Consider the following 56,227-nt stretch of genomic DNA (forward strand, 5'->3'; position numbering starts at 1 on the left):
TTGTTATATTTTATAATATTAGAAGAACAACAACCAAGATATTCTAAGAGCTTTCGTTTCCACTTAGTATGATAAAATCTGTCCACCACATAAAAAAGTTAGAGAATTGACTATCTCTTTGAGCATCTGTGATCGCCATGAACCTTAAACATCTATAAAAATCATTACTGTAAATAAGAAGAATAATCAACATTATTTTATTTAGAGTGTTTCTATTTTTACAATAAATTTAGATACTTTTGATTACTATTAATTATTCTGAAGAAAAAGCAGTATGAAATTCCTCATGAGGATGCATAATGCGCGGAGGGAGGAGTTGACAGCGAAACTCAAATGGGAGGCTCGTGGTGTTAGCCTCGACCGAGCCACATGCGGTGTGGTTAAAGCTAATGATGACACACCTAGGACTAACCCAGATCATGGAGTTGAGAATATCGAGAAGTATCTGGAAATAAAATGGTCTGGGGAACGCATTGATGAATAACATGTAAGTTAGATGTGTTATGTTAAGTATTGTGAAATATATCCTAAGTACGTTGCTATAAAAACTCTCATTTAATTTCATAACTTAATTCTGAAGCATCCTTATAAAATTCGTTAAACGATAAATATTAGGCTTCTTACCTTTAACAACAAATATTAAAAGCCTTGCTTCTTTTCCTATTTTAGCATTATCGATATTGAGCGATGGATTTTTAAGGGAGTGAAAAAATATATTTTTTGCTGGTTAGGTAAAACGGAAATAGAAATCTAGAAAATGCCGCGGTAGTATAGCGGTCAAGCCCTTGCGCCGAAAGTATGCGGGCCTTTCGAGCCCGTGACCCGGGTTCAAATCCCGGCCGCGGCACTTCTTTATAATTTTACAATTGAAGAATTGGGCTGGTTTCTTATACTTCTGGAGCAAAAACTTAATTATTTCTAGTAGTAGTTACGCTAACTACTGTAGAGGTTAATAGGAAAAAGGAGACTAGAGACTCATTAGCTTAAAAAATGGGATTTTAGAGTTCCTAATCACTAATTGGATGTCAAAACGTGCTTGCACTCAAGAACGCAAGTTAGTAGACTGTTTTTATAAAACAGAAACACTTAACAAGAGATTATAGTTCCTTAATGTTAAATAGTAAAAACGTATACAATGTTAAAAATACACTTAATTAGGTTGCATATTGACAGAAAAGATGCTGAGATTAAATAAACTGCATGCTTTATGCTTTTCTTTGTGTTATTAATTTCCGCGTGAAAATCTATAAATAGAACAGAAATTAGCTGAGTTCAAATAAATCTTTATCCATTCCTGCAAAGGAGTAGCTTTTGTTAGACAGTCTTTTTAACTACCATCACTGGTCAATTATTATTAGGGATGATAGCAATGCTCTACAAGCTCTCACAGCAATTCCTCCTTCTTTTTAAACTTCATCAATATTTCTCACTTTTCCCTACAAGGGAATAAATAGACTTACCCTGGTCTGATTTATACGATATCTAATTTAGTATATATATCAATTAGTGGACGTTTATAAAGGAAAATATAATGATAATCTAATTTTAAGGAACTTAAATTTTGCACACACTTAGAGGACTTCTAGCGTTTTAATATTACGTTTATATACTATGTTTTCATAGTATATCTTATGAAAGTTCAGGTTGTAAAAGATTACTATTACGTCACAATGTACGACCCCCAAGTCAAAAGACCTAGACGGTTCTATCTTGGTAAAGGGGAGAGAGGGAAAAGGGTGGCTGAGTTGATTGAGTTTGCAAGTAAGTTAAAAGTGTCAGAAGAGGAAAAGAGAGACTATCTTGAGTACTATCTTGATAAAGAAACGAATACGACAAAAAGTGAATACTTAATAATGTCGTTTGTTGTTGGCGAGTTCTTATGGGAGTGGAGTGGAAGTTCAAGGAAGCATTCAGAAAAGGGATAAAGTTTGTAAAGCATTACTACCCAGAGTATATGCTAATAGGAAGACTCGCAAGAAATGTGTATGCAACACCAGAAACAACTCTTGATATTGATTTTTTAGTGAATCTAGATGACCACAAGACACTAGCTGAACTTATAGAGAGAGCATCCCTTGAGTATCAGATCTCACCTACAGATGTTGGACATTTTCAATACAAAATTTTCATTCATGGTATTAGAATAGACTTAGTTAAACCACCACTTTTCAAACTTGATCAAGAAGTAGTCTCACATAGACGTACTATAAAAATTAAGGGGATTGGTGAAGTTCAGATAGTCTCACCAGAGGATTTAGCAGTACTCTATATATTGTCGTCTTTAGATAGAGGTGAAAGAGACTTAATAAAAGCTAAAGATGTAATAGAATATTCAAAGGGAAAAAATGACTTTAACGAGGTATATTTTTTAAGGGAATGTGAAAAGAACAATGTAAAACCGATTTGTATAACGCTAATTTCAAGAGGAAATAGACAGAAGGTTATTTGAGTACACTGTTTTTAGCTCATGAAAACAATATTTACAAGAATAATTCTATTGATTTTAAGATCAATATCGGTGCTTACCAAAACTAAGTCTATGAAAATTGTTTTTTACGCAGATATAACTATCTTTTAATCTCTAGAAGATAAAACTTTTTAATCTTCGGTCATCCTAGAATTATATTTTAGCCTTATCCCTTCTATCTTCTATAGTCCAAAAGGATCGTTCCTTATACAAGCCTAATATAGTCAGGTTCCATTGGTTTTTATTCAATTCCTTGTAATCCTAGAAAACTTATGAGAATAGCATTACAAAAGTCAAAAGCTTGTGGTCTCCCTTTGATGTCGAAAGAGACCGGATTTATGCCTTTAGTTAGGATACTTTAGATAAAAACAAATTATGCAATTTCATAGAAATTAAACTATCCATATCTATTAGATGCTAGATTATGTATACATTATATTCTTTTAATTTCTACGTTAATACGCTCATTTTTAAAACTGTGCACCTCCATTGCATTGGACGAAGACTCTTTATTGAAGATTTTGAGAGTTCTGACTCTTTGTGATTAATCTTTGTCTTAGCTTCAACAACCTCTTTAACGCGTTTGATTTTATTTTTCTCCAATCATCATCAATGTTAACTCTTAGCCTCACAAGGATAACTATGTGCTCTTTATCAATTTGCTCATTAATATATGGGCCTTCTACTATGTCAAAGTCTCTGATTTCTTCTTTTACCATCTCTTCCAGCTTATCAAGGTCAACTGAGACTAAGGGGTATTCTACTCTTATATTTATTATCTGTTCCTTAGAGTATTTAGATGTATAATCAATAACTGAAGAGTCTATTAATACGATGTTTGGTATTCTTAATTCTCTCATATTTTCAAGAAGAAGTCTTGAATAAAATAAGTCTATTTCAACAACTGTCCCCTTGTATCCTTGTTCTATAAAATCTGGTGAGAAATATTTATAAGCAGGGAATTGGGCTGGGAAATAAGGTACCCTTGTTGATACTATTCTTACTTTATCTCCTATAGTTACATATCCCGTTAACATTATCAATAAACCAGCAAAGAAATTGCTTAATATTGGTTGAAGAGCAATGCCAACAACTAAACCAGCAAAAGCACTGCCTGCAATTAGCCCAGAAGAGCTTACTCCTAGTGGTATTAAAACTACAAGAAAAACTATAATATAGCCAAGATATTTTATACCATTTGCTAATACGTTTGCTTTTATTCCAAGTTTTTGCTGGGTTGTAATCCTAATAGCTTCTGATATCGAGACAACAATCCAAAGCCCTATAAGAATATATAATCCTGTCTGAACATAATGAACTATTAATAATATATCACTTGCGTTAGAAGGTTTTACTATTTGTAAAAAATATGATACTATTGTTTCTAATAATACACTTAAAGTAATAAGAAAAACTGCTACGACAAGACGAAAAGTAAACCTCATTATATGTTAATGCTGACAAAGTATTATAAAAATTTGGTAAGGAGAAAAATTTACGCGGGCCCGCCGGGATTTGAACCCGGGACCTACGGGTATCTCCCTACCTTTTGTTACGTTAAGAGCCCGCCGCTCTACCTGGCTGAGCTACGGGCCCATAAAAATGAATAAAAAGCCTAATATTTAAATTAATCGCTATTTAGCTTCTTCTACCAGTTGTCAGCATGACATAACCTACATAACCTAGATATCCAAAGACTCCAAAGATAATAAGGAAGTTGAGAACTTTTATAAAATAATCCGAAAGCTTAAAGTTTCCAACACTTATCTGAAATCCAAGAAAGATTATACCAAATGAAAGGATTATTATTAGTGCAGAAATTACTATTAACCCTAAACCCATTAATCTAATTTTTACGTAATTCATTCAGCAAGTCCCTCACAGCCAATCTGACAGCCTCCTTTGATGAATATTTTGGTTTCCAGCCCAACCTCTTTATTTTACTAATATCTAGCAACATAAATCTTACATCTCCAACCCAGCCTCTTCCATCTCCCGGGTCAATATATATATGTTCTGGGAAGACGTTCATTTCCTCTTCAACAATCTTAGCAATCTCGTCAACAGTTGTCCAATCGTCATTTCCCAGATTATAGACTGAGTATAAGCCCTCGCTTTTTTCAGCTAATAGTAACATTCCATCAATTGTATCACTTATGTAAATGTAGCTTTTCCTTTGCTTCCCATTTCCCAAGATTTCTAGTCTTTTGTTATTCTTCAAAATTTTGTGTACAAAATCATATATAACTCCATGCGAAACACGACCACCAGTTACATTAGCTAAGCGTACGGAAACTCCTTTTATCCCATATACTCTAGAATAGTACTCGACCATTTGCTCTCCCATTAGTTTATATAGACCGTAATTAGAGATAGGTTTTAGCTCAGCATCTTCTGGTGTAGGTATTTTCTGGGCCTCTCCATACACTGTAGAAGAAGATGCAAAGATTATAGTTTTAGCGTCATTTTTTCTTGCTATCTCTAATGTGTTAAATGTAACTTTTACATCTCTTTCAAAGTGCTCTACCGGGTCTATCATAGATGTTCTCACATCGGGGTTTGCAGCTAAATGGAAAATTACAGACTCTTTTGGTATTTTTATTTCCGAGTCTTTTCTTAGGTCGGCTCTTATGTATGTTGCTTTCTGATTAACGTACTTGCCATAAGAGAAATCATCTATTACAATCACTTCGTCTTTAGTAAGTAAGTAATCTGTTAAATGGCCGCCGATATAGCCAGCTCCACCAGTAATTATGTAAACCATATATTAAAGATAGGCTGTTAATTTATATAATTAAGCGAAAAGAGAAGACAGATAATAAATATAGTCATTTTAAGTTAAGTACCCACGTATTACTTCATACATTCTATTTTTGAAAACTTCTTTGCTAAAATTCTTAGCTTTTTCATGCATTTCTTTACTCAAAGCTAAAGAATTTTCCTTCATTAGTTGTTTAGCTATTAAAGCAGCTTCTTCTAAGTTAGAATATGAAAATTCTGGTACTATTTCACTTCCTCCGCTTTCTTTCGGGACTATCGGTATTAATCCTGCTGCCATAGCCTCAACTATAGGTATGCCGAAGTGTTCTCCTATCGTCGGATGAAAATATAGTTTAGCTTTTGAAAGGACTTTTAGCACTTCTTCCCTTGGTAAATTTGGGAGGAAGTCAATATTTGCATTCAGTTTTTCTTTTAGTTTAACAAGCTCGCTAAAGTACTTTTTATCGTTCATGTTACCTATAAGAATGCCTCTAATTCCACTCAAGGAAGAGAAAATAATAGAATTCTCTAACATTTTACCCCTTTCAAATCTACCTATTGTAACAAAATAGTTTTCCTTTTGTTCGCTAAACGCTCTTGAATAAAATTCGACGTCTACTGGAGGGTATACCACTTCAGGCAAAGGGATAGAGTAAGACTCTGCTATTGCCTTAGCTGAGTAAAAAGAGTTTGCAATTATTCTTGCTCTTCTAGCCTCATCTTTCATTTTACTTATGATGAGCTTAAATGGTAATAAGTAAAGTTTCCAAAAAAAAGACTTTGAGTACTTGCTGGGGACTGAAGAGATTGCGGGGGCTCCAGCATAAACTATGTGAGGTGCTGTAGAGGAAAGCGGAAGAAGAGTACCGGAGACATTAAGAAAGACCTTTGGCTTCAATCTTTTAGCGGGAAAATATACCAAAAGCCTTTGATATTTGTCAAATCTTCGTAGATGAAATGGGAAAAGATACTCCGCTTTTAAAGAAGAATCATAGGGTTTTCCCGTACTAACTGCTACAAAGTCAATTTTATGTTCTGCTAACATCTCAAAGGCGTTCTTGTATACATATCCCTCTCCACTATATCCTTTACTAGCTCCTAGTCCGTGTGCTATAACGGCTACCTTTATTTCCCTCATTACGGTAAGAATTAGTAATGGAAATTATTATACCAATCGGCCCTTCAGATAAGATTGAATGGATAAAAAAATCTGTAGGGTCTGCTTTAGAACAAGAAAATGCTAAAGTAATTATTTATGATAATAGTGAAAGGAAAGATATTCAAGAATTTTTTGAAAGTATGAAGAGTAAAATTGTATATATAAAAGATAAAAGGATGAAAAAGGTAAATATGGCTAAGCTTAGAAATAAAATGCTGGAGTTAGCTAGTGAAGATTACGCAATATTTCTAGATAGTGACGTTATACTAAATAACGCGGTGAAAATGATAGAAAAACTTAGAAATGGTGTTTCTTTTACTTGGATGCATTACGCGTATCATGATGAGGATATAGAAAAACCTCTAAAAGTTGGAGAAAATAATCCTAACTTAGGATGCGCAGGATTAAACGTAACTGATATTAAAAAAATTGGAGGATTTGATGAAAGATATGAAAGAGGTGAAGATATATGGCTTTATTCTAAATTAAAAAAGCTAGGATACAGAGCGGAACCTACAGAGGGAAGATGTTTGCATCTTAATAAAATTCATGCCAGAGAAGATTTCAAATCATCTATAAAAGAAGCGCGAAGAAACCTATGGAGAAGTAAATACGATATCATGTTATTATTCGATGGACTTACAAATATTTTGTTCTTGACTGGTTACTTATATTATGGGAGTTATTATATAGTAGGAATACTTTCAGCTTTCTTTCCTTACTTTTTATCATTATACATCCCATTAATTGGATATGGAATATATTATTATGGTGGCTTTAAAAAATATTTCTATAATTTATTACCGGGTTTATCCCAGGCTATATCTCTTCCCTATGGCCTTGCTTATAATTTATTCAAACGAAAATGACGAGGTAACCAAACTAAAACAACTTTAAATACTCTTATGACATTCATTTTTATGGGCCCGTAGCTCAGCCAGGTAGAGCGGCGGGCTTTTAACTGCGCATAGGTAAATGGGTTGCAGGAAGCAACCCGTAGGTCCCGGGTTCGAATCCCGGCGGGCCCGCGTAAAATTATCTTCTTATTTATTTTTCAATTTCATATTAAAAACAAGAACTATCGGTTTTTCTGAGACTCTAATTCAGCCATGATTCTTTTTATTGTATTATATTTACCATATTTTTTATCAACCATCACTAACCCAGAGATGCCAGTAGCTGGATGTATTTTATCTTGAAATGGAATAGGATTTAAACCAAGTTTTTGACAAACAGAAACAAGTGTGTTTAAATCTATTTTCTTACTTAGTTTTCTAATTTTTCTTCTATGATTTCTATTATCAGCTAAAAAATAAGCTAACCAAATAGCTATTTTTTCTCCTTTAAAATCTCTTAGGCTCATTCTTTAACCAAAATAGCGTTTATTGTACCGTCTTGACCAGGTCTTGATGTGACTTTTGCTTTACCTAATTCTGTCTGTATAATTGCACCTTTCACTATAATGCCTCTTCTAGCATATTCTCTATTAGCAGGGGTCTGGATAACTGATATAATCTTCACTTTTTTGCTTGTTTTAGCTTGAGGATCATAAACATTAGCAAAAGTTGCATATTTAACTCTAATCTTGTAATTACCTCCCATTGCTCTATCTTTTTTAATAAGTTCTTCAGTACTTACTCTTGTTTCTGTTGGTGGTGATCCTAATTCATACTTTCTCTTATCTCTATGCTTTCCTTTGAGCCCACCAGTTATCTTCCTAAAGTCATTTCCCTGAAAATATGCCATACGAAACTCTATTAAATGAGGAGACTTATAAATTTAAGCGCCTTGAACATTCAATACTAACACATAGAAATAAATCGCATCAGTTAATATTAATAACTTGGTCTTTTAATGTTTCGAAGCTTCAGTTTATCTCTCGATTAAATTAGTATAAGCTAGGCGCCAAAATTTCTTTTTCTCTTTTGATAAGATCTTATTGCCCTCCAAAGATCAATCCTTCTAAGATCCGGCCAATAAGTGTCTACGAAAAATAGTTCAGAATATGCGATATGCCATAAGAGAAAATTACTAATTCTGACTTCACCTGACGATCTAATTACTAGATCAATGTCTCCTAATTCTTTATCATATAAATATTGCCTGAAAAGGTCTTCATTTATGTCATCCATATTTATTTTTCCTTTTTGATAGTCTATTATTAACTTCTTTGTTGCATCTATTATTTCTTGCCTTCCGCCATAACATATTGCAAGTGTTAGTTTTCTTTTGTTATAATTCTCAGTTTTATTTGATAACTGATTTATTATTTCTAAAAGATCTTGTGGTAGACCATTTAATCTTCCAATAGCTCTAACTTTTACTTCATATTTATATATAATATCACCGTAAAGTAATTCTTCTAACCCTGTCTTTATGTAGTTAAATATAACATTTAGTTCTAAATTACTTCTCTTATCACAATTCTCAGTTGATAGAGCAAAGACTGTTATATTTTTTATTCCCATCTCTAATAACCAAAGAAGAACTTGTTTTAATTTTCTATAACCATTATAGTAAGCATCATTTATACTAAGGTTGTTAGCTCTCGCCCATCTCCTATTTCCGTCTGGTATAATTCCTACATGCTGAGGAAAGGGGCCATCCTTTATTTGGTTCCATAATACCTTGTCATATACTTTGTAAACGGGGTAAAGGATAATTCTGCTTATTTTCTCTTTGAGCATAATTCTTCAATCGCGTTAATATAGGTGTTTATAGCTATAAATATTTCATCAGTAGAAATTTTTTCATTATTCGTATGCTCTAATGTAGAATCGCCTGGGCCATAAGTTGCAATTTGCGGAGTTATTGCCTTGAGGATATTCATATCACTAGTTCCTGCTTTTCTTGCTAATCTTGGCTTGAAACCTTGTTTTATTAATCCTCTCATTAAAGACTTTACAATTTCACTATTTACACTCACTTTTACTGGTTCTATGTCCTCTATTATGGACATATCACATGAACCGAATTTATCTTTGACTAGATTTAGTATATCTTCTCTTGAATTTTTGATTGAGTATCTAATATCTAGATGAAGATATGCATCAGAGGGTGTAACATTTATATATTCGCCAGATTTGAATATGGTAGGAACTATAGAGAAATCTTCATATGTACTTGGAGGCTTATATATTTCTATAATCTTCTTTGCCATATCTATGATTAAATTATTCTTTGATGAAGAAGAATGCTCAGAAATTCCTTTACATTTCACGTCTAAATGTAATACACCTCTATACTCTGTTACAATGTCATAAGTATTCGTTGGTTCTCCTATAATTATATAATCATATTTAGCTCCAGAACTTACTAGTTCCCTTGCTCCTTTGCTTTTTGCTTCTTCGTCTGAAAGTGCAGCGAATTGAGCTTTGTAGCCTTCCTCATTTAGAAAATATACAGCAAAAAGCATTGCTATTAAAGGACCTTTTGCATCTACAGCGCCTCTACCATATATTATATCATTTTCAACTCTTGGTTGTATGAACCCCGGGACAGTATCTATATGAGATGCCAAAAGTATATTTCCTTCTCCCAAAAAGAATGAGTTTGTGCTTGTTACTTTTAGTTTTAAGTTAAATTCTTTTGAGACTTTTTCAAAAAATGTTAGAGCATTACCCTCTTCTCCAGAGGGTGTATAAATCGATAAAATTTCAGTGAGCAATTCTTTTATTTTCTGTCTCAATGATTCCTTTTCTAGCTGCATCTGCTGCGTCCTCCATATCTTTTTGTGTGATCATATATGGTGCTAGGAATCTTATTACAGTTGTCCCAGCTTTTAATGCTAAAACTCCCTCATCTTGCATTACTTTAAGTGCTATTGCAGGAGGGAATCTTATATCAATACCTATCATTAATCCTTTACCTCTTATTTCCCTTAATGACTTTAGATCACTTAATTTTTCTTGCAATATCTTTCTGAATAAATCACCTTTTACACTAGCTTGCTCTGGTACGTTGTTTTCTCTTAAAACTCTGCATGCAGCGGTAACAGCGGCCATAGCCATTGGATTTCCTCCAAATGTGCTCCCATGATCTCCTTCTTCTAATTTTTCTGCGATCCAATCTGGAAGGAAAAATGCACTTACTGGAAATCCGCCTCCAATGGCTTTTCCTGCAGTTAACATATCTGGAATAATATCATAATGTTGATAAGACCATATTTTCCCTGTCCTTCCAAATCCTGCTTGTACTTCATCAACTATAAGTAAAGCTCCAACTTTTTGTGTCTGTTCTCTTAGAGCTTTCATGAACTCTGGATTGGCGGGTATTACTCCAGATTCTCCTTGCACTGGTTCCACTATTACGGCTGCTGTTTGCTCATCAATGTTCTTCAACTCATCCAAATTATTGAAAGTTAGGAACTCAACGGGTGACATTAAAGGTTCAAACGGTTCTCTGTATTTTTTATTCCAAGTAACTGAAAGTGATCCTGCTGTTCTCCCATGAAAAGCATTTTTGAAAGCTATAATCTTCTTTCTGCCTGTAATCTTCCTTGCAGTTTTTAGAGCAGCCTCATTAGCTTCTGTGCCACTATTTAGAAGGATTACGTTGTCCATTTTATCTGGTTTTACATTGTCTAGTTCTTTAAGCATCTCCTCTTTTATTGGTGTTGAGAAAGACGTTGATAACGTCATTATATTTTCCATCTGTCTGGTGAGATATTCTATTATTGTTTTGTTTTTATGACCGAGGAATGCTACTCCTATTCCAAGGTGAAGATCAAGATATTTTTTACCATTAGAATCCCAGACATATTGCCCTTCTCCTTTCACTATATTAAGTCCTCTATCACCATAAAGCTGAATAAACTTCATTTCTTTATCCACTCCTCTAACTTTTTAACTAAATATTCTGAAACATTAAAATTATTTACTCTAACTGTGTTCTTATACTCTGGCACTCCATTTACTTCATTGACGACATAGCCTCTCTCTGGATCCTCAAAAACATCTATACCAAGAAAGAATCCTCCTATTATATCTTTTACTTTTAGCACTAAATCCCTTAACTCGTCATCTATTTTTAATGGTTCGGCTTTTGCTCCTAATGCTGTATTTGTTTTCCAGTTTTTGGAATTTATTCTGTAAATCCCCACGGGTGCCTCATCACCGATTGTAAATATTCTTATATCTCTATCGGGCTTCTTTACAAACTCTTGGACTAGGTAAACATATCTAAATTGTAACGTTGTATATTCTTGATATTCTAAAAAGTTTCTCAGAGTGTCTTCATCAACTGCTTTAGCAACCATTCTACCCCAGCTTCCTTCTACTGGTTTTATAACTACAGGGTAGCCCATTTTATTAGCTATTTCTATTGCTTTTTCCTTTGTAAAAGCCACTAATGTTCTGGGTACCTTTATTCCATGACCAGATAATAATGATAGTGAATAAAGCTTATTTTCACATTTTATTAGTGAAAATGAATCATTTACTATCTTGTAGTTTAAGTTTTCGAAGATAGCCGAAGTTGTTACAGCTCTTGCATGAGAAGTATTTCTCTGAATAACTATATCATAATCTCCTAATGGTTCTTGTTGTTGATCATAAAAATAATAAAAATCCTTTGTATATATTGGGGTTACATTATGTCCTAATTTTCTAGCTTCTTGAATTAGATTTTTTTCTTCCCATCTTAGTAAATCATATGCTACTCCTAATCTCACTCTCCCCAGTCCTCTCCTACTTGCTCTGCTAGTCTTAGTGCTAGTCTTCCATGATCAATATATACTTCTAGCTGAGCTCCACATTCATGTTCTATAATTTCACCTGGCAATGCGTCGTCTGGTACATTTACGTCTCCACCACATACGGGACATTTCAATATCATTTTGGGATCAAATATAGCATAAGGAGTAAGTAGTTGATAAGCTTTTATGAAAATAAATGGTTCGATTTTAGAACCATACCCTAAGAACTATTGTGCTGTTTGTACCAACCACACCTTGTAAACTTCTAATATCATCTATTGTTTTATTGATTGAGGATATGTTAGTTCCTCTAACTAAAGTAAGAATATCAAAATCACCTGTAGTCTCATAAACAAATTCAACGCCTTGGATTTTTATAATTTTCTTAGAAATCTCTGGTGTTGGAATTTGAGGATTTGTTTTTACCATAACTATTGCTCTTATTTCATTTTCCAGCTCATAATCAATTGTAAAACGCTTTATTACTCCCATTTTTATTAATTTTTCAATTCTTTTCCTAACTGCAGCTTCGCTTATTTTTAGTTCCTTAGCTATTGTAGTATAAGGTGTTCTAGCGTTTTTTCTCAATATCTCAAGGATCTTTAGGTCACTATCATCTACATTAGCCATCACATAATCACCGTCCCATTTAACTTAAGTGCATTTGAAATTGGGTCTTCCACTAACCCAGACGAAATTATTACTTTTTTTACTCCATTTTCAATAGCTTCTGCACCCATTAATAGTTTTCTATTCATACCAGGCCCTATCTTTTTTGATAATTCTTTAGCATCTTCTTTGTTTAAATTGCTTACCACTTTTCCGTCCACAAGTACACCATCTACATCACTTAGAAGTATAAGTGCATCAGCTTTTATTGCAGTAGCTATTGCAAATGCCATCTGATCTCCGTCAACATTTAGTAAAGTCTTTTCACTGGGATCGTATGCCAGAGGCGCAAAAACTAACAGATTTAAATTCTTTAATAAGTCTAAAATTAATGACGCATTTACTTCTTTTATCTTCCCTGTAAAACCACCGTCAATTATTCTCTTTCTGCCTCTTTCATCTATGATAATTATTTTTTTCTTTCTTTCAGCTATCACTGTATTTCCATCAGCTCCGGTCAAGGCTATGGCCTTTTTTCTATCTGAAAGTTTTGAAACGATCTGTCTTGAGATAAGGCTCATTACCATTATGAATACTTCTAGTTCTTCTTTTGTTGTGTATCTACTTCTAATCCCTTCAGGTGAGGTAACAAAAACTGGTTCTATTCCGAGTCTTCTGGAGGTCTCTGAAACTTGGTCTCCTCCACCATGCACAAAAATAACGCTTTCATTAAGATTGGCAAGGCTTTCTATAAGTTTATCCAAGTTATTTTTTATTACTCTACCGCCAGCTTTTACTACTATCATATTACGCAGGCCTCAATGGTGGTAATCTAAGTCCTTCATCCTCTTCAAAACCTCTTGAAATGTTAAATGCTTGGACAGCTTGCCCTGCTGCTCCTTTCATAAGATTGTCTATTGCCGCGAACATAGTAACTCTTTCAACTCTTTTTTCAATTGCGAAACCAACATCAGCAAAATTACTTCCTATTAAGAACTTTGGGTCTGGGTATGGATGGATATTACTTCTTATTATGCGCACAAATTTTCTACCCCTATAGAATTCTATTGATTTCTTCCATAAATCCATTTCAGAAATGTCTTCGTTTAACCACGCGTGGACAGACGCCAAAGCACCTCTTACACTGCTAACAGCATGTGGGACTAAACTAACTTTCACTTCTCTTTTTGCCAAAAGGCTTAGTTCTTGTTCTGCTTCAGCAGCATGCCTATGGCCGGTAGCTTCATATGGCCTAATTGCATTTTGCCTCTCTGGATGATGACTACCTTCATTAGGTTTAGCTCCGCCTTCGCTACTCCCGACTTTTACATCACTCACTAACTTATAGACATCCAAGAGTCCAGAAGCCACAAGTGGTGCTGATGCAAGTATGGTTGCTGTAGCGTTACAACCAGGTGATGCAATAAGTTTTGCGTTCTTAAGTTCTTCATAATGTAGTTCTGGTAAGCCATATACTGCTTTCTTTAATAGATCTGGGTAAGGGTGTTCGTACTCATACCAGACCTTGTATAATTCAGGGTTTTTCAATCTAAAATCTGCACTTAGGTCAACAACTTGAAGGCCCATTTCTAAAAGTTTTGGTACATACTCTACCGAGACCTTATGAGGAAGACCTAGGAATACTACGTCGGCTTTTTCACCTAGCTTATCTAAAGAAAACTGAGAAAAGTTCATACTATAAAATCCTCTTAAATTTGGATGGACTAATGTAATTGGTTTCCCTGCATATTCTCTTGATGTAACATATGTTACCTCAACTTTTGGATGAACAGCTAATAGTCTTAGTAGTTCTCCTCCTGTATAACCAGAACCGCCTATTACTGCAACTCTTATCATCTTTTAACCACAGAGCAATAGGATTATAAGTATTTTAAGCATATACAGTAGTATATTATGAGTATAACAACAGACGAATTAAAGAAGTTCTTAGAGGAAAAAATTGCTAATTTAAAGAAGGAATTGGAATTTTATGAGTATTTACTTAGCCTTATTGAGACTGAAGGGTATAAGGGAGTGATAAAAGGAAATAAAGGAAGTATGGATGTAGTAAAAAATTCACGAGGAGAGATATTAGCGGAAATTTATTATACACCGCCACTCATGAGAGTCATAGTTAAAGGAAAAACCAATTTAAATAAAATTTATATAAATGTACTTACTAAAATACTAGAAAATGAAAAAAATAGAAGTAAAATTGACTATGATATTATGTTAGACAAGGAAGAACTTAAAGAAATCATTATAAAAAACGTTAAGGATGATATAACTTATAATAAGATAAAAGTTGCAATTCAATCAATCCTGGAGAGGGTTTCTTACTAGAGAATCTAAAGTCAATATTACTGGCCGTGGATCTGTAATAAAATGAACTAAAGCTTCCCCCCTTCCCAGGAAGGTCAATTGATTTTCTATTTCTGTATCCGGTATGTTTACAAATCGTAATACTTCATGCCAGAACTTTTTATCTCCATTATTCATGAAGGCGACAAGACCAATATTTTGTAAATAGATGTCGGAGAATTGACCTAAATCCATTATATTCTGAGTTGCCATAAGCAACATAATACCAAACCCTCTTCCTCTCTTTATTAGATCCATTATTATTGAGTATTCGGAAGAATCCTTTATTATAGTCCATGCTTCATCAATAACTATAGCAATTTTCAATTTATCATCTGCAACATTATATTTATTATAAATTTTTATGAGAACCGATAACATAATAAGTCTTCTAATTTCTTCTGATTTTATTAGTGAAAGATCTATAACATAAATATCGTTTCCAAGAATCGCATCATTTATATTATTCTTTCTGTCTATATCATAATCCTTCACTTGCGAGATTATCCTATATAAATATGCTTTGATCTGGGTTGGTAAATCCAGCGATTCTAACTCCTCTAGTGCATTATCCCATGTAGGATTATCATATTTGTAGAAAATAATCCTAATAATCCTATATAAAATGGAGGAAGTATATTTATCCAGCTTGAAACTATTTTCTAATATATTCTCTAATTGAGAGATATAAGAATCTAAGTTTACCCCATTAGCATCAAGTAGTCCAAGACTATAAATCAAAGGATTTAGTATCTTCGTTTTTATGTTATATTTTTTTAATCTTAGCTTAATATCACTTTTAGCGTCAAAGTACACTACTGGAATTTCTGAAAATAGATTAATTTTATAGCCTAGACTTACTAGGAACTCAGTCTTTCCAGCCCCAGTAGGTCCTATCAGAAGCACATGAGGGTTCAACATTTTACTATAATTCCAGAAAACAGCTCTATTATTCCCTATTTCCCTTCCAATATATATACCATCATCAAAAAACTCAAATCTTGGGGATTTAGGCAAGGAGAAAGCCGTTAAAAAGGGGATCTGTGTAGGGAAACCTTGTGCTTTTACGCTAATTTTGTCTTGTAGCAAATTAGTTATTTCGTTTTTTGAAGCCAACCTAGATTTTATTCCTACACTTTCTAATCCTTTTTTCAGTAATTGTAAGGAAGCTAAAGCATTTTCTTCTGAGTTACTGTTTATCAAGAAGAATACTGCATATCTAAATGGTGCTTCTCCTTCATTTATCTTCTTTATCATTGACTGAATCATATCTAGTTCATGTTTAGCTTTCTCATTAGATGGGTCAGCTTCAATAATGACTCTTAGATTTTGAGCTTTAAGAAATAATTTCTCAAGAAAATTATTCTTATCTATTGTTTGTTTTTTAAATATTATATCTACATCTCCTAAAACATCTAAGACTTTATGAAATGCAACTATTTTAGATCTTAGGCTTTCTTCACTTAAATCTCTGTAATCAAATGGTATATCATCAACAACTAAAACTCCTTTAACCCCTCTGTTATTCTTTAATATTCCTTCCTTGATTATAGTTTGGTCAGAGAAATCTTCTGTTTTCTGGTTAAATTTAAAAATAAGAAATAGTTTGGAAAGAACATATCCATTTTGTTTTCTATACATAAAGAAAAAGAAAGCCAAAATAAAAACATCTAAAACTATAAAGATTATACTTTTACTCAATACAGCCAATATAGAGATTATTAGTGTAAAAACAATGAAAAACTTGAAACTTTGAGTTTTACTATTATCCATGTATTCAAATAAATATTAAAGTAGAGTGGGAGAGAGGTGATTATAATTCGATATTAGCATGAACTACGCGCAAATCCTCTTCGGTCTTCTTAAGTCTCACCATCAAATCTGCTACAATACCATCTAAGAATACTTGGGTAGTATCCTCAAATAACGTACCTAAAGGAGCTAACGGTTCTGTAATACCTAAAATCTGCCTTGCAAAATAATCTTCATTGTTAGAATACTTAGTTCTTCCAGGGATTTCAACTACTACATCAGAAATCTTACCTATAGGACTATCTGCATAACTTGTTATTGTAATTAATGTGGCTTTTGCCTCTTTGGCTGCTTCTGCAGCAGTTAAGATAAGTTTTGTTCTTCCAGAACCAGATATTGCTATAGCTATATCTTTTTCGCCTATAGCAGGAACTATTGTTTCACCCAATACATAGGCATTATAACCTAGATGAAGAAGACGCATTGCGAAAGATCTTCCTACTAGACCACTTCTACCTGCTCCCATTACTAAAACTTTACCGTTCTTATTATTATAATAAAAATTAGTTAATACTTCCACCATTTTATTTGCTTGTTCAGGTTTAATCATCTGAGCGGCTCTTATAATAAATTCAGCAATGTCATACATAGTTTTTATACTAAGGGGGGCTTGAAGAAGTGAGGATGAAGACAAATTATTTCTCCAAATAAAATATATTCAACTAGCTTTAAAACATTATTGCTATAAAGTAGCAATTAAAGTTTAATATCTTACATGATAAATAACACTATTATGTCCTCGACTACTAGATGGATACCGAATTGGAAATTGTTAACGATAGAGATAGACAATAAAAAAACAGAAATTTGTTTTGATGAAATATCTAAGTTATATGCTTGCCCTTATTGTGTTCCACAATGTAAAAAAGGAGGAACTCCAGAGCACGGGAGTTATTTCTTTAGCCTTGAAGATCTGAAAGAGCACATAAAAGCACATAAACTTAGCCTTTGGCTCACGAAAGAAGAAAGGGAGGAAGAGGAAGAAGAGGAAAGAATAAAAATAGAGGAAGAGGAAGAAGAGGGGGAAGAGTAATTATAAAGATCCTTATTAGCGGTAATTTTACGATAGATATAATAAACGGGAAAAAACAAATTGGTGGTCCCCCGCTATACTCAGGTTTTGCTATAGCTAAGTTAGGTGGAGAACCTTATGTATATTCTATATTGGGTAAGGATTTCAATTTCAAAATACCTTACTTCTTAAAGATTTATAATATAATAGAAAATGAAAATACAGTTAAATTTAAGCACTTATTTGAAGGAACTCAACGAAGACTTATACTTATTTCGAAGCCAGAGAAAAAGATAAAATTGAATATAAAAGAAGATATGTTTTCTGGGATTATAATCAACCCAGTATGTAATGAAATAGATCTTTCTCTTATCCCTAATATACCGATAGCTCTAGATATTCAAGGGTTTATAAGAAACTGTGTTATTGGAGAGGAAATTAAATATACTAAAACAAGGTTACCGCAATCTAATAATTATCTTGCTTTCCATAGTAATATTGAAGAATTTCAAAAATCAGAATTAAGTACAAATTTACTTTTTCAAATAGGTTTTAAAGAGCTTTTGATCTCTTATAACGAACAAGGATTTGAGTTGTATACTAGTAATAATAAGAAATTCTTTAAGGCTGATAATATAGGAAACTATAAGACTGGAACAGGGGATGTTCTGATCGCATCTTATTTCTTTTATAGGCTGAAAGGGTTAGATTATGAACAATCTGCACTTAAGGCAAAAAAAGTCGTGGAAGATTTCAGCATTTCAGACTATCAAGAACTACTTCAGCTAATGTAAAATTCTTCCATTTACCAAGCCTGCCACACATTTTTATATTCCCTATGTATTCGTCATTTTCTTCTCCAATAAGAATTCCATCTCTAATTATTCTTGATCTAAATCCTATAATCTCGTCTTTTGTAATTACTTGTTCTCTTTTAAGATCACTGTATATTTTATCCCAAACGGGTGGAGACGCCACAAAAGGAATCAAAACATAAAACACATCGTATTGTTCGCTAATCCAATAGGCGTTAATTATATGAGAAAAAGATAAACCGTCATCACCATTAATATAAATATCCCACTGCCTTTCTCTTTTTGGGACTATCGCTATGAGCTCGACAAAAGAAACACTCTTTAATTCACTTCTCTTTCCAAAGAGTTCGTTTGTATATTTTCTAGATATAGTAGAATAAATTTCATCTGCGTTTATAACTCCATTATTTGTAATTATCTTATCTTTAATAATCTTTTTAATATTAGAATGTATAACTCTGATATTTTTGCTCAAATACTCAATTTTTTCAATTAAATTAGTAATATAATACATTCTCTCATTGAAAGATAGCCACTTTGGTATCTCCTGAGCTTTTAGTTTATTTAGAATAAATTTTTCTTTTTTTGAAAATATACGAAAATTTACTTCCTTTAATTCGAAATAATCAAAATAAGAGTTAAGAAGCGGTGGGTGAAATGGAATTTTGAGACCTAATAGCTCATCATATACAAATATACCTCCTAACTTGGGCTGTTGTTCAATAACTATAGACTCTTTCTTACTGTTTGCTATAATTAATCCCGCAATTCCTGCGCCTAAAATCACTTTCACGTAATTAAGATATCATAGAATAGGATAAAACGTTGCTTGAAATACCAATGCTTCCGTTTTCAAAATCATCTCCTCCTCTTTTACCATCAAAATAGTCTAGTATTTTTATTAGTTCGTCTTCTGACTCTAAAACAACAGTTTTGTTGTCTAATTCAAATTCTATATAAGAATCATTTAATAAATCTAACTCTAGAGTAAACTCAATACCTCTGTTTTTTAAAGCCTCGATAACTTTCTCGGAAATTTGAATACCACTATTAGCACCAATAATAATCTTTAGCATACTATGTGATAACTGTAAAAGAAATTGCTTAAAAGGAAGACCATACAATATTATCAAGTGAAATCATTTTTAGGGTCAACAATACTTCAGGGAGCAGGGATATATGCTTATACGAAAAACTATGATGAAGCGATGAAAATTTATAAAAAAGCAAGGGAAATTTTTACTGAGTTTTCTGTCAGATTATTAAACTTAAGCGATATAAAACAGAGACTCGATGCAATAAACTTAGACCCGGATATTGGAGATTTTAAGGAAGGATTTGTAGTAGCAATAGGTATTTAAGCAAATTATGAAAAATTAATAAGGGACCCGTCGTCTAGCCTGGTTAGGACGCTGCCCTCACACGGCAGAGGTCCGGGGTTCAAATCCCCGCGGGTCCATAGTTCTTCCAGATAAACCTAAATGGCTTATATGTGTATTTAAGAATATTTGAAAATTAATTTAACAAATTATTATTAAAAAATAACAGACTTATAATCAGGTTCAATTTTTATATTTAATACGTTTATTCTGTCTTCTTTCAAATTCTCAAATTCCGACTTAAGTTGGCTGACACTGTATATAGTTCTAGCGCCAAGAATTTTTTCTAATATTGAATCATCAATTGATAACTGTAAAGGAGTCTTGCTTATAGTAGGCACGTCAGACGAAACTGCATCTAGAGTTGTACTCCCACCATCATTAAGAATAAGCAAGGTTCCTTTAGCCTTGTTGAGCCTAGATTGTAAGACTGCTAAGTTTTGCATAACTCCTTGTAAATCAGTTATACCTAAAACTTTATTGTTATTTGCCCTAACTACTCCACCAATTGCGATTGTCCTTTCAAGTAATGACTCACTACTTATCCAAGCAAATGGTTTATCTATTGGTAATCTAACAAAATCTAACGTTGGGGCAGTAATATCTATAAATATTTTATCAAACTTTGTTTGTTGAACTACTCTCACTATATCATAAGGCCATAATCCTCCATGTGAATCTAAAATATGGATTTTCCTATAGGCTGAAATCTTAGAAGCAGAGCCTCTCTTTATGGGCTCTTTGATTTTCATTTTTAGCTGATTGAGCAGTTCTTTCAAGAATAATCCAGTGTCGGCAACAATTGGAATTTGTGGCATCACAATTTTACCTATATCCTCGCCGTCGATATTATTGTGAGCTATGTACCCTTTAAATTTCATTGACCATCCGGCAGTTGACAATTGTGAAAACCTAGTACCTAAAGCCAAAACTGTATCCGCTTCGTCTAAAACTTTGCTACCTTCATCTGTTGCAAATAATCCCAATCCCTCACCAGCATAAAGAGGGTGAGAAGCAGGCAAAACTCCCTTACTTCTAAATGTTGCAATAACTGGTGCATCTAAAAGCTCAGCTAGCTCTTTTAACTCATTGAATGAGTTAGATGCTAAAACTCCATAACCTGCAATGATTACTGGAGTTTTTGAATTTGAAAGAACTTCTGCTACTTTAGCTACTGTTGTTTTATCTGGTGTTTTCTTCTCTGGCTTTTGCTCTGCTGGAGATAATGGATAAGCCTTAAGCCTAAATAAATCTTCAGCTATTTCTATATAAGCAGGTCTGTTTCTATTACTTAGCGCTTCTTTATATCCTTTCTCTATGGTTATGATTATTTCCTCTATGCTAACTACTCTTTCACGAATCTTAGTAATCGGCGCTAATATATTCATTAAATCATCTGGGGTTTTCAATTCACCTATTCTACTTCTGCCAACATCTCTATAGGATCTAAGAGTTCCAATAAGTAAAAGAGGTATAGAATCAATAAATGCTTGAGCTATAATGTCTACAGCTTCTGTTAAATACACGCCTGGCGATTGAAGAACAACTCCTAATCCATTATTCTCCCTAGCATAAGAATCGGCCATCATAACGGCTTCTCTAGTGCTAGAAGCATAATTTATGTTAACTTCATATTGTTTTAGTCTTTCTGCTAAAAATGTTGGAATAGAATAAGTAGTAAATATATCTTTAATTTCTAATTCCTTGAATGTATATGCTATTGCTTCATCTCCTTTGGTCTCTCTGCCTATCGTTTCCTCCTTTCTTTTAGGTTGACTCACAAGATTATACAGTTGAAGTAAAGTATAAATTTTTTAAATATAAGCCGGGGACGGGATTCGAACCCGTGAAATAACGGGTGTTCACGTTAAACTCTGCGGCCCGCCGCCTTAGTCCGCTCGGCCACCCCGGCAACAATTTATATGTAATAACGAGCTAAAATATTTTAATGTTTGTTAAATCATTTTACACGTGAGATTTTGATTCCTTTTGCCAAAGTTGGAGACGTTTTATCAGAAATAAAACAACTGACGGATTTTGTGATAATTGGAGACACAATCCTCGATATAAGTCTTGGTAGAAAAGGTACAGAGAGCGATGTTGATCTCTTCGTTTTAGGTCTTAGTGTATTTGTTGATGAAGATAAAATAAGGGATTTTGCATTTGATAGAGGATGGGATTTTGGTAGAACTCCGATCGATACACCGAGAATTATAGCTACAGTGGATGATGACCAGTTACAGGTAGATATGTATGAGAATATTCAAGATTTCTTCGTACCACAAGGTATTATAGAAAATGCGACAGAAGTAAAAATAGGAAAAGAAAAATTTAAGATAATTAGACTAGAAGATTATATTTTACTTAAAACTAATGCATTTAGAGATGAAGATGAAGATGAACTCAAAACTATTGTTTATTTAATTGGAGAAGGGAAGTTAAGTATAGATAAAAAATACTTAGAATCGCATATAGATCTCTTCGAAGAGAACTCAAAAAGTATTCGAGACAGACTTGACTTAGTTGGAATAAAAATATAATGTCATCCTTTCTTAGCTGGCAGTTCTTTCTTCTTTGGTCTTAAATTTGTGCTGTGACATCTTCTACATTTTGTTGCTCTAATAGAGTTTAATGCTCCACAATTTCTACATACTTTCTTTAAAAATACTCTTTGTTGTACGATTTGAAGCTTTACTGGATCGGTGAGTGGCATTTTTAACCCCGATTCAATAATATGAGTCAGTTCAAAAAAAGTATTGCGGTAAAAGGCGGAGTTGAAAGAAGATGAAGATACCGCTAGACTATATTTGTGTAAAAAGCGGATTGTTATGCAATCGCTGCCAATCCCTGATAGACAAGGGGGAAGTAGAGCAATATGAAGTAGATGTGATGAAAATCCTATTAGAACTGGAAGAGACACAATTTAAAGAACTAAAAGATGCTGTATATCATAAGGCGTTTAAAGTAGACAATTTGCTGATACTCTTAGTAACTAGTTCACCTTCAATGTCACCTCAAAAATGGATAAAAGTTGCAAAAGCTCTACAAGAAAAACTTGGAGTGAAAGTAAGAATAATAGAAAAAAGTAATAATATCAAATCTACTGCCTCTCAATTATTGTCACCAGCAAGAGTTTTGGGAGTGAACACAGTATGGCTACCTAATGGCTCAGTTCAATATGTAATAAGAATTGCTAAAGGTGAAAAAAGATTCTTACCAGCAGATGAGAACTCGTTAGAAGAAGCTCTTTCTAAAATCCATGAAATACCAATAAAAATAAGGGTGGAGTAAAAAGTGTACAGAAGCCATTTTATTGCAGACATTAGCCAAGATTTGGACGGGAAAGAAGTTGTATTAGCTGGATGGGTTCACTTAATGCGTGATTTAGGAGGAAAGAAGTTTATAGTATTAAGAGACAGAAGTGGTTTAGGTCAAATAGTAGTAGACAAGAATTCTAACGCTTACAAAGTAGCTGAGGAGCTAACTCAAGAGAGCGTAATACAAGTTAGAGGAACTGTGAAAGCGGATAAAAGGGCACCTAGAGGGGTAGAGATTCATGCTAACGAGATAGTGCTTCTTAATAAAGCAAAAGCCCCATTACCACTCGACGTTTCTGGCAAAGTAAAGGCAGATATAGATACTAGATTGAGAGAAAGAGTATTAGATCTAAGAAGACAAGAAATGCAGGCTATAATTAAAATACAATCGTTAGCTCTAAAATCATTTAGAGAAACTCTATATAAAGAAGGATTTGTAGAAATATTCACACCAAAAATAATTGCGTCAGCCACTGAAGGAGGAGCTCAACTATTCCCAGTGATATACTTTGGTAAAGAGGCTTTTCTAGCTCAAAGCCCGCAGTTATACAAGGAATTAATGGCAGGCGTCGTAGAAAGAGTATTTGAGATAGCACCTGCATGGAGAGCGGAAGAGTCAGACACGCCATTTCATTTAGCTGAGTTCATAAGCATGGATTTAGAAATGGCTTTTGCAGACTATAATGATGTTATGCAACTTCTTGAAAAAACTATTTATAATATAGTAACGACTATAAAAGAACAAGCAAAAGATGAACTAAAGATATTAAATTATGAACCACCTAATATAACTTTACCTTTGAGAAGATTAACATATACTGAAGCGATAGAAATACTAAGAGGAAAAGGATACAATATCAAATTCGGAGATGATATAGGGACACCAGAACTAAGAATATTAAACGAGGAATTAAAAGAAGATTTGTACTATATAATTGATTGGCCTTCTGAAGCTAGACCGTTCTACACTAAATCAAAAGATGAAAATCCACAACTTAGCGAGAGTTTTGACTTGATATACAGATTCCTTGAAATAGTATCTGGTAGTACAAGAAATCATAGAAAAGAAGTTTTAGAGCAAAAAATAAGAGAAAAAGGCCTAAAACCAGAAAGCTTTGAGTTCTTCTTAAGATGGTTTGATTATGGAATGCCACCACACGCAGGCTTTGGAATGGGACTCCAAAGGTTAATGGTTATGTTAACAGGCATACAAAGTGTAAAAGAAATTGTACTATTCCCTAGAGACAAAAAAAGACTAACACCCTAAGTAAAAGTTCTCGGATCAGCTCTTGTAATTTCTCTTATCACAATAGTTGCGTACATACCCCGGTCTAAAGCAAATGAAATTTTTTTATTATTCATTTTCAAATTCCTAGTTTCCATGTATGCCCTTCTGACTAAACTTCTTATGTTTATCTTCAGTTCTTTTATTCTAAAACTTGAGTTTACTATTCCCTCCTCTTTAAATATATCACTACATAAAGAATCACATCTATCATATGAATCTGGAATTTGAAGGGTTAGATTACTCTCTACCTTTTTTGGATCAATAATCCTCGATAGATACTTATTAAAAAGATAGGATTGATATGCTTCAACAAAGAAAGACAATGGAGTCTGTAACTTTTTTAGAATAGATAATGGCTCTTCATTTTTTAAAATAAATTTGAGAGCTATTCTTTCATCTCTAAACTTTTTGGGGAATAACTCTAATGCCTCTTTATAGTCTCCTTTCATATATGCCTTTCTGGCTCTTTTTACTATCTCGCTTTCACTCTCAAAAGGGTGTCCAATAAGAAAATCAATTGCACCTTTCCAATCACGTAAAACAATCATCTTCCCGATTAGATGAGTTATTGGTCTTCTAGTGCCAAACCTTTGGTAACCTATAAAAGCGGGCAGATATTTAATTTCCAACACTTTGTCAACTCTCTTTTTAAGTTCTTCATCATTATTTGCTATTAATTCTATATCGAATATATTCCCCGTGTGATCAAACTTTGTGTTGCTAAATCCCATAAAGTTAATGGAAAAATTTTCTTCTTCGTATTTTTCGACTATGTTCCCATTATTAACAGTATATATTAATTGTTCTGTAATAGCGTTTGTGTCCTTAATTCCTATATATGAGACTTTACTATGTAAAATTTTTTCTATTTTATTAATTACTGTAAAATGATCAATTCCTTTTTTCCTCAGAAGATATACTGCATATTTACCTTGTTGCTCTCCTTTCCATTCAGAAGCAGGTCTATGAGATATTTCTTCGCTTACTTTAAATCCATCGGGTCTTGGGATAGAAACGCTAAGTCGTTCCCAATCTTCTTCTATAAAGTATTTTTCCATTCCAAGTAATATATCAATTTCATGAGGTGTTAGAGTAATTTTAGATCACCAGTAATTTTATCAATTATTTCTGATGGTGCTGGACCTATACCTAAGCAAGTAGTAGTACCTGGTTCCAACTGAGTTCTTCCAGCATCTTGTATTATTACTGCAGGTAAATTGAATCTCATTGCTTCCTCATATCTCTTATTAAGCTCTTCTAAGTTTTGAACTTTTACAACGATTTTTGGCTGTCCTTCATCTAACCATTCATATAACCATTCTTTCCACTTGCTATTACTAGAATTTAGAATATCGAGAACTAGTGATACTGCTGCATGTGCTACTTGTGCTGCTGTCTTTCCTTTTCCCATATTCAAGTCAGTTCTAACTACTATTACCATTTTTGTAGCCATCAAAAAGAGAGAATTTATAAGCTAATTAAAAACTATGTAATACAATGAGTCTAAATTTCAGATTAAGTTTAAGAGAGGAAATTGAGCCACCAGTATGCTCAAGTTGCGGTAAACTTATTCACCCTAGAGAAAAAGGTGTAGAGTTCTATTGCCCAAACTGTGGAGAGATAGTAATAAGAAGATGTTACTATTGCAGGAAGCATATAGTCACATATGTATGTCCAAAGTGTGGTTTTGAAGGACCATAAGGTGGTTTGGATGACAGACGTTTTAGTAGTGGTGAAAGTTTATCCAGATAGTGATGAAGTAAATATTGATAACCTATATGAAGAAATAGGGAAGAAATTACCACAAGGTTACAAACTGGTAAGAAAGGAGACAGAACCAATTGCGTATGGATTGAAAGCATTAGTGGCATATATACAGATGCCAGAAAACGTGGAAGGAGGTACTGACGTACTCGAAGAAACTATAAATGGAATTGAAGGAGTAAGCCACGCGGAAGTTGTCGGAGTAACAAGACTAGGTTTTTAATCTAATTATACTTTAAGTTCTTATACCACAGTATTTATATACATATTTTGGAGATAAGTTTTGAGTGCTGGCGCTGAAATTCCTCCTTCCGGCAAGAAGGAGTTAGTATTAAGAGTAGTAGAAGCAAGACAGAAGGACGTAGGAAGAGGAAAAGTCAGAGTAGACATTGATTTATTAAATCAGATAGGTGTTAATGCTGGAGAGATAATTGAAATTGAAGGACAAAGGAAAACAGCTGCAATAGCCTGGCCTTTGGCACCAGAGGACGCTCTTGAGGAAGAAGACAAATACATTATTAGAATGGATGGAATAACAAGAAAAAATGCAGGAGTTTCAATAGGTGATAAAGTAATCGTTAGAAAAGCTTCTCCAAAAATTGCAGCAAGTATAAAACTTGCTCCATCAAACTTTTCTATAACTGTAGACCCAGGTTTTATATCTTACGTTAAGAAAAAATTGAAAGACTATCCTTTAGTAGAAGGAGACACAGTTCTAATACCAGTTTTAGGACAAGCAATCCCATTTACAGTAGTTCAAGTTAGACCACAAGGAGTTGTAATAGTCTCGGATGAAACGAGCATAACAATCTCAGAAAAACCTGCAGAACAAGCTAGATATCCGAGAGTAACATATGAAGATATTGGAGGAATGAAACATCTAATACAAAAGATTAGAGAGCTAGTTGAACTACCACTAAAACATCCAGAGCTTTTCAAAAGACTAGGGATAGAACCACCAAAAGGGATTCTACTTTATGGACCACCTGGAGTAGGAAAAACGCTCCTAGCTAAAGCAGTAGCAAATGAAACCGAAGCGTACTTTACTTCAATCAATGGACCGGAAATTATGAGTAAATTCTATGGTGAAAGTGAACAAAGACTTAGAGAAATCTTTGAAGATGCTAAAAAACATGCACCAGCAATCATATTCATTGATGAAATTGATGCAATAGCACCAAAGAGAGATGAGGTTATAGGAGAGGTAGAAAGAAGAGTAGTGGCACAACTCCTTACATTAATGGATGGGCTTGAAAATAGGGGCAATGTTATAGTTATAGCTGCTACTAATAGACCAAATGCGGTAGATCCTGCATTAAGAAGACCTGGGAGATTTGATAGAGAGCTAGAAATTCCATTACCAGATAAACAAGGGAGATTAGAGATTCTTCAGATTCACACAAGGAATATGCCTTTATCGAAAGATGTTGACCTTGATAGGCTAGCTGATATGACACATGGATATACTGGAGCTGATTTGTCAGCTTTAGTTAGAGAAGCTGCAATGAATGCGCTTAGAAGATATTTACAAGTAATTGATCTAAACCAGGATAAGATACCGCCAGAAATCCTTGAAAAAATGGAAGTAAATATGGACGACTTCATAAAAGCATTTAAGGATATAGTACCAAGCGGACTTAGGGAAATTTACGTAGAAGTACCAGAAGTACACTGGGCAGATATAGGTGGATTAGAAGAAGTTAAAGAAGAGTTAAGAGAAGTAGTAGAATATCCGTTGAAGTTTAGTGAAGCTTATGAAAACGTAGGAATAGAACCGCCAAAGGGTATTTTGTTGTTTGGCCCACCTGGTACTGGTAAAACTATGCTAGCAAAGGCTGTTGCTACTGAGAGTGGTGCAAACTTCATAGCTGTTAGGGGACCAGAAATACTCTCTAAATGGGTTGGTGAGAGTGAAAAAGCAATTAGGGAAATATTTAGGAAGGCTAGACAAGCAGCACCAACAATAATATTCTTTGATGAGATTGATGCAATAGCACCAATGAGAGGAATATCATCAGATAGTGGAGTAACAGAAAGAATAGTTAATCAATTACTAGCAGAAATGGATGGAATTGAAAAATTAGAAAATGTTATAATAATTGCTGCTACTAATAGACCAGATATACTTGATCCTGCTTTGTTGAGACCCGGTAGATTTGATAGGCTTATCTATGTTCCTCCACCAGATAAGAATGCTAGAAAAGATATTCTAAGAGTACACACAAGGAATGTATCATTAGCTGAGGATGTATCATTAGATGAGTTAGCAGAGAAAACTGAAGGCTACACTGGAGCTGACATAGCCGCATTAGTTAGAGAAGCTACCCTAAGAGCAATAAGAGAAGAAATGACAGAGTGCATGAAAAAAGCTGATCAAACTGTGACAAAGAATGGTAATGAGGAGAGAATAGCAAAGATTAAAGAGTGCATGAAGGAGAATGTACCACTTGTTGAGAGAAGGCATTTCGATATCGCATTGAAGAAAGTAAGACCATCAGTTACCACAGACATGGTACAATTCTATCAGAACTGGATAGACAAAGCAAGACAGCAACTACCTAGGGCTTATGTTAAACCAAGCACATTTGCGTGAAGTTAATGTGGAGAGAAGTACCACTATACTATGTTATCTTAGAGATCTTAAAAAAACGAAACGCCCCTATTACTGATGAAGACCTATATAGTGAAGTTAAAAAAAGCGTAGATTACGAAATAGCTTACTCCGATTTTTTAAAAGCGTTAATGAAACTTGAAATTAGAGGCTTGATTACAGTAACGTTAATAAGAGAGAATGTTAGAATGATTAATTATATAGGTGAAAAGGAATAGGAGTTGACCTTGCAGATCTTGTTGAAGACATAAAGAAAGATATTAGCCTTAGTGAGCTTAAGGGAAAGAAAGTTAGTATAGATGCTTATAACGCTCTCTACCAGTTTCTAGCTGCTATTAGACAACCAGATGGAACACCGCTAATGGACAGTCAAGGTAGAATTACAAGTCATTTAAATGGGTTGTTTTATAGAACTATAAGTATCTTAGAAGAAGGTATAACACCTATTTATGTTTTTGATGGAAAACCACCAGAACAAAAGACTCAAGAACTTGAGAGAAGAAGAAAAGTGAAAGAAGAGGCGGAAAAGAAACTAGAGCAAGTAAAAGCAGAGGGTAGTGTAGAGAAGGGAGAATTAAGAAAATATGCTCAGATGGCAATAAGGTTTTCAAACGAAATGGCTGAAGAAAGTAAAGAGTTATTGAAAGCAATGGGAATACCTATTGTGCAAGCCCCCTCAGAAGGAGAAGCCGAAGCGGCTTATATTAATAGTCTTGGTTTAAGTTGGGCTGCAGCAAGTCAAGATTATGATTCTTTACTTTTTGGAGCTAAAAGACTTGTAAGAAATTTAACTCTTACAGGGAAAAGAAAACTCCCTGGAAAAGATGTCTATATTGAAATAAAACCAGAGCTAATAGAACTTGAAATTCTGCTAAAGAAATTAGGCATAACAAGAGAACAGTTAATCGATATAGGAATAATCATAGGTACGGATTATAATCCAGATGGTATAAAAGGGTATGGCGTAAAAACTGCATATAAAATTATAAAGAAGTATGGGAGCTTAGAAAAAGCAATAGAAAAAGGAGAAATACCTAAAAGTAAAATAACATTTAATGTTGAAGAAATTAGAAATCTTTTCCTTAAGCCAAATGTCCAAGAACCTAAAGAAGATCTTGAACTTGAAAATTGTGATAGTGAAAAAATTATTGAAATTCTGGTCAAAAATCATGATTTTAATGAGGAGAGAGTTAAAAACGGGATAGAAAGATTATCAAAAGCTAAAAGGGAAGCGAAAGGGGCTTCTCGTCAGACTGGCTTAGACCAATGGTTCTAAAGTAGTTTTAACTTCTCATACATAGCTTTTAAATTTGATATTTTTATAATGATATTTGTGGACACTCACAACTTTGTACCACTATTTATTAATGTTAAGGATCTTAAGGTTCTTGTTGTAGGAGGGGGTAAGGTAGGAACAAAAAGAGCACTAAGTTTTGCTAATCATGGGTCCAATATAACAGTTATCAGTCTTTCATTTTCTGAAGATTTAATTAAGAACAAAGATAAAATTACATTAATAAAAGAAGATGCAAAAAATCTTACTGTTGATTTTTTATCAAAATTTGACGTAATAGTTACGGCTACAAATGATAAAGAACTAAATAATAAACTTTGCGAATTAGCTAAAAATCAAAGAAAGCTTTGTAATAATCCAACGAACCCAGAAGACTCTAATTTTATAGTCCCTATTTACTATTCTGATGATAAACTATCGATAGCAATAACTACTTTTGGAAAATCTAGCTTGACTTCAAAGTATATGCTTGAATTAATTCAAGAAAAGATACTTACCGAAGATACTTATGAGTTAGTTATGGCTATGGGACATGTAAAAGACTTGTTAAAGCATAATATTAAAGATCCGTCTCAGAGATTTTCATATTATAGTAAAATATTTAATGATGAAATATTTAGAAATTATATAAAAGAAGGAAAATTAGAGTTAGCGTTAGATAGAGCAAAGGTGATAATAAATGAATAAGGAGTTCATAGATATAAACAATTATGCCTCTATAATTTACACATACAAGACTATAGGAATTAGTAAACTATATGAACATTATGTAAAAGACCAAGAATTGGAGTCGTTTAAAGGACTTATAGATGGCGAGATAGCGATACTCCAAACCTGTAATAGAGCAGAGACATATCTTTACCTTAATGATAGAGAAGAGCTATCTAAATTCCTTGAAAAACTTAATGAGGTACATGGTAAGTCTATCTCAAATGATGCGCTTATACTAAAAGGAGAAAATGCAGTGAAACATCTGTTTGAAGTAGCATCTGGTCTGGATTCTCTAGCTATAGGAGAATATGAAATACTTAGACAACTCAAAGAAAGTATTGAGAAAAGCAAAAAACTGGGATTAAGTAATGAAAAACTTGGTTTTTTGTTTGAGAATGCGATTAAAGTTGGAAGAAAAATAAGGAAAGAAACTGAGATATCTAAAGGAAAAACTGGTGTTTATGCCTTAGCTATAGATTATGTAAAGCATAAAGTAGGTACTCTCACTACTCCCCAAATAGCTATCGTAGGAGCCGGAGAGATAGGAAGTAAACTAGCATTGATGTTGCATAATGAAGGTGCAAAAAATGTTACTATATTTAATAGAACTTATGAGAGAGCTGAAGAAATAGCCAGAAAATATGGCTATAAAGCTGAAAAACTAGATTTTGATAAAATAAATTCAAAAGATATTGTTTTTATGGCTATTTATTACGATAAGAAGATAAAACTACCTAACCCTAAGATAGTTATTGACTTATCTATTCCTAGAATTGTTCAAGGAGAGAACGTCATAACATTAGACGATCTAAAGGCACTTTCGGAAAAAGTACTAGAAACCAAGAAAATTAGTTTAAAAAAAGCTGAAGAACTAATACCCAAAGAGATAGAAAATTTCAAAAATGAAATAATCAAATATAATCAAAATAGATTAATTTCTAGTTTTATGAAGAAAATTGAATATATTAGAGAACAAGAGATAGAAAGAGCCTATGAGGAGATACTCAAGCATATTGATGATAAAGAGGAGATAAAAATTATTCTTAATAAAATGTCAAACTCGATGCTCAAAAAAATCTTCTCTCCGGTCTTTGAAAGCATTAGAAAAAATGAAGATATGGCAAACTACATTAACCAAGCTTTCGAAATATTAAATAATGGTAACATTTCCAACTCTAAGACCAAGGAGAATGAGAAGAAATAAGCTCATAAGAGATCTTGTTTCTGAAACACAACTTACTCCTTCAAATCTCATACAACCAATATTTGTCAAGGAAACCATAAATGAACCAGAAAAAATAAATAGTATGCCTGGTGTAAACAGATATCCTATTAATGATCACCTTATTAAATTTGTAGAAGAAGTCTATGATTCTGGAGTTAAGAATTTTATACTTTTTGGAATACCCTCATATAAAGACGATTTTGCCTCTTCAGCATATGCAAAAAATGGCGTTATACAAAAATCGTTAAGATTATTGAGACAGACTTTTGGGGACAAAATATTACTTATTACTGATGAATGCACAGATGAATATACTTCTCATGGACATTGTGGAATTATAACACAAAAAGACGGTAAACCTTGTATCGATAATGACGAAAGCCTTAAAGTGCATGCAATGATAGCAGTAAGTCAGGCCGAAGCAGGTGCGGATATCATTGCACCATCGTCTATGATGGATGGTGTTGTCGGAGCAATAAGAAAAGCTTTGGATGAATCCGGTTTTACAGAGACAGGCATAATGTCTTATAGTGTTAAGTATGCTTCAACATTTTATTCGCCTTTTAGAGACGCGGCATACTCAAAGCCTGCGTTTGGTGATAGAAGAGGATACCAGATGGATCCTAGGAATGCATATGAAGCAATAAAAGAAGTCTCACTTGATATAGAAGAAGGAGCTGATATACTAATGGTAAAACCTGCGCACACATATCTTGATATAATAAGATTAGTAAAAACAACTTTTCCGCAATATCCGTTAGCGGCTTATCATGTTAGTGGAGAGTATAGCATGATAAAAGCTGCTGCATTAAATGGATGGATAGATGAAAAAAATGCAGTGTTAGAAATAACTAACGCAATAAAAAGAGCTGGAGCGGATATAATAATTACGTATTATGCAAAAGAGATAACAGAATGGTTAAAAGAAGGTGTTCCATTTTGAGTGAAAAGTTTTGGAAAGAGGCTTTAGAATTATTTGCCGGAGGAGTAAATAGCCCTGTAAGAGCTGCTGTAAAACCATTTCCGTTTTATGTTGAAAAAGGAGAAGGGGCGTTTATCTATACAACAGATGGTCAAAGACTAATAGATTATGTTTTAGGTTACGGACCACTAATTTTGGGTCATGCTCATGAGCACGTTAAAAAGAAAATAATAGAACAGATAGAAAAAGGCTGGCTCTATGGTACACCAAGTAGAAGTGAGATAGAACTAGCTAAAAAGATAAGAACTCATGTACCTTCGGCTGAGAAAGTAAGATTTGTAAACAGTGGAACAGAAGCTACAATGTTAGCAATTCGTTTAGCTAGAGGTTACACAAAAAGAGAAAAAATACTTAAATTTGATGGAAATTACCACGGAGCACATGATTATGCATTAGTTAATGCGGGAAGCGCAGCATCAGAATATAATGTTACAATTTCCATGGGAATACCAACTAGTATCCTCAATACCATCGTTATATGCAAATATAATGAGCTAGATTGCGTAGAAAAGAAATTAAAGGATGAAGATATAGCCGGAATTATAGTTGAACCAGTAATGGGAAATATGGGAGTTATCTTGCCAGATAAGGATTTTCTTAGAGGATTAAGAGAGCTTACAAAAACCTATAACACACTTCTAATATTTGACGAGGTAATAACTGGATTCAGATTGGGTCTAAGTGGTGCACAAGGTTACTTTGGTGTTATCCCTGATCTTACTACAATGGGAAAAATAATTGGTGGTGGATTGCCAATAGGCGCAGTAGCTGGAAAGAAAGATATAATGGATAATCTTACACCAGCTGGAAAAGTATTTAATGCAGGAACATTTAACGCAAACCCGCTTAGTATGACGGCTGGAATTGCGACAATTGAGGTACTTGAAACGACAAATGCATACGAGGTTGCTAATAAAGCCACAAAAGAATTGGTAGATGGAATAAACGAGGTTTTAACCTCAAAAGGTTACAAGTTTACTATAAATCATATTCAGAGTATGTCTCAATTCTTTTTAGGTGTGGACAAGGTAAATAATGCCGATGATGCTAGGTTAGCAAACAAAGATTTGTATGTAAAGATACATGAAAGACTATTAAAACAAGGCGTCTTTATTCCACCAAGCCAATTTGAAACTTTGTTTACATCAGCATCTCATAGCACAGAAATTGTCAATTTGACTATTGAAGCTCTAAGAAAAGTGGTGTCGGAGCTTTGAAGATAAGAATAGCAGCTAGAGGTAGTAAACTCAGTAGAATACAAGTAATGAAAGTGGAAGAAGCTCTCAAAAAAATTGGAGTAGAAACAGAATTTGTTGAAGTTAAAACAAAAGCAGATCTTTTTCAAAACGTACCTTTAGATAAACTGGGTAAGGGTGTTTTTGAAAAAGAGGTTAACCAAGCAGTTTTAGAAAATAGGGCTGATATAGCAGTGCATAGCATGAAAGATATACTTACTGAAATGCTTGATGATCTTGACATATTTGCAGTGTTGCCTAGAGATCCTCCTTATGATGTATTAATTGCTGATAAGAGTCTTTTTGACTTAGAGAAAGGGAGTGTAATAGGAACAAGTAGTATTAGAAGAAAGAACTTTCTCAAATTCTTTAGACAAGATTTAGAAATTAAGGATCTAAGAGGAAATATAGATACTAGGATCAGAAAATATTTAGACAAACAATATAATGGAATAATAGTTGCAGAAGCGTCTATAATGAGACTAGGGATAAAGATACATTATAGTAGACTTGACCTAGATTCTTTCACACCTGAAGCTAATCAAGGGATAATTGTAGTAATAGGAAAGAAAAAAGACGGGAGATTAAAACAATTATTCAAGGAAATCAATGATGATAACACGTTAGAAGTTGCTCTGGCCGAAAGAAAAGCTGTAAGTATTGTTGGAGGGGGATGTCATTCACCAATTGGAGTATACTTTGAGAAACTAAATGGGGAACTACACGGAATTATGAGTGCATCCATCGAAAATAAAAAAATCACAATAGAAGAGTACTATAATGAAGAAGATCATCAGGCAGGTGAAAAATTAGGAAAAAGGTTTTTAGAGGAGATCAAGAATGAAGGTATTGTTTCTTAGACCAGAAGGTTCTTTTGTTCCCAATAACCCAAATTTTATTCACATTGAAATAGTAAAACCAGTTTGTATACCATATAGTATCGATCTTAGTAACGTAGATGCACTTGGATTCACTAGCATAAACGCAGTCGAATGTTTTAAGGATTTTAATAAGATTCAAGGAAAGAAAATATTTTCTGTAGGAATTGCTACTGGCGAAGCACTAAAGAAAAAAGGTTTTGATACAATAAATATACCAGAAGAGTACACAGTTAGCAGTCTAGTAAGAATGATTAAAGAGAGATCTAAAAACCCTGTTCTGATTAGAAGTTTAATAGCAATAGATAATTCTTTGAACATAATACAAGTTGCAGACTATAAGTTAGAAGTAAAGCGAGATAAGTTGGATGAAGCTAAAAGGATTATTGAAAACTGTGAAACAGATTTTATTGTACTGACCAGTTCTTTTATAGCAAGTTTAGTAAGAGACTTTATAAAAGATTGTGAGAAAATTATTAGCATAGGGCCCTCTACTACAAAAGCACTAAAAGGTAAGAAAATTATATATGAAGCAAAAGAACATGATATGAGAGGGATTTTAAATTTATTAAAGGAACTAGGTGTTTACAATGGATGAGGAAATAATACCCTTAACTATTTCCACATTAAGGAAAATAGTTGGAGATTTTGATGTCAACTCCCTAGAAATAAAATTTTATCAATCGTTTAAAGATAGATATGATATTTATGGTAAATTTAAGAATATAAATGGCCTTTATGAGTTTGCTATAAGTGTGGATAAAAAAGGAAATATTAAAAGAGATCATATAAATTTGATAATGCCGGCTAAAGTCAATGATGAGATGAATAAAAAAACACATAGTGAGTAACTTTGAAAATTTTGCTGATAGTAATAGATGGTGCGTCATATAGAGTTATGGAACAAATAAAAGAAAAATTACCTACACTAAATAGACTTATAGAATCAGGTTTCTATGGAAAACTGGAATCTGTTTTACCTTCTCTTACTCCTATTGCATTAGCATCATTAATCTCCGGAAACTTACCGGAACATAATGGTATCACCGCTCCAAAGATTTTTTTAAAAGGACGTTCATTATCCTCCCCATTAACAGCTTTCAGTAGTGATGGATTGAAAACAGACCCTATATGGGTATATTTAGCTAAATCTGGATACAAAGTTACTGTAACATCGAATCCTCAAGCCTTGCCAGATAAATGGGGACTAAAAGATGTAACATTATTTGATCCATACAAGAGCAAAATGAAAAAGTGTAGTGATGCTAGGCTTATAATAGAAGGTGAAAATAAAATATTGAATAAAGTATGGTTGGTGGAAAAGAAAAATTCCAAGTATCTAGTAGTATATCAGAGCAGTAGCGGAGAAAAAGAAGTAGAATTAGAAGAAGGAGAATGGAGTGAACCATTGGACATTTATGGAAATTGTGGAAAAGAGGAGATAAGAGGGACAACCTTTCTTCATGCGCGAGAGAACGATATCTATATGACTCCTATAAGTTTTTTAAATTATAAATGGGGTAACAATAATGAGTTACAAGATAAAGTGTGGAATGAAGTAGTGTATAAGCACGGAATGGTATTAGATGGTGATTATCATTCTCTAAATAAAGGACTTATTGATTTTGATGAGTATATAAAAACAGTAGAACTTGCTTACTCATTCTTTTTAAATTATACAATTTTCATGCTAGAAAATACTAGTTGGGACTTTGGTATAACTTATTTACCAATAGTAGATAATCTACAACATTTATTGTATGGGATAGATGACGAAAAAGCCTTTAGTTATATTGTAAAGGGTTATGAATTAGCGGATGAATTTGTTAAAGCACAATTAGATTACGCAGATATAATTCTAGTATGTTCTGATCATGGAATAGCTAAAATAAAGAAAAGAGTATACATAAATAAATTCCTTGAAAAAATTAATGTTCTAAAACTAAAGGATAATGATGAAATTGATTGGAGTAAAACTAAAGCATATTATGGTGGAGGAGGTCAAATAAGAATAAACCTAAAGAATAGAGAAAAGTACGGTGTTGTTAATGCTAAAGAATTTCCTAAACTTGTGAGATACATAGTAAGAAACTTAGAAAATCTAACTGATGAAGAAAATAATGAAAGAATATTTACCTCTATTGTTGAAAAAGAGACACCAGCTGGTGATAGAGAAGGTGATATTAATATAACTGGAATAACAGAGAATTATGGTATAAGTAGTTTAGCTAAAAAAGATTTAAACGTAATAGAAAAAGTAAAAGAGTATCGTATGACATCCGGAGAGCACGGATACTTTAGAAAGGATGATTTATATGGAGTTCTTATTGCTTATAGCAAAAATGTTAAAATCAGAAAAAGCTACATTAATGCTAAGATTATTGATATAACACCGACTATTCTTAAATTATTCAATATAATAAATGTTAAAATGGATGGGAAGCCTATTATTACATTAGTAGAAAAATATGGAAATTTCAACAGTTACCAGCAAAAGGCATAGAAGAATTATAGGAGTAAGCTACATTGAACATGGTTTACCGAATGTTGAAATTATACTAAATGGTAAAAGAATTAATACAGTAGAAGAAGTGCACAAGGAGTCGTCTCTACTTAAGATTCCATTTAATGTGAAGTTATTTCATAGAAATTTATTCGTTAGGAAATTTACGAGTTTATTATCCAATTTACAGAATTTACCTTATAGATACGATAAAGTCAAAAATGCAAATAAAACTGTCGAAAAAGTAAACGTAAAAAAACTTATAATAGGTGGAGGAACCGCAGGCATTTTATCACTAGGCGAAGAAACATTACTAATATCTAAAGAAATTATTTGGGACATAGAATATGATGAGAGTCCTCTACCTCAAATTGAGAGAAACGAAGTAATTAAAAAACTCAAAGAAAAAATAACAGAATTCGAAAATAAAATAATAAAGGGGACATATGTAGGAAAATTTGATGAAGGACTCCTTTTTGAAACTGATAGTAAATTTTTGTTAGTCAATGCTGAAAACATTATAGTTGCGTCAGGAGGAAGAACATTAAGACCGATATTTAGAAAGAATTACTTACCCGGAATTGTCTCTAGAGAGCTTTATCTAAAAAAACTAAAAAAGAAATATAATAAAATCATAGTTCTAGGATTTACTAATACTTCTCTTAGAACCGCTCTAAACGCTGAAAAATCTACATTAATTTTCCCTAAAGGAGTAAAGCCTATCTTTTCGAAGTTTTATTTAGAGAAGGCTAAGGAGAAAGACATTCAAATAGTAGAAGGAGATATCGTGGATGTAAAAAATGAAAAAGATAAAATAGAAGTAGTTACAAATAAAGGAGAATATTATGGAGATCTTATAGTATTTTCAACAGTAAAGCAGCCTAGAGTAGAGATCACATATAACTTGGGTTTGCAGTACAGCTTTAATAAAACATTACATATTTACCAACCCCAGAGCAATGAAAAAATAAGAGTAATAGGAGGAAACATAGGACTTAGTAATGACTTTCTAAGTATTCTGAGTGTCAATAATACTCTAGACTTAAATACTTGCAGAGAACTTGACCCCGGAGTCTGTGAAGAAACTATTGAACAAACAAAATCTCCTTATCTATACAGTGAAGATGGAATGGTCTGTGAGTGTGAAGACTTGGATATGAAGGACATATCGTTTGCTTTGAATTTAGGGTTTAGCGACGTAGAAAGTATAAAAAGAGTTACTGGATTAGGAACTGGACATTGCCAAGGAAAAGTTTGCAGCTATCTTGCTGGTAGTGTAACTAAGAATAATGTGTTAATTTCTTTTAGATCTCCACTTTATCCGGTGATTATATGATATTAATAATTGGAGCTGGGGCACATGGATTAAGTATCGCCTATCACTTAAGGAAAAAAGGGGTAAAAGATGTTATATTGATAGAAATGAAAAGAATCGGCTATGGTTCAAGTAGTAGAAATGCAGCTAGATATAGATACCATTTTTACAGCAAAGAAAATGTCGACTATGCAAAAAATGCAATACCCTATCTTAAATCCCAAGCCAAAGAATTATATTTAAATTCTATAATAAATAATACAGGTTATTTATGGGTACTAAAAGATGAAAAGCAAATCGAGATTTTTAAAAAGCTAGACAGTTTTTGGAAGGGACAAGGGGTTGGAGGTAGATTTATAAAATGTAAAGATTTTGATTACCTTACTTATGATGGAGAATGTTATTTTGCACCTCAAGATGGTTCGTTTCATCATGATTATATATTGTACAGCTATTATATAGAAATAATGGATAAATACAAAATTCTTTATGACGAAGTTACTGAAATATTTCTAGGAAGCGGAAGGGTAAAAGGGATAAAAACTTCTTCTGGGAAAGTTATTGAAGGAGATAAAATCGTTATAACAGCTGGGGCTTGGAGTGGAAAACTCTTACAAAATGTAAAGCTTCCTAATTACATTGAACCAGAGAGAAAAAGAAATATTTATCACAGAACCAATCAAATATTTTATTAAACCACTAATAATAGATAATGAAGTCTATTTCTCTCAGACTTTAAAAGGTGAAATTATAGGAGGAACAGAAACTGAAATTGAAAGAGGATTCTTACCATTTACTAATTCTTTTTCAGAAATGAGCAAATTTGCTACTAGAGTAAAGAGTCTAGTAAAAAGAATTGAAGGTATTGGAGTCCTAAGAGGATGGAGCGGCTATTACGAAATGACACCAGACCATTCTCACATTATGGGATATGGAGAGAATTGGCCAGAGGGTCTTTATATAGATTCAGGTTATAGCGGGCATGGAATGATGGTTGCACCTTACTCAGGTAAGCTAATGGCAGATCTTATTGCAGATGATAGAAAAGACCCTGCAATAACGATCTTTTCTCCAGATAGATTTTCAAAGAATAAATTAGTCGCTGAAAATTTAGTAATATAAAATATTTCTTACCTACGGTAGTAAAATGAACGATTTTTTAGGGAAATGCTTTTTTGCATATTCAATTAGATCTCTTGCATATTTACTTCTGCTTCCATCAATGACAATGATATCAGCAGTGGTATTATCAATGTAATACATCGTATCCTCAAAATCAGCATGACTACTAAACCCTAAAACATATGATTTTTGGTCAATTTTTCTTATAAATTCTGAGATTTGCCAACCATCTAACAAAAAATTTGTAGCATTCTTATCTCTTTTCTTAAATTCAGTAGCATGATGGAAAGAAATATATACTCCGTCCTTGATTATCTCTCTTCCTTCTTGACTTTTCTCCTCAAACACATCTTCGATCTTTATACCATGTTTTATAGCTACCTTAGTAAGGTCGCTAACTTTTCCAGAGACAATATATGGAACCTTAACACCGTATTGCCGTAATATTTTCATTACTTCTTGGATCTTGCCATAATAAGCATATATTCTTACAGGGCCTTGAAGCACGGCATCTTTAATATAATCTGAAAGAAGTATCTCAGATTCTTCCTTAAATTGTCTTTTATAAAGAGGATTTCCATATGTTGCATCAATTATTAATACATCTGGATTTAATATTGGAGTTCCTTTTCCAGGGTTTCTGAAATCTCCAGTATATGCTACTTCTTCCCCCTCACTATTAACAATTACTTGAGAAGCACCCATTATATGTTCTGCTCGCTCTAATCTTATTTTCTCTCCATCTATGTTTAATGTAATACCATAATCTAGATCTATTCTTTTATGTTTTGGAACAGAATAACCTAGCACATTAGCAGCATCTAAAGTTATTGGAGTTGCTATGATACTGCTACATTCTTTTATGCTCTTATCTAAATCAATCAAATGATCTGAATGAAAATGAGTTATCACTCTGAATAATCTCCTAAAATGCCCATCTACAGTAAAATTCTTGCCTAATAAAATTGCACCGTTATCTAAAACATTGAACACTATTTTATTGTGGTAAAAAGAGTATATGAAATTTAATACAATAATTCACGTTTCATCTGCTGGTTTGTCTTCTTTCTTTGTTAGTTTCATCTTGTACATTTCGTAGATCTCTTTAGGTGTTGTAGCATCTTCTATGCTTTTATCATCCCTCCATCTAATAAACCTAGGGAATCTAATTGACAGACCAGCTTCTTTAGTTACCATCCCCTTACAACAAGTATGCTGTGGAGATAGAGTTATTTCAGCTCCAATAATTTCTGCCACATATTTAGGTTCGACCCAGATATCTGGTTCTAATTCGGACTCGACCCTTGGATCTTTGTTATCTAACTTAATTTCCATTAGTTTCTTTTGTAACTCATCTAACTCAGCATCGCTAAATCCACTTGCGACTTTACATACTGTTTTAAATGTATCAGTTTCTGGATCATAAGCTGCCATTAAGAGGGAGCTCAACTTTCCTCCTCTTTTTCCTCTTCCATAAAAAGCTCCTACTACAACTAAATCTACGCTGTCCGCCATTTGGCTTTGATAGTCCCTCTTTAATTTTATCCATAAGAAACCTCTAGAACCTGCTTGATAAATGGAATCTTTGGATATTGATTTTACCATAACACCTTCTCCACCATTACTTATCGCATCATAAAAGAACTCAGTCAGCTTCTCTACATTATTAGTATAAATATGATGTGCTATATGAAGTCTATCATTTGATTTGAGCACTTCTTCTAATTTCTTTCTTCTTTCTGGTAAAGGCTTTATGGTATAATCTTCCCCCTCATAGAACATTAGATCAAACAGATAAACATTTACAGGATACTCTTTCATTGCTTCATTTATATCATTTTTTCTTCTTCTATGCATAAGTTCTTGAAAAGGCCTAATTTCATTACTTTCTGGATCTACTGCAACAATTTCTCCTTCAATTATGACTTCATTAGCATTCACATATTCTTTCGCATATTCTACTACATCAGGGTACATATTAGTTATATTTTCTAATCTTCTCGAAAAAATATGGATCTCATTACTTTTTTTGTGTATTTGTGCCCTCTCACCATCATACTTATAATCAACAAGTGCCTCTCCTCCAACTTTGGCAAGAATTTCCGCAGGATCGTTAAGTCTTTCGGCTAACATTGGCCTTATAGGAATTCCAACTTCGGGCTTAATACCTTTTAACGATTCTATACCTTGTTCAGCTATTACTTTAGCAATATTACCTAAATCCGCCCTTAAATTATACGCTCTTTCTATAAGCGGTCTATAGGATGTGTTCCCAGTAAATGCAGTAGATAAGGCATCCATTATGGTCGCATCTCCTATTCCAACTCTCAATCTTCCATCTACAAATCTTACCAAATATTTTGCTTCTATTGGAGTAGCTTTCTTTAATAAACCAGCAAGTGATCTTATCTTTATATCTCTACTACCTTCCCCTGAAGCTAGAGCAATCTTAGCTAATGCGTCGTATGTTTCTTCTACAGTCAGACCTTCGGAAGTTTTAGCCCCTAAAAAGCTCAAAATAGAATTGGATTGTTGTGTATTCTTAAGCCTCATCACAACTTCTCCTAAGTCGCCTATTGTTTTTAGCTGTTCTTCAATCATTTCTTCTTTAACTCCAGTAGCAATAGAAATTGCTTTTATAAGCAATTTTTCTCCTACACCAATCTCAGGGTAACCAAGAAAATCTGGCCATAATTTGCCTTGAATTAAATAGACAACTTTATCAATTACATTCTTGTCTGACTTCTTAAATAAATCTGTAAGTAAGGCAGTAAGTTGGAGCCTTGAAGATATTTTTTCTAACTTATCAAAGTACTCAGCAATAAGTTTAAACTCCATAATTTTAAATTCTCTCATAGAGCTTTTATATTTATACTTTTGACCATATAATACAATGATGATAAACATCAAACTGAAAGATGAGGAATCAGAGTTACGCTGAAGTTTATGACTAATTGTCTTAAAAAGCTTAGTTACACAATATAATAATATATGATTTTAGGAGATAGAGATTTACGATACTACTTAGAGAAAGGTTGGATAAAAATTGACCCTTTACAAGAAGATACTGTTAGAGAAAACGGAGTTGATTTAAGAGTAGGAGAAGAAATAGCTCGTTTTGTAAAGACTGATAGAGTGTTCGACCCGGATAACCCGGACTCCTCTTTCTTTCAAATCGAGAAAGGAGAAGAGTTCATTATTCAGCCTTACGAACATGTACTCCTAACAACAGAAGAACTTGTAAAATTACCCGATGATGTAATGGCCTTTGTTAACCTAAGGTCGTCTTTCGCGCGCTTAGGTCTCTTCATCCCGCCAACAATCGTAGATGCAGGATTTGAAGGTCAAGTAACTATAGAAGTTGTAGGCTCATCATTTCCAATAAAATTAAAAACAGGGACTAGATTCATCCACTTGATCTTTGCTAGAACATTAACACCAGTAGAACATCCATATCAAGGTAAGTATCAAGGACAAAAAGGAGTAACCTTACCAAAATTTAAGCTAGAAGCTTCCAATATTTTCCATCCGAATCAAAGATAACAGATGCTTCTGCTACCAGCTTCTTGAATAATTTAGCTTCCTTTGGATCTAATTTGCTTGCAGCTTCTTCAGGGTCTGAGGTTTTGATTTCTTTTAACTTCCTTACAAAATTGTCATAGAATTCTTGGGACATAGCTATTCTTTCCTTCTCCAAATAAATTACCTTTGCACCTTCACGCTCTAATTTACTAAAATATGCATCAGTATTTCTAAGTTTTAATTCTGATTCAAATACTACACCTTGTTCATTAAGAATGTCCATAGCCGTTTTCCTTTCTCCCTCTTTTCTAGGTTGTTCAAATTTAGATTGGTCTAAATTTCTTCTTAGATTCTTCTCTTCTTTTTCCTCTTCCTCTTCACTCATATTCCTCGTAGGTTTAGATTCTATCTCATCTATTTTTTCTATTATTTCGGCTGTTTTCCTTTTAAGATCTTCTATCTGAGCAGTAAATGGGTTTAGTAAATCTTGAACCTTCCTCTCTAACTTTGAACTTATCTGAGATGCTAACTCATTCACGTTTAAAGAGGATGATAAAGGTGATTGTGGTGATGATGATAATAATAATATCGCTCTTACATACTCCGAGACCAAAGCATAACCTTCTTTTCTGGCTCTTTCCTCAATCTCCTTATACTCTTCATCACTTAACTTGATAATTATAGTTTTCATTAACTCCTAATTAGAAATAATACGATAAAAAATTGACCTATGTTATAACTTTTGCTTCTCCAATATAGTATTTATAAACTGTTCCTCGTATGGGACTCCTATAAATTCTACAGATTCATTTATCGCAACTGCAGGAACACTCATAACTTGATATTTCTCTGCTATATCTTGGTTTTCATAAGCTTCAACAACATCTGATATTACATTACACTTTCCAGCTTTACAAGCCTCATAAGCCACCATATGAGCCATTAAAGCTGCATATGGACAATATGGACAAGAAGGAGTAACTACTGTCTCTATTTTTACTTGACCATTTAATTTCTCCTTAATTGCATTTATCGTCTCTTGGCTTAATCCGCTTTCACCCATAGATAGTCTGACAGCTGTCTCAACTAAAGCCCTTATCTCTTCTCCCAAAGGAGAACCAGTCCATCTTAAATATCCTTTCATAAACGCTACTGTAGGTATTCTTTGAACATTAAACTCATTGAACAGTTTAGAAGAGCTAGAATCGGCTCTATCTACAATATGCACTATTAGCTTACTTTTACCATCAGAATCTTTAGGAGCAGCATCGCTCATGAATAATAAAAATTTCTTTGTTACCTCACAATAATTGCAACGAGCATCATTAGAATCTATGAAAACGTATACATCTACTGGGTTTTTCATATCTTTTAGTGCATCTGCAAGTGCTTGTTTTACCTCATCTGTAAAAAGTTCTGCAAATTCTTCTTCCATACTTTTCACGCTAATATTGTTAATTAACACGGTTAAATAAAAATGTATCTGTTATAATAAGGCAAGCTCTTCTTTCTTGCACTTGACTTGATTAGTTCTAATTACTGAAATCTTGTCAGAAGATGGTTTTATCTCTCTAAATATAATTCCTTGAAATTTCTTTATTTTCACGTTTTTATTTAACCAACAATCCGGTTCTAATCCAGCTTTAATACATGTTTCCGCTAAAAATGTTTCCTCATCCCAACAATACTCCATTGGCACTTGTGGTAGAAGTAATCCACTATATAATATGCCATATTCGACTATTAGTCCGTCTTCGCCCACTTTTATATACCTTGGTAGATCCAATCTATTTTCAACGTAAATTTCTTGAGGTTTTGTTAGAACTGTAACTTCAATCACAATATTATCAAATTCATTTTTAGAAAGTGGAGGAAATCTAGGGTCTGAAAAAGCGGCTGCGACTGCAGCTTTTGAGACAATATCTTTTAAAGGAGCCACTGCTTCAACATAGCCTATGCATCCACGTAAAGATGTTGATGAACCATAATAAGTTTCAAGGGTAACAAATGCTAACCCCTTTTTATTTAATATTTCATCTTGATAGGAAGATAGATAATCTTCAAAGCTAATCTTTTTTAATCCCAGTTTAATAGCTATTGAATCTCTGGCAATCTTTACGAGTTTCCTGCCTAACTCCTCATTTAATTCTTCAATTGCTACTAACTGCTCTTGACTCATTATTTCTAACTTTACTCCTGGCCTTAATAAGGGTATCCTCTATCGTTCTCCAATGAGAACCTTTCCAATACTCTTTTCCACATTTAGTGCACCTCCACTTATTATCATCAATTTTTTCTAAGATACCATTACATTCGGTGCAACGGCTAAAGTTTGGATCTGCGCTCAAATCTATTTTGTATTTTAGTGATAATTTAGCAAGAATATCTACCAGATCTTCATCTGGGAATACCATAAAGCATTCTAATCCTTTTTTTCTAGCCCTTATACATAGGCCTTTATCTCTAGTTATTATAATTCTCTTTGTTTCTTCAGCAATTTTAATTATTTTCCAGTCTTCTATATCTCTAAAGTAGTATGTGTCATAGCCTAAAATTCTTAACCATCTAGCAAGCTTGCCTAGCATCGCGTCAACAATAAATTTTTGCGATTGCATCATACATTGTATAGTATTAAAAATATTAAAATCCAAGCAGAAAAGAGTATTAAAACACCCCGTCCAAACAGATCCCATTTGCTAAAGTCGTCAAATCTATATAGAAAGAGGAAAACTATAGAAATACCGTAAAAGATAAGTGGAGTGATAAATGCTACCATTTCATTGTTTAAAAATAGAAAAGACACGATTCCGGCTATAACTCCTATTATTCCTCTTATAACAACGATTTTATCTTCTTTATGCACAAGTAGATATTAAGTGAGGGGTTAATAAAGTGAATAAAAAAACTTCAATGTCATACTTTGATTTACTAGCATGGGTTACAGAAAATAAAAATGAGTTAGAAGGGTGTAGAATAGATAATATCTACAAGATAAGTGGAACACAAGCATATTTCTTTAAACTTCATTGTAAAAATGGAGATAAAAATCTAGTTATAGAGCCAGGGAAGAGAATTCATTTCACAAAATACGATAGGCAAAAGGAAATATCAAACGAAATTACAATTATAAGAACGCACGTTAAAGATAGAGTAATAAACAATGTAGAAATCCTCGGAAAAGAAAGAATATTAAGAATTACCGTGGGGGATAAAAGAATATATGTAGAATTATTACCTAGAGGCTTACTCGTTATCACAGACGAAAATAATAGAATATTATTTTCAACTGAGTATAAGGAGTTCAAAGATAGAGTAATAAAACCTAACTCTGAATATCGAGTGCCACCTTCACCACAAGCTCTAACTGAAGAGGAAATTGAAAAGCTAATCAAGAAAGGGAATATATCAAGAATAATAGGAGCTCCACAAGAAATAATAGAAGCTTTAGGAATTAAGGTAAACAATAAAGAGGAACTTGAAAATGCAATAGAAAAAATAAATGAATTAGAGAAGAAAATTATGGAGGGTACGTTTGATAAATGTCTTATCCCTGGTATTTCAGTACTTCCGGTAAAAACAGATAATTGTATTGAAGAACCTACATATAATGATGCGCTTGACGAATACTTTACTAATGAAGAAAAAAATCTTGTCAAAAATGAGACGGACAAGAAACTTGAGGACGAAAAAAAGAAACTTCTTAAGACGATTCAAGAAGTAAAAGAAGAAATACAAAAATATGAAGAAGAGGAGAAAAAATATAGAGATGTAGCCAATTTTATAATCTCTAACTACGGTCAAATAGAAGAGGAAATAAAGAAAAATTATGGAAAGAACAACGTTAAAATTAACGTGGACGGAATAGAAATTGAAATTGATCCTAAATTATCAGTATATAAGAACTCTTCCAAATACTTTGATATAGCAAAGGAGTTTAATGAAAAAGCTAAGAAAGCTAAAGAAACGTTAGTAAACCTTGAAACTAAACTCCAAGAGTTAGACAAGCAGATTGAAGAAAGATCAGAAGAAATAAAAATATCGCTAAGAAAAAGGGAATGGTACGAAAAATATAGATGGAGCTTCACAAGAAATGGATTTCTTATAGTTGCGGGTAGAGATGTAGACCAAAATGAAAGCCTAGTAAGAAAGATGCTTGAAGAAAAAGATATATTCCTGCATGCTGATATACAAGGAGCTCCTGCAACTATAATAAAAACTGAAGGAAAAATCCCCAGTGAAGATGATATAAAAGATGCTGCGACTATTGCCGCATGTTATTCGAAAGCTTGGAAAACTAATATGGGGGCGATAGACGTTTTTTGGGTTTATGGAGAACAAGTTAGTAAGTCTCCACCTAGTGGAGAATATCTTAGTAAAGGATCTTTTATGATGTATGGAAAGAAAAACTTCATTAATAATGTAAAATTACAGTTATCTATTGGAATAACAGAGGATTTTAAAGTTATAACTGGAAATGAGGACGTAGTTGTTAAGTATAGTAACTTAGACATATATTTTGTAGTTGAACCCGGAGATGAAGATCCTAGCAAATTGAGCCAAAAAATTCTAAAAATCCTACAGGAAAAACTAAGAGTAAAAGGATTAAAAATATTACAAGATGATATAGCAAAATCCTTGCCTGGAAAAAGCAGAATAGTTTCAATAAAGAATAAAACCTTGAATTCAAAATATACGTAAAGGAATTATGACAGTTCTAACTTTAGCAGAAAAAGCATCACTTATAGGACCTTTAGATTATAAGGCCTTAAAGACGATTTATGAAAATAGTAATAAGTATGATTATATACCGTATTCGGTGTTACTAGAAGAACTAGGTCTTCTGAATAGAGAATTAGACGAGACATTAACAAAATTGTATAATTTAAGGTTACTATCAAAAGATAAAGTCACAAGAGAACTTGGATATAAACTAACATTCAGTGGCTTAGATATATTAGCAATAAAAAAATTATATACTAACAAAGTTTTAAAAAGTCTAGGAATAATAATAGGTGAAGGAAAAGAAAGCAATGTCTATTTTGGATATAACTTTTCAGATGAGACAATAGTTGTTAAATTTCATAGAGTGGGTAAAACTAGTTATAAAAACATTAGAAAGATTAGAGGAATTAGATATAAAGAAGATTGGATAAAACTTACAGTGGAGAATGCAGAGAGAGAATATGAAGCCTTAAAATGCGTATCAGATAATTACGGTAATGTTCCTAAACCTTACGGTATCGCATATAATACTGTTGTTATGGAATATATACAAGGAAATGAACTCTATAGAGCTAATCTTTCAGACCCAGAATCTACTTTTCAAGACATTTTATCTACAATAAGGATAGCATATAACTATTGTGACAAGACTGTACATGGAGATTTGAGCGAGTATAATGTAATAGTAAATGAAGAAGGAAAGGCCTATATAATAGATTGGCCTCAATGGCAGAAGAACAACGAAGAATTACTTTTAAGAGATTTAACTAACATTATATATTACTTCAATAAAAAATATGATATCTATAAAAGCTTGGATGATATAATAAATTACATAAAGGGGAAATGATGCTTGTCATAGGAATTGACATAGAACCTGGGAAAAGCCCTAATTCATCAGAACCCCCTACTTACGCAACTGTATTGATTAATGATAAAGGAGAAATCCTTGAAAAATACGAAAACATAACTATTGGAAAATTGATTAGACTGATTTGGGAGAAAAAACCTGATAAATTAGCAACAGATAATGTGTATGAGTTAGCCTCAAATGAAAAGCAATTAGTAAAAATAATTTCATTACTACCAGATAATGTAGAACTAATTCAAACTACATATATAGATGGGCAATTCAAAGACATAAGAGAAGTTGCAAAAGATAATGGTATTGAAGTACAAGGTAAACCTAGTCCATTAAAGACTGCATATTTGTCAGCATTACTTGCACTAAAAGGAATTGGAACGCCAATAAAAGCGATTGAAAACAAGACGAAAATTATTGTATCAAGAGGGAGGGCTCTAGGCCCAGGTGGAATGAGCAGTAACAGATACAAAAGACATATAAGAGGACTGGTATTAAGAGTAATGAAAGAAATTAAAGAAAAATTGGATAAAAATGGCTTTGACTATGATTATACTATAAAAAGAACGAAAGCTGGAATAGAAAAAGCAGTTTTTGTAGTTTATGCTCCAAGACAGAGCTTAAATGGAATAATAAAAAAAATGAAAGGACATGATTTAGTTCTTGATATAAAACCGGTATATAAAAGTAAGATTAAGTTTATTAACAAAGAAACTACTTCTAACAAACCAATAATAGTTGGTATAGATCCAGGGATAGAAGTAGGTATATCTATAATAGACGTTTATGGCAATCCAGTATTTTTTTCTAGCAAGAGGAACATGGACAGAGAAGATATAATAAACGTAATAAGACAAAATGGTAAACCGATACTTATTGCGACCGATGTGACACCTGTTCCAGATACTGTAAGAAAAATTGCTGCTCAAATAAAATGCAAAATATATGAACCGGAAAGACCGTTATACATAGATGAAAAAATACAATTAGTACAGAAATTTTCAGAGAAACATAACCTTAAAATAGATAGTCCACATATAAGAGATTCTTTATCAGCAGCACTAAAAGCATACTCTGATTTCTCCCATAAACTAAGACAAATAGAGGGATTCCTCGGGAGATTAGATTTGGATATAGAAGAAGAAAAAATAATTGAATGTGTGATAAATGGAAATACAATAAATCAATGTATAGAACATGAACTTGAAAAAGATATTTTTACAACTATCAACAAAGAAGAAAGTGTAAAAATAGTAGAGACAAAGCAAGTTACTTCAGTTAATAATTCTCAGTATTCTGATTTATTAGAATATAAAAAGGAAAACGAAAGATTAAGGAGATACATTAAACAGTTACTGCAATATAAGGATCACCTTGAAAAGAAAATAAACGAGATGAAAAGTACTATTAATATTGAAGTAGAGAAGGACAGAAGGGTCTATGAATTACACAATATTATAAGTATTAACACAAAAATTATTAACTCTTTAAAACAAGAAATGGAAAACAAAGATATAGAGATACAAAAATTGAGAAAAATTATAGAAAAATTAGTTAAAGGTGATGAAATAGCAATAGAAATACCGAAAATGCTACCTTATTTTAAAATAGAAAACAATGAGCTTTATTTACTAGATGAAAAAATAAATAAAAATATAGTTGATTTAGTAATTGATAATTATGTTCTTCTAGATAAAGACGTTATCAGAGACATCGAAATCCTTAAAAAAGAAAAGCAACTAAACGTAGATTCAAAAGTAGATCTTAAAAGATTATTTGAGGAATATAGAAAATATCGTTCTAGAATAATGTAACTTTTCCTTCTAATATCAAATCAGATATTTTCATTATGGAACCAAGAGTCTCATCTGTTATTCCTTCTATTTCTCTTTTCATTTCGGAAGTTACAGTACTGCTTTCAGAGTTCACTTGTACATTAGCTATCAGTGGATCGTCTATAGGTCTTCCTATCTGCCCTAGTATCTCTACTTGAACATTTTTGATTCCTTTGACCTCTGAAGATACTTTCTGTGCGATAAGATTAGCAACTATATTGTATATTTTTCCAACATGGTTTACTGGGTTCTTACCGGCAGTTGCTTCTAAAGACATTGGTCTCATTGGAGTAATCAAACCAGTAGCTCTATTTCCTCTACCAGTCATACCATCATCTCCATGCTCTGCCGATGTTCCAGTTACTGTTAGGTAAACAATGCCCCTATCAATTTTGTCTCCAGTATTTATGTTAACCTTTACATCATACTCTGGAACTATCTTTGACGCCAAATCTAATACTAACTGCTTTGCTTCTTCCTTTATTGCTACATATTGATTCGCATCACTAACCAACTGACTTATAATTGCCATTGCCAAGGTTAATTCAATAGACTTCCCTTTTCTTAAACCCATAACTTTTATATCTTCTCCTATTTCTGGTATTTTAGCCTTTACTTCCTTAGAATTTAGAAGTCTTTCGGTCTGAAATACTAGGTTTTCAAGCTTAGAATAAGGAGCAAAACCTACTCCAAAGCTTGTATCATTAGATAGTGGTGCTGTTTTCTTTGCAGTTTCGAAAATTCCAACTAAATCTGTTGAGCCTTTTCCTATTTTATAGTCTACTACTACATGTTTCTCAGGGTCTAAATACCTAAAGTTTTGCTTAATCCAATCCTTTACGCTTTCAATTATTATTGTACCAACAGGGATGCTTTCAACTCCAGAATCGGTCTTTACTTCTGTAGTTGCTCTCCCAGAAACTATTATGTAGATTGGTTGTAAGACTTCTCCTCCTTTAAATCTAGGTGATGCTTGACCTCCAACTAATAATGTTTTATCTAAATTATGATGCAATATAGCTCCATATCTTTTTAAATAATATAGTGAAAGTTTTCTGCTAGCTTCTTCAGATGCAGAATCTGCTATATAATCTGGGTGTCCAGTTCCTTTTCTTTCCACAAGCTCTACTTCCAAAGAATCTATGTCCGCCCAGTGACTCAACTGAACGTTTATATTTCTCATTAGAATACACTCACCGATATATTCTTATAAAATTATTTTCCCATCAAGGCTTCATAGTCCACACTTATAAACAATATATTACTTCCTCTTATTAGCACTCTTCCATATTTTGCAATAGGCTCTGATGTGCCTTCTTTAGCTTCCAAACAGTCTCTTAGCACTAAGTTCATTGTACCGTCGCTCTGTTCTAATCTTCCTACATATTCCGAACCATCTTTAAGTTTTACTAAAACGATTTTATTTGTTGCAATTTTTAAATTCTTTAAAGGATTTTCTGTCTTTGCTTGCACTATAGTCATCCTCATTTTCTTTTCTGATAATGACTAGTATAAAAGGGTTCTCCTCTCTTAGCCCCATCCTTTTTAAAGGGAAAATTTACAAATTATTTATACGTGGAATTAATAGTAAATGAACCAGAAGAAATATTAAAAATAACTAGAGCCTTATCCGTAATTACTCGATTAAATATACTTAAACTTGTTTCTGAAAAAGAAATGAATGTTACTGAACTAAGCGAAATATTACATATGACAAAAGCTAATGTTAGTATGCACATTGCAGAACTAGAAAATGCTGGCTTAATAGAGATTTCTTATAAAAATGGGATAAAAGGGATTAAAAAAGTAATAAAATCAAAATATGATAAAATAATTATTGACTTACAATCCAGCAGCAGCCCTAAGGAAACTAACGAAAATAGGTGAAGGAGATAGAGGTCTACTTTTATATTCTGGATGACCTTGTAACCCTACAAAGAATTTATGATTTTTGAGCTCAATCATTTCTACCAGTCCATTTTCACTTACTCCTGATATTATTAACCCTCCTTTCTGAAGCATATCTACATAGCTGGGGTTTACTTCATATCTATGCCTATGCCTCTCATAAACCTCCGTTGAGCCATATATACGATAAGCTAATGTTCCTTCTTTTATGATAACTTTCTGTGAACCAAGCCTCATCGTCCCTCCCATTTGTACAACTCTTTTTTGCTCGTCTAAAAGTGTGATAACTGGATGAGGTGTATTAGGATCTACCTCAGTAGTATGAGCCTTCTCAAGCCCTAATACATGCCTAGCAAATTCAACGACCGCTAATTGCATTCCATAACATATTCCCAAAAACGGAATATTATTTTCTCTAACATATTTTATAGCATCGATTTTTCCCTCTACACCTCTTGCTCCAAAGCCTGGAAGTACAATAACACCATCGACTGACTTTAGTTTCTCTAACGCTTCTTTAGAGTTCTCAAAGTCAGTAGATTCTATCCATACTAAAGATGGCTTAAGATTTAGCTTTGCTGCAGCATGGTAAACTGCTTCTTTTATGCTGATATAGCTATCTTTAAGCTTGGTATATTTTCCTATTAATGCGATTTTTACTTCTTTGTTTGCACTTTTTATATTGTTAATAAAAGATAGCCATTCTTCTAAGTTAGGTTGCCTATCAGGTAAATCTAATTTATTGAGTATTTTCTCTGCTAATCCTTGTTTCTCTAAAATTAAAGGAACTTCATAAGTCATAGTTACATCATAATTAGAGAAAATGTATTCTGGTTTAACATTTGTAAATAATGCAATTTTTCTCTTACTATCGTCATCCAACGGAACTATTGATCTAGCGACTATAATATCTGGCTGAATACCTATTCTTCTTAATTCTTGCACACTGTGCTGTAGTGGCTTAGTTTTTATTTCTTCTGTTGCTCTTAAAAATTCCACTAGTGCTACATGAACAAAAATAACATTATTTTCTTCTTCTAGTCTTAATTGCCTTACTGCTTCCAAGAATGGTAAACCTTCTATATCACCAACAGTTCCTCCTATTTCTACAATAATGATATCTGCATTAGCCATACTAGCAGCATATCTAATCATAGATTTTATTTGATCAGTAACATGAGGTATTATCTGAACAGTTTGACCTAAATATTTTCCTTGTCTTTCGTTTTTAATAACCTCAAAGTAGACTTTCCCTGCTGTTACATTATTATAATGATACATGTTTACATTAAGAAACCTTTCATAATGGCCTAAGTCTAAGTCAGTCTCTGCACCATCATCAGTTACAAAAACCTCTCCATGCATATATGGATTCATAGTTCCCGCATCAACATTGAGATAAGGATCTACTTTTACCATAGTGACTTTATAGTTCCTGGTTTTTAGTAGTAAGCCTATAGAAGCTGCTACTGTGCCCTTACCAACACTAGATAAAACTCCTCCCGTAACTATAATATACTTAGTCAATCGAAAATCACAGCTAAAAATATCATACAATGAGTTTTAAAATTCATTTGTTTAATTTTATGGGGAAATACCTAGCTGGTGAAACGATGGAATTACTTGAAAAGTTATTAGATCAAAAAAATTTACAAGTAGCATTGGATTTTATTGATTTAAAAAACGCTGAGGAAATAGCAAAAATATCAGTTGAGGCAGGGGCTGATATATTAGAAGTTGGTACGCCACTAGTCAAATCAGCAGGAATAAACGGAATAAAAAGAATTAAAGAATTAGCAAACAATAGGATTGTTTTAGCAGATACAAAGACTGCTGATGCAGGAGATGTAGAAGCTGAAATAGCACATTTAGGTAGTGCTAACATAATGACAGTATTAGGTATAATGGATGATTCAACAATTGAAAGTGCTGTTAAAAAGGCTCATGAATATGACATCCTGGTACAAGCCGATTTAATAAATGTAAAAGATATAGTGAAAAGAGCAGAAGAAATAAAGAAATTAGGAGTGGATATAATAGGATTGCATGTCGGACTTGATGTACAGAAAAAAAGAGGTATTACTATAAAAGATTTAAAGAGTGAAATAAAGAGTGTTAGCGAGTTAGGAGTTGCAGTTTCTGTTGCTGGAGGACTGAATAAACATAATATATTAGAAATTCTTGATTTGCCAATTAACATATTTGTGGTTGGAGGAGCAATAACAAGAGCTAAGAACCCATTTGAAGAGGCAAAGCAAATCGTTAAGATAATTAAGGAGTGAATCATAAATATATTAGGAGTTTATTATGTCGCAGCCTGGGCAGACTAAATCTAAGGACGTCAAAATGGTATCTAAGCAAGTATTTACTGCAGATTCACTAAAAGAAGATAAAAGAAAGATAAAACTTCTATATATAATAAAGGCTTTAAATGGTGCTTCTGAAAAAGCATTAACGATAGGATTATATGAGTTAAAGCAGAAAGGATTAGATTTAGGATATCAATTTAATGTACTAGGAAACAATATATTTAGTCCAATGATAAAAGAAGATATAACGGCACTGCTTTATGTAGGATACCTTGAAAATGATCCAAAGAGTAAGAAGTTAGTACTAACTTCTAACGGGCAGGAATTTTTAGATGCTCAACAGATAGAAGACGAGTTTAAGAATGCTTTAAATCAGCTACTAAATGAAGTTAAAATGAAAATTAATGCAATAGATGAAGAAAATAGAATGAAAAGTAGGAGAAGATAATATTTTTGATTTTAAGTTAAAATTAAAAAGAAATTTTTTATATTCACATTGTCATAAATGTGCTTCTTCTCCCTGTGTTTTGTTGTTCTTCATTAACTGTTCTAGTCCATATCAATGGATCTAACTTCCCTTCTTTGTTTAATTTGACTACAAGTTCTCTAAATTGACTTGTATGTCTTATGTCAAGTTGTAACAATGTCTCTAAAATCTCCCAAGTAGTCTTTCTTACATCTTGTAACATCTCCTTTGGCATATGCTTTATTATCTGAGGATCTTGTAACCACTGATCAAAAGCTTTTATCGTTCT

At 33.1% G+C, this 56,227-nt stretch carries 65 protein-coding genes, 5 tRNA genes and 1 pseudogene (1 of these 71 cut by a window edge); 36 read left to right on the forward strand and 35 right to left on the reverse strand.

The features are described 5' to 3' along the window. Positions 1 to 316: 316 nt before the first annotated feature. The 4 genes from AC3OCB_RS02665 to AC3OCB_RS02680 all read left to right on the forward strand — a co-directional run bounded on the left by AC3OCB_RS02665 (position 317) and on the right by AC3OCB_RS02680 (position 2,449). Positions 317 to 484 (forward strand): hypothetical protein, encoded by a 168-nt coding sequence (locus tag AC3OCB_RS02665; RefSeq protein ID WP_498340651.1) that lies wholly within the window; start codon positions 317 to 319, stop codon positions 482 to 484. Between the two features lie 275 nt (positions 485 to 759). Continuing rightward, positions 760 to 847 (forward strand) — tRNA-Glu (locus AC3OCB_RS02670). Between the two features lie 784 nt (positions 848 to 1,631). Then, positions 1,632 to 1,925, forward strand: a complete 294-nt coding sequence (locus AC3OCB_RS02675) for a hypothetical protein (protein WP_498340652.1) — start codon at positions 1,632 to 1,634, stop codon at positions 1,923 to 1,925. Continuing rightward, positions 1,880 to 2,449, forward strand: coding sequence for a hypothetical protein (locus tag AC3OCB_RS02680; RefSeq protein WP_498340653.1), 570 nt, complete (start codon positions 1,880 to 1,882; stop codon positions 2,447 to 2,449). Before AC3OCB_RS02675 ends, AC3OCB_RS02680 begins: the two co-directional genes overlap by 46 nt. A 527-nt stretch (positions 2,450 to 2,976) precedes the next feature. Here the strand turns inward: AC3OCB_RS02680 and AC3OCB_RS02685 are convergent. The 5 genes from AC3OCB_RS02685 to AC3OCB_RS02705 all read right to left on the reverse strand — a co-directional run bounded on the left by AC3OCB_RS02685 (position 2,977) and on the right by AC3OCB_RS02705 (position 6,365). Further along, positions 2,977 to 3,912, reverse strand: coding sequence for a mechanosensitive ion channel family protein (locus AC3OCB_RS02685; protein ID WP_498340654.1), 936 nt, complete (start codon positions 3,910 to 3,912; stop codon positions 2,977 to 2,979). A gap of 55 nt (positions 3,913 to 3,967) precedes the next feature. After that, positions 3,968 to 4,063, reverse strand: a tRNA-Lys gene (locus tag AC3OCB_RS02690). Positions 4,064 to 4,105: 42 nt separating this feature from the next. Then, positions 4,106 to 4,333 carry a hypothetical protein gene (locus AC3OCB_RS02695; RefSeq protein ID WP_498340655.1) on the reverse strand — a complete coding sequence of 76 codons (228 nt, stop codon included), beginning with the start codon at positions 4,331 to 4,333 and terminating at the stop codon, positions 4,106 to 4,108. Further along, complete coding sequence (locus AC3OCB_RS02700; protein WP_498340656.1) at positions 4,314 to 5,231, reverse strand: NAD-dependent epimerase/dehydratase family protein; 918 nt, start codon at positions 5,229 to 5,231, stop codon at positions 4,314 to 4,316. The genes AC3OCB_RS02695 and AC3OCB_RS02700 overlap by 20 nt, the downstream gene beginning before the upstream one ends. A 69-nt stretch (positions 5,232 to 5,300) precedes the next feature. After that, complete coding sequence (locus AC3OCB_RS02705; protein ID WP_498340657.1) at positions 5,301 to 6,365, reverse strand: glycosyltransferase family 4 protein; 1,065 nt, start codon at positions 6,363 to 6,365, stop codon at positions 5,301 to 5,303. Positions 6,366 to 6,382: 17 nt separating this feature from the next. Between AC3OCB_RS02705 and AC3OCB_RS02710 the strand changes: the two genes are divergently transcribed. Further along, positions 6,383 to 7,255, forward strand: coding sequence for a glycosyltransferase family 2 protein (locus tag AC3OCB_RS02710; protein WP_498340658.1), 873 nt, complete (start codon positions 6,383 to 6,385; stop codon positions 7,253 to 7,255). A gap of 53 nt (positions 7,256 to 7,308) precedes the next feature. After that, positions 7,309 to 7,414 (forward strand) — tRNA-Lys (locus AC3OCB_RS02715). 50 nt (positions 7,415 to 7,464) lie between these two features. Here AC3OCB_RS02715 and AC3OCB_RS02720 read toward each other — a convergent pair. The 10 genes from AC3OCB_RS02720 to argC form a co-directional block, all read right to left on the reverse strand. After that, positions 7,465 to 7,749, reverse strand: coding sequence for a signal recognition particle subunit SRP19/SEC65 family protein (locus AC3OCB_RS02720; RefSeq protein WP_498340659.1), 285 nt, complete (start codon positions 7,747 to 7,749; stop codon positions 7,465 to 7,467). Next, positions 7,746 to 8,132: a 30S ribosomal protein S8e gene (locus tag AC3OCB_RS02725; RefSeq protein ID WP_498340660.1), complete on the reverse strand. Its 387-nt coding sequence runs from the start codon at positions 8,130 to 8,132 to the stop codon at positions 7,746 to 7,748. The genes AC3OCB_RS02720 and AC3OCB_RS02725 overlap by 4 nt, the downstream gene beginning before the upstream one ends. Positions 8,133 to 8,284: 152 nt before the next feature. After that, positions 8,285 to 9,073, reverse strand: a complete 789-nt coding sequence (uppS, locus tag AC3OCB_RS02730; protein ID WP_498340661.1) for a polyprenyl diphosphate synthase — start codon at positions 9,071 to 9,073, stop codon at positions 8,285 to 8,287. After that, positions 9,055 to 10,095, reverse strand: a complete 1,041-nt coding sequence (locus tag AC3OCB_RS02735; protein ID WP_498340662.1) for an N-acetyl-lysine deacetylase — start codon at positions 10,093 to 10,095, stop codon at positions 9,055 to 9,057. Before AC3OCB_RS02735 ends, uppS begins: the two co-directional genes overlap by 19 nt. Then, positions 10,043 to 11,206, reverse strand: coding sequence for a [LysW]-aminoadipate semialdehyde/glutamate semialdehyde transaminase (gene lysJ, locus AC3OCB_RS02740; protein ID WP_498340663.1), 1,164 nt, complete (start codon positions 11,204 to 11,206; stop codon positions 10,043 to 10,045). The genes AC3OCB_RS02735 and lysJ overlap by 53 nt, the downstream gene beginning before the upstream one ends. Further along, a complete protein-coding gene (lysX, locus tag AC3OCB_RS02745) occupies positions 11,203 to 12,057 on the reverse strand; it encodes a lysine biosynthesis protein LysX (RefSeq protein WP_498340664.1) in 855 nt (284 codons plus the stop codon). Before lysX ends, lysJ begins: the two co-directional genes overlap by 4 nt. After that, on the reverse strand, positions 12,054 to 12,221 hold the full coding sequence (gene lysW/argW / locus AC3OCB_RS02750) for an alpha-aminoadipate/glutamate carrier protein LysW/ArgW (protein WP_498340665.1): 168 nt from the start codon (positions 12,219 to 12,221) through the stop codon (positions 12,054 to 12,056). Before lysW/argW ends, lysX begins: the two co-directional genes overlap by 4 nt. Positions 12,222 to 12,288: 67 nt before the next feature. Continuing rightward, positions 12,289 to 12,711, reverse strand: coding sequence for an HTH-type transcriptional regulator LysM (gene lysM / locus AC3OCB_RS02755; protein ID WP_498340666.1), 423 nt, complete (start codon positions 12,709 to 12,711; stop codon positions 12,289 to 12,291). Then, positions 12,711 to 13,496, reverse strand: coding sequence for a [LysW]-aminoadipate/[LysW]-glutamate kinase (locus tag AC3OCB_RS02760; RefSeq protein ID WP_498340667.1), 786 nt, complete (start codon positions 13,494 to 13,496; stop codon positions 12,711 to 12,713). The genes lysM and AC3OCB_RS02760 overlap by 1 nt, the downstream gene beginning before the upstream one ends. 1 nt (position 13,497) lies before the next feature. Beyond that, a complete protein-coding gene (gene argC / locus AC3OCB_RS02765) occupies positions 13,498 to 14,547 on the reverse strand; it encodes an N-acetyl-gamma-glutamyl-phosphate reductase (protein WP_498340668.1) in 1,050 nt (349 codons plus the stop codon). A gap of 57 nt (positions 14,548 to 14,604) precedes the next feature. On the opposite strand from argC, the gene AC3OCB_RS02770 reads away from it, so the two are divergent. Beyond that, on the forward strand, positions 14,605 to 15,033 hold the full coding sequence (locus tag AC3OCB_RS02770; RefSeq protein WP_498340669.1) for a hypothetical protein: 429 nt from the start codon (positions 14,605 to 14,607) through the stop codon (positions 15,031 to 15,033). Here AC3OCB_RS02770 and cedB read toward each other — a convergent pair. Then, the gene (gene cedB / locus AC3OCB_RS02775) at positions 15,007 to 16,824 is read right to left on the reverse strand and encodes a DNA import protein CedB (RefSeq protein WP_498340670.1); all 1,818 of its coding nucleotides are present in this window, start codon (positions 16,822 to 16,824) and stop codon (positions 15,007 to 15,009) included. The two genes, AC3OCB_RS02770 and cedB, sit on opposite strands and share 27 nt — an antisense overlap. Before the next feature lie 40 nt (positions 16,825 to 16,864). Continuing rightward, complete coding sequence (gene hxlB, locus AC3OCB_RS02780) at positions 16,865 to 17,452, reverse strand: 6-phospho-3-hexuloisomerase (RefSeq protein ID WP_498340719.1); 588 nt, start codon at positions 17,450 to 17,452, stop codon at positions 16,865 to 16,867. Positions 17,453 to 17,596: 144 nt separating this feature from the next. On the opposite strand from hxlB, the gene AC3OCB_RS02785 reads away from it, so the two are divergent. Beyond that, positions 17,597 to 17,896 carry a hypothetical protein gene (locus tag AC3OCB_RS02785; RefSeq protein WP_498340671.1) on the forward strand — a complete coding sequence of 100 codons (300 nt, stop codon included), beginning with the start codon at positions 17,597 to 17,599 and terminating at the stop codon, positions 17,894 to 17,896. Next, positions 17,812 to 18,669, forward strand: coding sequence for a carbohydrate kinase family protein (locus AC3OCB_RS02790; RefSeq protein WP_498340672.1), 858 nt, complete (start codon positions 17,812 to 17,814; stop codon positions 18,667 to 18,669). Before AC3OCB_RS02785 ends, AC3OCB_RS02790 begins: the two co-directional genes overlap by 85 nt. Here AC3OCB_RS02790 and AC3OCB_RS02795 read toward each other — a convergent pair. Continuing rightward, a complete protein-coding gene (locus AC3OCB_RS02795) occupies positions 18,629 to 19,483 on the reverse strand; it encodes an NAD(P)-binding protein (RefSeq protein ID WP_498340673.1) in 855 nt (284 codons plus the stop codon). The two genes, AC3OCB_RS02790 and AC3OCB_RS02795, sit on opposite strands and share 41 nt — an antisense overlap. Positions 19,484 to 19,487: 4 nt before the next feature. Then, positions 19,488 to 19,766, reverse strand: coding sequence for a hypothetical protein (locus AC3OCB_RS02800; RefSeq protein ID WP_498340674.1), 279 nt, complete (start codon positions 19,764 to 19,766; stop codon positions 19,488 to 19,490). 57 nt (positions 19,767 to 19,823) lie between these two features. On the opposite strand from AC3OCB_RS02800, the gene AC3OCB_RS02805 reads away from it, so the two are divergent. Further along, positions 19,824 to 20,051: a hypothetical protein gene (locus AC3OCB_RS02805; RefSeq protein WP_498340675.1), complete on the forward strand. Its 228-nt coding sequence runs from the start codon at positions 19,824 to 19,826 to the stop codon at positions 20,049 to 20,051. Between the two features lie 23 nt (positions 20,052 to 20,074). Then, positions 20,075 to 20,149, forward strand: a tRNA-Val gene (locus tag AC3OCB_RS02810). 75 nt (positions 20,150 to 20,224) lie between these two features. Here the strand turns inward: AC3OCB_RS02810 and AC3OCB_RS02815 are convergent. Continuing rightward, positions 20,225 to 21,850, reverse strand: coding sequence for a thiamine pyrophosphate-binding protein (locus AC3OCB_RS02815; RefSeq protein WP_498340676.1), 1,626 nt, complete (start codon positions 21,848 to 21,850; stop codon positions 20,225 to 20,227). Between the two features lie 42 nt (positions 21,851 to 21,892). Further along, positions 21,893 to 21,981 (reverse strand) — tRNA-Cys (locus tag AC3OCB_RS02820). Positions 21,982 to 22,048: 67 nt separating this feature from the next. Between AC3OCB_RS02820 and AC3OCB_RS02825 the strand changes: the two genes are divergently transcribed. Further along, positions 22,049 to 22,609, forward strand: coding sequence for a nucleotidyltransferase (locus AC3OCB_RS02825; RefSeq protein ID WP_498340720.1), 561 nt, complete (start codon positions 22,049 to 22,051; stop codon positions 22,607 to 22,609). A 2-nt stretch (positions 22,610 to 22,611) separates the two neighbouring features. On the opposite strand, the gene AC3OCB_RS02830 is transcribed toward AC3OCB_RS02825, so the two are convergent. Next, the gene (locus AC3OCB_RS02830; protein ID WP_498340677.1) at positions 22,612 to 22,782 is read right to left on the reverse strand and encodes a 50S ribosomal protein L40e; all 171 of its coding nucleotides are present in this window, start codon (positions 22,780 to 22,782) and stop codon (positions 22,612 to 22,614) included. Between the two features lie 71 nt (positions 22,783 to 22,853). Here AC3OCB_RS02830 and AC3OCB_RS02835 point away from each other — a divergent pair, with 71 nt between their 5' ends. Further along, complete coding sequence (locus tag AC3OCB_RS02835) at positions 22,854 to 23,360, forward strand: transcription elongation factor NusA (RefSeq protein ID WP_498340678.1); 507 nt, start codon at positions 22,854 to 22,856, stop codon at positions 23,358 to 23,360. 3 nt (positions 23,361 to 23,363) lie between these two features. Next, positions 23,364 to 24,653 (forward strand): aspartate--tRNA(Asn) ligase, encoded by a 1,290-nt coding sequence (aspS, locus tag AC3OCB_RS02840; RefSeq protein WP_498340679.1) that lies wholly within the window; start codon positions 23,364 to 23,366, stop codon positions 24,651 to 24,653. Here aspS and truD read toward each other — a convergent pair. Together truD and pth2 are read right to left on the reverse strand one after the other, a co-directional pair. Further along, positions 24,650 to 25,732: a tRNA pseudouridine(13) synthase TruD gene (truD, locus tag AC3OCB_RS02845; RefSeq protein WP_498340680.1), complete on the reverse strand. Its 1,083-nt coding sequence runs from the start codon at positions 25,730 to 25,732 to the stop codon at positions 24,650 to 24,652. The two genes, aspS and truD, sit on opposite strands and share 4 nt — an antisense overlap. A gap of 29 nt (positions 25,733 to 25,761) precedes the next feature. Next, positions 25,762 to 26,127, reverse strand: a complete 366-nt coding sequence (gene pth2, locus AC3OCB_RS02850; protein ID WP_498340721.1) for a peptidyl-tRNA hydrolase Pth2 — start codon at positions 26,125 to 26,127, stop codon at positions 25,762 to 25,764. A 44-nt stretch (positions 26,128 to 26,171) separates the two neighbouring features. Here pth2 and AC3OCB_RS02855 point away from each other — a divergent pair, with 44 nt between their 5' ends. From AC3OCB_RS02855 to AC3OCB_RS02925, 15 genes and pseudogenes are all read left to right on the forward strand, one after another. Continuing rightward, on the forward strand, positions 26,172 to 26,375 hold the full coding sequence (locus AC3OCB_RS02855) for a zinc finger domain-containing protein (protein ID WP_498340681.1): 204 nt from the start codon (positions 26,172 to 26,174) through the stop codon (positions 26,373 to 26,375). 10 nt (positions 26,376 to 26,385) lie between these two features. Next, positions 26,386 to 26,661: an elongation factor 1-beta gene (locus tag AC3OCB_RS02860; RefSeq protein ID WP_498340682.1), complete on the forward strand. Its 276-nt coding sequence runs from the start codon at positions 26,386 to 26,388 to the stop codon at positions 26,659 to 26,661. A 60-nt stretch (positions 26,662 to 26,721) separates the two neighbouring features. Further along, complete coding sequence (locus AC3OCB_RS02865) at positions 26,722 to 29,031, forward strand: CDC48 family AAA ATPase (protein ID WP_498340683.1); 2,310 nt, start codon at positions 26,722 to 26,724, stop codon at positions 29,029 to 29,031. 5 nt (positions 29,032 to 29,036) lie between these two features. Next, positions 29,037 to 29,267: a hypothetical protein gene (locus tag AC3OCB_RS02870; RefSeq protein WP_498340684.1), complete on the forward strand. Its 231-nt coding sequence runs from the start codon at positions 29,037 to 29,039 to the stop codon at positions 29,265 to 29,267. Next, positions 29,264 to 30,325: a flap endonuclease-1 gene (gene fen, locus AC3OCB_RS02875; RefSeq protein WP_498340722.1), complete on the forward strand. Its 1,062-nt coding sequence runs from the start codon at positions 29,264 to 29,266 to the stop codon at positions 30,323 to 30,325. The genes AC3OCB_RS02870 and fen overlap by 4 nt, the downstream gene beginning before the upstream one ends. Before the next feature lie 48 nt (positions 30,326 to 30,373). Next, on the forward strand, positions 30,374 to 31,030 hold the full coding sequence (locus AC3OCB_RS02880) for a precorrin-2 dehydrogenase/sirohydrochlorin ferrochelatase family protein (protein ID WP_498340685.1): 657 nt from the start codon (positions 30,374 to 30,376) through the stop codon (positions 31,028 to 31,030). After that, positions 31,023 to 32,258 (forward strand): glutamyl-tRNA reductase, encoded by a 1,236-nt coding sequence (locus AC3OCB_RS02885; RefSeq protein WP_498340686.1) that lies wholly within the window; start codon positions 31,023 to 31,025, stop codon positions 32,256 to 32,258. Before AC3OCB_RS02880 ends, AC3OCB_RS02885 begins: the two co-directional genes overlap by 8 nt. Continuing rightward, the gene (gene hemB, locus AC3OCB_RS02890; protein WP_498340687.1) at positions 32,212 to 33,222 is read left to right on the forward strand and encodes a porphobilinogen synthase; all 1,011 of its coding nucleotides are present in this window, start codon (positions 32,212 to 32,214) and stop codon (positions 33,220 to 33,222) included. The genes AC3OCB_RS02885 and hemB overlap by 47 nt, the downstream gene beginning before the upstream one ends. Then, positions 33,195 to 34,478, forward strand: coding sequence for a glutamate-1-semialdehyde 2,1-aminomutase (gene hemL, locus AC3OCB_RS02895; RefSeq protein WP_498340688.1), 1,284 nt, complete (start codon positions 33,195 to 33,197; stop codon positions 34,476 to 34,478). The genes hemB and hemL overlap by 28 nt, the downstream gene beginning before the upstream one ends. Continuing rightward, entirely contained in the window at positions 34,475 to 35,356 is an 882-nt protein-coding gene (gene hemC / locus AC3OCB_RS02900; protein WP_498340689.1) for a hydroxymethylbilane synthase, read from the forward strand. The genes hemL and hemC overlap by 4 nt, the downstream gene beginning before the upstream one ends. Beyond that, positions 35,337 to 35,972 (forward strand): uroporphyrinogen-III synthase, encoded by a 636-nt coding sequence (locus AC3OCB_RS02905; protein WP_498340690.1) that lies wholly within the window; start codon positions 35,337 to 35,339, stop codon positions 35,970 to 35,972. Before hemC ends, AC3OCB_RS02905 begins: the two co-directional genes overlap by 20 nt. Next, positions 35,965 to 36,225: a hypothetical protein gene (locus AC3OCB_RS02910; protein ID WP_498340691.1), complete on the forward strand. Its 261-nt coding sequence runs from the start codon at positions 35,965 to 35,967 to the stop codon at positions 36,223 to 36,225. Before AC3OCB_RS02905 ends, AC3OCB_RS02910 begins: the two co-directional genes overlap by 8 nt. A 2-nt stretch (positions 36,226 to 36,227) precedes the next feature. Beyond that, positions 36,228 to 37,877, forward strand: coding sequence for an alkaline phosphatase family protein (locus AC3OCB_RS02915; RefSeq protein ID WP_498340693.1), 1,650 nt, complete (start codon positions 36,228 to 36,230; stop codon positions 37,875 to 37,877). Further along, positions 37,843 to 39,213, forward strand: a complete 1,371-nt coding sequence (locus AC3OCB_RS02920) for a (2Fe-2S)-binding protein (protein ID WP_498340694.1) — start codon at positions 37,843 to 37,845, stop codon at positions 39,211 to 39,213. Before AC3OCB_RS02915 ends, AC3OCB_RS02920 begins: the two co-directional genes overlap by 35 nt. After that, positions 39,210 to 40,314, forward strand: a pseudogene (locus tag AC3OCB_RS02925) (NAD(P)/FAD-dependent oxidoreductase). Before AC3OCB_RS02920 ends, AC3OCB_RS02925 begins: the two are co-directional and overlap by 4 nt. 12 nt (positions 40,315 to 40,326) lie before the next feature. Here AC3OCB_RS02925 and AC3OCB_RS02930 read toward each other — a convergent pair. Together AC3OCB_RS02930 and AC3OCB_RS02935 are read right to left on the reverse strand one after the other, a co-directional pair. Next, positions 40,327 to 41,307: an MBL fold metallo-hydrolase gene (locus AC3OCB_RS02930; protein ID WP_498340695.1), complete on the reverse strand. Its 981-nt coding sequence runs from the start codon at positions 41,305 to 41,307 to the stop codon at positions 40,327 to 40,329. A gap of 45 nt (positions 41,308 to 41,352) precedes the next feature. After that, complete coding sequence (locus AC3OCB_RS02935) at positions 41,353 to 43,152, reverse strand: ATP-dependent DNA ligase (protein WP_498340696.1); 1,800 nt, start codon at positions 43,150 to 43,152, stop codon at positions 41,353 to 41,355. A gap of 153 nt (positions 43,153 to 43,305) precedes the next feature. On the opposite strand from AC3OCB_RS02935, the gene dcd reads away from it, so the two are divergent. Beyond that, positions 43,306 to 43,857 carry a dCTP deaminase gene (dcd, locus tag AC3OCB_RS02940; RefSeq protein WP_498340697.1) on the forward strand — a complete coding sequence of 184 codons (552 nt, stop codon included), beginning with the start codon at positions 43,306 to 43,308 and terminating at the stop codon, positions 43,855 to 43,857. Here dcd and AC3OCB_RS02945 read toward each other — a convergent pair. From AC3OCB_RS02945 to AC3OCB_RS02965, 5 genes are read right to left on the reverse strand one after another with little or no spacing between them, the layout of a single operon-like run. Further along, on the reverse strand, positions 43,814 to 44,527 hold the full coding sequence (locus tag AC3OCB_RS02945) for a hypothetical protein (protein WP_498340698.1): 714 nt from the start codon (positions 44,525 to 44,527) through the stop codon (positions 43,814 to 43,816). The two genes, dcd and AC3OCB_RS02945, sit on opposite strands and share 44 nt — an antisense overlap. A 42-nt stretch (positions 44,528 to 44,569) precedes the next feature. Then, complete coding sequence (pdo, locus tag AC3OCB_RS02950; protein ID WP_498340700.1) at positions 44,570 to 45,271, reverse strand: protein disulfide oxidoreductase; 702 nt, start codon at positions 45,269 to 45,271, stop codon at positions 44,570 to 44,572. 51 nt (positions 45,272 to 45,322) lie between these two features. Further along, positions 45,323 to 46,015 carry a TIGR00296 family protein gene (locus AC3OCB_RS02955; protein WP_498340701.1) on the reverse strand — a complete coding sequence of 231 codons (693 nt, stop codon included), beginning with the start codon at positions 46,013 to 46,015 and terminating at the stop codon, positions 45,323 to 45,325. Beyond that, positions 45,987 to 46,451 carry a Mut7-C RNAse domain-containing protein gene (locus AC3OCB_RS02960; RefSeq protein WP_498340702.1) on the reverse strand — a complete coding sequence of 155 codons (465 nt, stop codon included), beginning with the start codon at positions 46,449 to 46,451 and terminating at the stop codon, positions 45,987 to 45,989. The genes AC3OCB_RS02955 and AC3OCB_RS02960 overlap by 29 nt, the downstream gene beginning before the upstream one ends. Next, positions 46,451 to 46,699 (reverse strand): hypothetical protein, encoded by a 249-nt coding sequence (locus AC3OCB_RS02965; RefSeq protein ID WP_498340704.1) that lies wholly within the window; start codon positions 46,697 to 46,699, stop codon positions 46,451 to 46,453. Before AC3OCB_RS02965 ends, AC3OCB_RS02960 begins: the two co-directional genes overlap by 1 nt. Before the next feature lie 29 nt (positions 46,700 to 46,728). Between AC3OCB_RS02965 and rqcH the strand changes: the two genes are divergently transcribed. The 3 genes from rqcH to AC3OCB_RS02980 are packed head-to-tail and all read left to right on the forward strand — an operon-like array spanning position 46,729 to position 51,234. Continuing rightward, on the forward strand, positions 46,729 to 48,534 hold the full coding sequence (rqcH, locus tag AC3OCB_RS02970; protein WP_498340706.1) for a ribosome rescue protein RqcH: 1,806 nt from the start codon (positions 46,729 to 46,731) through the stop codon (positions 48,532 to 48,534). 7 nt (positions 48,535 to 48,541) lie between these two features. Continuing rightward, positions 48,542 to 49,408, forward strand: a complete 867-nt coding sequence (locus tag AC3OCB_RS02975; protein ID WP_498340707.1) for an RIO1 family regulatory kinase/ATPase domain-containing protein — start codon at positions 48,542 to 48,544, stop codon at positions 49,406 to 49,408. After that, a complete protein-coding gene (locus AC3OCB_RS02980) occupies positions 49,405 to 51,234 on the forward strand; it encodes a DUF460 domain-containing protein (protein WP_498340709.1) in 1,830 nt (609 codons plus the stop codon). Before AC3OCB_RS02975 ends, AC3OCB_RS02980 begins: the two co-directional genes overlap by 4 nt. Here the strand turns inward: AC3OCB_RS02980 and AC3OCB_RS02985 are convergent. Then, positions 51,221 to 52,438, reverse strand: a complete 1,218-nt coding sequence (locus tag AC3OCB_RS02985) for a methionine adenosyltransferase (RefSeq protein WP_498340711.1) — start codon at positions 52,436 to 52,438, stop codon at positions 51,221 to 51,223. The two genes, AC3OCB_RS02980 and AC3OCB_RS02985, sit on opposite strands and share 14 nt — an antisense overlap. A gap of 32 nt (positions 52,439 to 52,470) precedes the next feature. Next, the gene (locus AC3OCB_RS02990; protein WP_498340724.1) at positions 52,471 to 52,728 is read right to left on the reverse strand and encodes a U6 snRNA-associated Sm-like protein LSm6; all 258 of its coding nucleotides are present in this window, start codon (positions 52,726 to 52,728) and stop codon (positions 52,471 to 52,473) included. A 102-nt stretch (positions 52,729 to 52,830) separates the two neighbouring features. On the opposite strand from AC3OCB_RS02990, the gene AC3OCB_RS02995 reads away from it, so the two are divergent. Continuing rightward, positions 52,831 to 53,142, forward strand: a complete 312-nt coding sequence (locus AC3OCB_RS02995) for an ArsR/SmtB family transcription factor (protein WP_498340712.1) — start codon at positions 52,831 to 52,833, stop codon at positions 53,140 to 53,142. Here the strand turns inward: AC3OCB_RS02995 and pyrG are convergent. Then, positions 53,098 to 54,690 carry a CTP synthase gene (pyrG, locus tag AC3OCB_RS03000; RefSeq protein ID WP_498340713.1) on the reverse strand — a complete coding sequence of 531 codons (1,593 nt, stop codon included), beginning with the start codon at positions 54,688 to 54,690 and terminating at the stop codon, positions 53,098 to 53,100. The two genes, AC3OCB_RS02995 and pyrG, sit on opposite strands and share 45 nt — an antisense overlap. 86 nt (positions 54,691 to 54,776) lie before the next feature. Here pyrG and AC3OCB_RS03005 point away from each other — a divergent pair, with 86 nt between their 5' ends. Together AC3OCB_RS03005 and AC3OCB_RS03010 are read left to right on the forward strand one after the other, a co-directional pair. Beyond that, positions 54,777 to 55,445 (forward strand): orotidine 5'-phosphate decarboxylase / HUMPS family protein, encoded by a 669-nt coding sequence (locus AC3OCB_RS03005; RefSeq protein ID WP_498340714.1) that lies wholly within the window; start codon positions 54,777 to 54,779, stop codon positions 55,443 to 55,445. Positions 55,446 to 55,470: 25 nt separating this feature from the next. Further along, entirely contained in the window at positions 55,471 to 55,920 is a 450-nt protein-coding gene (locus tag AC3OCB_RS03010; RefSeq protein ID WP_498340715.1) for a hypothetical protein, read from the forward strand. A gap of 43 nt (positions 55,921 to 55,963) precedes the next feature. Here the strand turns inward: AC3OCB_RS03010 and AC3OCB_RS03015 are convergent, their stop codons facing one another. Next, positions 55,964 to 56,227, reverse strand: partial view of a DUF2153 domain-containing protein gene (locus AC3OCB_RS03015; protein ID WP_498340725.1) — the 3' portion only. The gene runs 159 nt beyond the window's last position; 264 of the gene's 423 nt are visible here — the last part of the coding sequence; the start codon falls outside the window, past its right edge; it ends in the stop codon at positions 55,964 to 55,966.

It is taken from the genome of Sulfurisphaera sp., assembly GCF_059755235.1.

Bases quoted from the DNA above. Each gene is read 5' to 3' on its own strand.
- cedB (WP_498340670.1), bottom strand. From the start codon at position 16,824: ATGGATAATAGTAAAACTCAAAGTTTCAAGTTTTTCATTGTTTTTACA.
- AC3OCB_RS02685 (WP_498340654.1), bottom strand. From the start codon at position 3,912: ATGAGGTTTACTTTTCGTCTTGTCGTAGCAGTTTTTCTTATTACTTTA.
- lysW/argW (WP_498340665.1), bottom strand. From the start codon at position 12,221: ATGATATTGAAATGTCCCGTATGTGGTGGAGACGTAAATGTACCAGAC.
- AC3OCB_RS02760 (WP_498340667.1), bottom strand. From the start codon at position 13,496: ATGATAGTAGTAAAAGCTGGCGGTAGAGTAATAAAAAATAACTTGGAT.
- AC3OCB_RS02985 (WP_498340711.1), bottom strand. From the start codon at position 52,438: ATGAGAAATATAAACGTTCAGTTGAGTCACTGGGCGGACATAGATTCT.
- AC3OCB_RS02675 (WP_498340652.1), top strand. From the start codon at position 1,632: ATGAAAGTTCAGGTTGTAAAAGATTACTATTACGTCACAATGTACGAC.
- AC3OCB_RS02705 (WP_498340657.1), bottom strand. From the start codon at position 6,365: ATGAGGGAAATAAAGGTAGCCGTTATAGCACACGGACTAGGAGCTAGT.
- argC (WP_498340668.1), bottom strand. From the start codon at position 14,547: ATGATAAGAGTTGCAGTAATAGGCGGTTCTGGTTATACAGGAGGAGAA.
- AC3OCB_RS02905 (WP_498340690.1), top strand. From the start codon at position 35,337: ATGAAGGTATTGTTTCTTAGACCAGAAGGTTCTTTTGTTCCCAATAAC.
- AC3OCB_RS02960 (WP_498340702.1), bottom strand. From the start codon at position 46,451: ATGCAATCGCAAAAATTTATTGTTGACGCGATGCTAGGCAAGCTTGCT.
- AC3OCB_RS02920 (WP_498340694.1), top strand. From the start codon at position 37,843: ATGGAAATTTCAACAGTTACCAGCAAAAGGCATAGAAGAATTATAGGA.
- AC3OCB_RS02885 (WP_498340686.1), top strand. From the start codon at position 31,023: ATGAATAAGGAGTTCATAGATATAAACAATTATGCCTCTATAATTTAC.
- AC3OCB_RS02725 (WP_498340660.1), bottom strand. From the start codon at position 8,132: ATGGCATATTTTCAGGGAAATGACTTTAGGAAGATAACTGGTGGGCTC.
- AC3OCB_RS02870 (WP_498340684.1), top strand. From the start codon at position 29,037: ATGTGGAGAGAAGTACCACTATACTATGTTATCTTAGAGATCTTAAAA.
- AC3OCB_RS02830 (WP_498340677.1), bottom strand. From the start codon at position 22,782: ATGCCACTCACCGATCCAGTAAAGCTTCAAATCGTACAACAAAGAGTA.
- AC3OCB_RS02935 (WP_498340696.1), bottom strand. From the start codon at position 43,152: ATGGAGTTTAAACTTATTGCTGAGTACTTTGATAAGTTAGAAAAAATA.
- AC3OCB_RS02695 (WP_498340655.1), bottom strand. From the start codon at position 4,333: ATGAATTACGTAAAAATTAGATTAATGGGTTTAGGGTTAATAGTAATT.
- AC3OCB_RS02785 (WP_498340671.1), top strand. From the start codon at position 17,597: ATGTCCTCGACTACTAGATGGATACCGAATTGGAAATTGTTAACGATA.
- AC3OCB_RS02770 (WP_498340669.1), top strand. From the start codon at position 14,605: ATGAGTATAACAACAGACGAATTAAAGAAGTTCTTAGAGGAAAAAATT.
- AC3OCB_RS02910 (WP_498340691.1), top strand. From the start codon at position 35,965: ATGGATGAGGAAATAATACCCTTAACTATTTCCACATTAAGGAAAATA.
- AC3OCB_RS02980 (WP_498340709.1), top strand. From the start codon at position 49,405: ATGATGCTTGTCATAGGAATTGACATAGAACCTGGGAAAAGCCCTAAT.
- AC3OCB_RS02680 (WP_498340653.1), top strand. From the start codon at position 1,880: ATGGGAGTGGAGTGGAAGTTCAAGGAAGCATTCAGAAAAGGGATAAAG.
- uppS (WP_498340661.1), bottom strand. From the start codon at position 9,073: ATGCTCAAAGAGAAAATAAGCAGAATTATCCTTTACCCCGTTTACAAA.
- AC3OCB_RS02800 (WP_498340674.1), bottom strand. From the start codon at position 19,766: ATGCTAAAGATTATTATTGGTGCTAATAGTGGTATTCAAATTTCCGAG.
- hemL (WP_498340688.1), top strand. From the start codon at position 33,195: ATGGTTAAAAGAAGGTGTTCCATTTTGAGTGAAAAGTTTTGGAAAGAG.
- hxlB (WP_498340719.1), bottom strand. From the start codon at position 17,452: ATGTATGACATTGCTGAATTTATTATAAGAGCCGCTCAGATGATTAAA.
- pdo (WP_498340700.1), bottom strand. From the start codon at position 45,271: ATGGAAGAAGAATTTGCAGAACTTTTTACAGATGAGGTAAAACAAGCA.
- AC3OCB_RS02860 (WP_498340682.1), top strand. From the start codon at position 26,386: ATGACAGACGTTTTAGTAGTGGTGAAAGTTTATCCAGATAGTGATGAA.
- AC3OCB_RS02735 (WP_498340662.1), bottom strand. From the start codon at position 10,095: ATGCAGCTAGAAAAGGAATCATTGAGACAGAAAATAAAAGAATTGCTC.
- pth2 (WP_498340721.1), bottom strand. From the start codon at position 26,127: ATGGCTACAAAAATGGTAATAGTAGTTAGAACTGACTTGAATATGGGA.
- AC3OCB_RS02975 (WP_498340707.1), top strand. From the start codon at position 48,542: ATGACAGTTCTAACTTTAGCAGAAAAAGCATCACTTATAGGACCTTTA.
- hemB (WP_498340687.1), top strand. From the start codon at position 32,212: ATGGTAACATTTCCAACTCTAAGACCAAGGAGAATGAGAAGAAATAAG.
- AC3OCB_RS02955 (WP_498340701.1), bottom strand. From the start codon at position 46,015: ATGAGTCAAGAGCAGTTAGTAGCAATTGAAGAATTAAATGAGGAGTTA.
- AC3OCB_RS02880 (WP_498340685.1), top strand. From the start codon at position 30,374: ATGATATTTGTGGACACTCACAACTTTGTACCACTATTTATTAATGTT.
- AC3OCB_RS03010 (WP_498340715.1), top strand. From the start codon at position 55,471: ATGTCGCAGCCTGGGCAGACTAAATCTAAGGACGTCAAAATGGTATCT.
- AC3OCB_RS02700 (WP_498340656.1), bottom strand. From the start codon at position 5,231: ATGGTTTACATAATTACTGGTGGAGCTGGCTATATCGGCGGCCATTTA.
- AC3OCB_RS02855 (WP_498340681.1), top strand. From the start codon at position 26,172: ATGAGTCTAAATTTCAGATTAAGTTTAAGAGAGGAAATTGAGCCACCA.
- dcd (WP_498340697.1), top strand. From the start codon at position 43,306: ATGATTTTAGGAGATAGAGATTTACGATACTACTTAGAGAAAGGTTGG.
- AC3OCB_RS03005 (WP_498340714.1), top strand. From the start codon at position 54,777: ATGGAATTACTTGAAAAGTTATTAGATCAAAAAAATTTACAAGTAGCA.
- AC3OCB_RS02710 (WP_498340658.1), top strand. From the start codon at position 6,383: ATGGAAATTATTATACCAATCGGCCCTTCAGATAAGATTGAATGGATA.
- AC3OCB_RS02945 (WP_498340698.1), bottom strand. From the start codon at position 44,527: ATGAAAACTATAATTATCAAGTTAAGTGATGAAGAGTATAAGGAGATT.
- lysJ (WP_498340663.1), bottom strand. From the start codon at position 11,206: ATGAAGTTTATTCAGCTTTATGGTGATAGAGGACTTAATATAGTGAAA.
- truD (WP_498340680.1), bottom strand. From the start codon at position 25,732: ATGGAAAAATACTTTATAGAAGAAGATTGGGAACGACTTAGCGTTTCT.
- AC3OCB_RS02835 (WP_498340678.1), top strand. From the start codon at position 22,854: ATGAAGATACCGCTAGACTATATTTGTGTAAAAAGCGGATTGTTATGC.
- AC3OCB_RS02720 (WP_498340659.1), bottom strand. From the start codon at position 7,749: ATGAGCCTAAGAGATTTTAAAGGAGAAAAAATAGCTATTTGGTTAGCT.
- lysM (WP_498340666.1), bottom strand. From the start codon at position 12,711: ATGGCTAATGTAGATGATAGTGACCTAAAGATCCTTGAGATATTGAGA.